At 64.8% G+C, this 56871-nt stretch carries 50 protein-coding genes and 6 other RNA genes (1 of these 56 only partly in view); 28 read left to right on the forward strand and 28 right to left on the reverse strand.

Annotated features, from left to right (window positions below; all coding sequences use genetic code 11):
- From ABQU90_RS07655 to ABQU90_RS07665, 3 genes are all read right to left on the reverse strand, one after another.
- On the reverse strand, nucleotides 1-267 hold the 5' portion of the coding sequence (locus ABQU90_RS07655) for a hypothetical protein (RefSeq protein ID WP_055849585.1). 57 nt of this gene lie to the left of the window's left edge; only the first 267 of its 324 coding nucleotides appear in the window; it begins with the start codon at nucleotides 265-267; its stop codon lies beyond the left edge, outside the window.
- Complete coding sequence (gene murA, locus ABQU90_RS07660; RefSeq protein ID WP_055849581.1) at nucleotides 264-1538, reverse strand: UDP-N-acetylglucosamine 1-carboxyvinyltransferase; 1275 nt, start codon at nucleotides 1536-1538, stop codon at nucleotides 264-266. Before murA ends, ABQU90_RS07655 begins: the two co-directional genes overlap by 4 nt.
- Before the next feature lie 144 nt (nucleotides 1539-1682).
- A complete protein-coding gene (locus ABQU90_RS07665) occupies nucleotides 1683-1910 on the reverse strand; it encodes a BolA family protein (RefSeq protein ID WP_017157709.1) in 228 nt (75 codons plus the stop codon).
- A gap of 53 nt (nucleotides 1911-1963) precedes the next feature.
- On the opposite strand from ABQU90_RS07665, the gene ABQU90_RS07670 reads away from it, so the two are divergent.
- The 16 genes from ABQU90_RS07670 to ABQU90_RS07745 all read left to right on the forward strand — a co-directional run bounded on the left by ABQU90_RS07670 (nucleotide 1964) and on the right by ABQU90_RS07745 (nucleotide 15221).
- Nucleotides 1964-2965, forward strand: coding sequence for a KpsF/GutQ family sugar-phosphate isomerase (locus tag ABQU90_RS07670; protein WP_115528567.1), 1002 nt, complete (start codon nucleotides 1964-1966; stop codon nucleotides 2963-2965).
- Between the two features lie 48 nt (nucleotides 2966-3013).
- On the forward strand, nucleotides 3014-3562 hold the full coding sequence (locus tag ABQU90_RS07675) for a KdsC family phosphatase (RefSeq protein WP_055849574.1): 549 nt from the start codon (nucleotides 3014-3016) through the stop codon (nucleotides 3560-3562).
- Nucleotides 3559-4134, forward strand: a complete 576-nt coding sequence (gene lptC / locus ABQU90_RS07680) for an LPS export ABC transporter periplasmic protein LptC (protein ID WP_055849571.1) — start codon at nucleotides 3559-3561, stop codon at nucleotides 4132-4134. Before ABQU90_RS07675 ends, lptC begins: the two co-directional genes overlap by 4 nt.
- A complete protein-coding gene (lptA, locus tag ABQU90_RS07685) occupies nucleotides 4112-4666 on the forward strand; it encodes a lipopolysaccharide transport periplasmic protein LptA (RefSeq protein ID WP_115513511.1) in 555 nt (184 codons plus the stop codon). The genes lptC and lptA overlap by 23 nt, the downstream gene beginning before the upstream one ends.
- Nucleotides 4666-5385, forward strand: coding sequence for an LPS export ABC transporter ATP-binding protein (lptB, locus tag ABQU90_RS07690; RefSeq protein ID WP_055849562.1), 720 nt, complete (start codon nucleotides 4666-4668; stop codon nucleotides 5383-5385). The genes lptA and lptB overlap by 1 nt, the downstream gene beginning before the upstream one ends.
- Nucleotides 5386-5425: 40 nt before the next feature.
- A complete protein-coding gene (locus ABQU90_RS07695; protein WP_055849558.1) occupies nucleotides 5426-6865 on the forward strand; it encodes an RNA polymerase factor sigma-54 in 1440 nt (479 codons plus the stop codon).
- An 87-nt stretch (nucleotides 6866-6952) separates the two neighbouring features.
- Entirely contained in the window at nucleotides 6953-7270 is a 318-nt protein-coding gene (gene hpf / locus ABQU90_RS07700) for a ribosome hibernation-promoting factor, HPF/YfiA family (RefSeq protein WP_011037930.1), read from the forward strand.
- Between the two features lie 21 nt (nucleotides 7271-7291).
- Nucleotides 7292-7750, forward strand: a complete 459-nt coding sequence (locus ABQU90_RS07705; protein ID WP_115513513.1) for a PTS sugar transporter subunit IIA — start codon at nucleotides 7292-7294, stop codon at nucleotides 7748-7750.
- Entirely contained in the window at nucleotides 7747-8697 is a 951-nt protein-coding gene (hprK, locus tag ABQU90_RS07710) for an HPr(Ser) kinase/phosphatase (protein ID WP_016904610.1), read from the forward strand. Before ABQU90_RS07705 ends, hprK begins: the two co-directional genes overlap by 4 nt.
- Nucleotides 8694-9566: an RNase adapter RapZ gene (gene rapZ / locus ABQU90_RS07715; RefSeq protein ID WP_055849548.1), complete on the forward strand. Its 873-nt coding sequence runs from the start codon at nucleotides 8694-8696 to the stop codon at nucleotides 9564-9566. The genes hprK and rapZ overlap by 4 nt, the downstream gene beginning before the upstream one ends.
- 490 nt (nucleotides 9567-10056) lie before the next feature.
- The gene (locus ABQU90_RS07720; protein WP_323521327.1) at nucleotides 10057-10449 is read left to right on the forward strand and encodes a PTS sugar transporter subunit IIA; all 393 of its coding nucleotides are present in this window, start codon (nucleotides 10057-10059) and stop codon (nucleotides 10447-10449) included.
- On the forward strand, nucleotides 10442-10711 hold the full coding sequence (locus tag ABQU90_RS07725; RefSeq protein ID WP_005913389.1) for an HPr family phosphocarrier protein: 270 nt from the start codon (nucleotides 10442-10444) through the stop codon (nucleotides 10709-10711). Before ABQU90_RS07720 ends, ABQU90_RS07725 begins: the two co-directional genes overlap by 8 nt.
- Before the next feature lie 58 nt (nucleotides 10712-10769).
- Complete coding sequence (gene ptsP / locus ABQU90_RS07730; RefSeq protein WP_323521328.1) at nucleotides 10770-12500, forward strand: phosphoenolpyruvate--protein phosphotransferase; 1731 nt, start codon at nucleotides 10770-10772, stop codon at nucleotides 12498-12500.
- Between the two features lie 77 nt (nucleotides 12501-12577).
- Nucleotides 12578-12652: non-coding RNA, sX9 sRNA (locus ABQU90_RS07735), on the forward strand.
- Between the two features lie 270 nt (nucleotides 12653-12922).
- Nucleotides 12923-14284 carry a magnesium transporter gene (mgtE, locus tag ABQU90_RS07740; RefSeq protein WP_055849537.1) on the forward strand — a complete coding sequence of 454 codons (1362 nt, stop codon included), beginning with the start codon at nucleotides 12923-12925 and terminating at the stop codon, nucleotides 14282-14284.
- Nucleotides 14285-14381: 97 nt separating this feature from the next.
- Nucleotides 14382-15221 (forward strand): carboxylesterase family protein, encoded by an 840-nt coding sequence (locus tag ABQU90_RS07745; RefSeq protein ID WP_323521329.1) that lies wholly within the window; start codon nucleotides 14382-14384, stop codon nucleotides 15219-15221.
- Between the two features lie 166 nt (nucleotides 15222-15387).
- Here the strand turns inward: ABQU90_RS07745 and cydB are convergent, their stop codons facing one another.
- The 8 genes from cydB to ABQU90_RS07785 all read right to left on the reverse strand — a co-directional run bounded on the left by cydB (nucleotide 15388) and on the right by ABQU90_RS07785 (nucleotide 25950).
- The gene (gene cydB / locus ABQU90_RS07750) at nucleotides 15388-16404 is read right to left on the reverse strand and encodes a cytochrome d ubiquinol oxidase subunit II (protein WP_115513515.1); all 1017 of its coding nucleotides are present in this window, start codon (nucleotides 16402-16404) and stop codon (nucleotides 15388-15390) included.
- Nucleotides 16404-17801 carry a cytochrome ubiquinol oxidase subunit I gene (locus ABQU90_RS07755; RefSeq protein WP_115528575.1) on the reverse strand — a complete coding sequence of 466 codons (1398 nt, stop codon included), beginning with the start codon at nucleotides 17799-17801 and terminating at the stop codon, nucleotides 16404-16406. Before ABQU90_RS07755 ends, cydB begins: the two co-directional genes overlap by 1 nt.
- A 275-nt stretch (nucleotides 17802-18076) precedes the next feature.
- Nucleotides 18077-18148, reverse strand: a non-coding RNA gene (locus ABQU90_RS07760) — sX9 sRNA.
- 151 nt (nucleotides 18149-18299) lie between these two features.
- Nucleotides 18300-19529 (reverse strand): membrane dipeptidase, encoded by a 1230-nt coding sequence (locus ABQU90_RS07765; RefSeq protein WP_115528576.1) that lies wholly within the window; start codon nucleotides 19527-19529, stop codon nucleotides 18300-18302.
- A gap of 412 nt (nucleotides 19530-19941) precedes the next feature.
- Nucleotides 19942-21321 (reverse strand): amino acid permease, encoded by a 1380-nt coding sequence (locus ABQU90_RS07770; RefSeq protein WP_323521330.1) that lies wholly within the window; start codon nucleotides 21319-21321, stop codon nucleotides 19942-19944.
- A gap of 537 nt (nucleotides 21322-21858) precedes the next feature.
- Nucleotides 21859-22920, reverse strand: a complete 1062-nt coding sequence (locus ABQU90_RS07775) for a pectate lyase family protein (RefSeq protein ID WP_115513519.1) — start codon at nucleotides 22918-22920, stop codon at nucleotides 21859-21861.
- 916 nt (nucleotides 22921-23836) lie between these two features.
- Nucleotides 23837-24778, reverse strand: a complete 942-nt coding sequence (locus tag ABQU90_RS07780) for a proline iminopeptidase-family hydrolase (protein WP_323521331.1) — start codon at nucleotides 24776-24778, stop codon at nucleotides 23837-23839.
- A 407-nt stretch (nucleotides 24779-25185) separates the two neighbouring features.
- A complete protein-coding gene (locus ABQU90_RS07785; protein WP_115528581.1) occupies nucleotides 25186-25950 on the reverse strand; it encodes a helix-turn-helix transcriptional regulator in 765 nt (254 codons plus the stop codon).
- Between the two features lie 189 nt (nucleotides 25951-26139).
- On the opposite strand from ABQU90_RS07785, the gene ABQU90_RS07790 reads away from it, so the two are divergent.
- The 3 genes from ABQU90_RS07790 to ABQU90_RS07800 all read left to right on the forward strand — a co-directional run bounded on the left by ABQU90_RS07790 (nucleotide 26140) and on the right by ABQU90_RS07800 (nucleotide 29594).
- Nucleotides 26140-27522, forward strand: coding sequence for an APC family permease (locus tag ABQU90_RS07790; RefSeq protein ID WP_323519747.1), 1383 nt, complete (start codon nucleotides 26140-26142; stop codon nucleotides 27520-27522).
- Nucleotides 27523-27969: 447 nt separating this feature from the next.
- A complete protein-coding gene (locus ABQU90_RS07795; protein WP_323521332.1) occupies nucleotides 27970-29367 on the forward strand; it encodes a trypsin-like serine peptidase in 1398 nt (465 codons plus the stop codon).
- A gap of 152 nt (nucleotides 29368-29519) precedes the next feature.
- Nucleotides 29520-29594, forward strand: a non-coding RNA gene (locus ABQU90_RS07800) — sX9 sRNA.
- Nucleotides 29595-29667: 73 nt separating this feature from the next.
- Here the strand turns inward: ABQU90_RS07800 and ABQU90_RS07805 are convergent.
- A complete protein-coding gene (locus tag ABQU90_RS07805; protein ID WP_323521333.1) occupies nucleotides 29668-30462 on the reverse strand; it encodes a hypothetical protein in 795 nt (264 codons plus the stop codon).
- Nucleotides 30463-30798: 336 nt separating this feature from the next.
- Between ABQU90_RS07805 and ABQU90_RS07810 the strand changes: the two genes are divergently transcribed.
- The 3 genes from ABQU90_RS07810 (at nucleotide 30799) to ABQU90_RS07820 (ending at nucleotide 32769) form a co-directional block, all read left to right on the forward strand.
- A complete protein-coding gene (locus ABQU90_RS07810; protein ID WP_323515279.1) occupies nucleotides 30799-31206 on the forward strand; it encodes a hypothetical protein in 408 nt (135 codons plus the stop codon).
- 66 nt (nucleotides 31207-31272) lie between these two features.
- On the forward strand, nucleotides 31273-32265 hold the full coding sequence (locus ABQU90_RS07815; protein WP_323521334.1) for an MBL fold metallo-hydrolase: 993 nt from the start codon (nucleotides 31273-31275) through the stop codon (nucleotides 32263-32265).
- Nucleotides 32266-32409: 144 nt separating this feature from the next.
- Nucleotides 32410-32769, forward strand: coding sequence for a hypothetical protein (locus tag ABQU90_RS07820; RefSeq protein ID WP_323521335.1), 360 nt, complete (start codon nucleotides 32410-32412; stop codon nucleotides 32767-32769).
- Between the two features lie 91 nt (nucleotides 32770-32860).
- Here the strand turns inward: ABQU90_RS07820 and ABQU90_RS07825 are convergent, their stop codons facing one another.
- From ABQU90_RS07825 to ABQU90_RS07840, 4 genes are all read right to left on the reverse strand, one after another.
- A complete protein-coding gene (locus ABQU90_RS07825) occupies nucleotides 32861-34378 on the reverse strand; it encodes a tryptophan halogenase family protein (protein WP_323521336.1) in 1518 nt (505 codons plus the stop codon).
- A 41-nt stretch (nucleotides 34379-34419) separates the two neighbouring features.
- On the reverse strand, nucleotides 34420-35448 hold the full coding sequence (locus tag ABQU90_RS07830) for a cupin-like domain-containing protein (RefSeq protein ID WP_323521337.1): 1029 nt from the start codon (nucleotides 35446-35448) through the stop codon (nucleotides 34420-34422).
- Between the two features lie 4 nt (nucleotides 35449-35452).
- A complete protein-coding gene (locus tag ABQU90_RS07835) occupies nucleotides 35453-36214 on the reverse strand; it encodes a SapC family protein (protein WP_323521338.1) in 762 nt (253 codons plus the stop codon).
- 430 nt (nucleotides 36215-36644) lie between these two features.
- Nucleotides 36645-39800, reverse strand: a complete 3156-nt coding sequence (locus tag ABQU90_RS07840) for a TonB-dependent receptor (protein WP_055849484.1) — start codon at nucleotides 39798-39800, stop codon at nucleotides 36645-36647.
- A gap of 173 nt (nucleotides 39801-39973) precedes the next feature.
- Here ABQU90_RS07840 and ABQU90_RS07845 point away from each other — a divergent pair.
- Nucleotides 39974-40050: non-coding RNA, sX9 sRNA (locus tag ABQU90_RS07845), on the forward strand.
- Between the two features lie 617 nt (nucleotides 40051-40667).
- On the opposite strand, the gene ABQU90_RS07850 is transcribed toward ABQU90_RS07845, so the two are convergent.
- From ABQU90_RS07850 to soxR, 3 genes are all read right to left on the reverse strand, one after another.
- Nucleotides 40668-42674: a M1 family metallopeptidase gene (locus tag ABQU90_RS07850; RefSeq protein WP_323521339.1), complete on the reverse strand. Its 2007-nt coding sequence runs from the start codon at nucleotides 42672-42674 to the stop codon at nucleotides 40668-40670.
- Between the two features lie 210 nt (nucleotides 42675-42884).
- Nucleotides 42885-42960, reverse strand: a non-coding RNA gene (locus ABQU90_RS07855) — sX9 sRNA.
- A 447-nt stretch (nucleotides 42961-43407) separates the two neighbouring features.
- Nucleotides 43408-43854, reverse strand: a complete 447-nt coding sequence (soxR, locus tag ABQU90_RS07860) for a redox-sensitive transcriptional activator SoxR (RefSeq protein ID WP_055850382.1) — start codon at nucleotides 43852-43854, stop codon at nucleotides 43408-43410.
- A gap of 97 nt (nucleotides 43855-43951) precedes the next feature.
- Here soxR and ABQU90_RS07865 point away from each other — a divergent pair, with 97 nt between their 5' ends.
- On the forward strand, nucleotides 43952-45322 hold the full coding sequence (locus ABQU90_RS07865) for an MFS transporter (RefSeq protein ID WP_323521340.1): 1371 nt from the start codon (nucleotides 43952-43954) through the stop codon (nucleotides 45320-45322).
- Nucleotides 45323-45788: 466 nt separating this feature from the next.
- Here ABQU90_RS07865 and ABQU90_RS07870 read toward each other — a convergent pair whose 3' ends face one another.
- The 9 genes from ABQU90_RS07870 to pdxH form a co-directional block, all read right to left on the reverse strand.
- Nucleotides 45789-46955 (reverse strand): glutathionylspermidine synthase family protein, encoded by a 1167-nt coding sequence (locus ABQU90_RS07870; RefSeq protein ID WP_323521341.1) that lies wholly within the window; start codon nucleotides 46953-46955, stop codon nucleotides 45789-45791.
- A 1-nt stretch (nucleotide 46956) separates the two neighbouring features.
- A complete protein-coding gene (locus tag ABQU90_RS07875) occupies nucleotides 46957-47529 on the reverse strand; it encodes a DUF1190 domain-containing protein (RefSeq protein ID WP_115513532.1) in 573 nt (190 codons plus the stop codon).
- Nucleotides 47530-47542: 13 nt separating this feature from the next.
- Nucleotides 47543-47947, reverse strand: a complete 405-nt coding sequence (locus tag ABQU90_RS07880) for a DUF350 domain-containing protein (RefSeq protein WP_115513533.1) — start codon at nucleotides 47945-47947, stop codon at nucleotides 47543-47545.
- A gap of 34 nt (nucleotides 47948-47981) precedes the next feature.
- Complete coding sequence (locus tag ABQU90_RS07885; RefSeq protein ID WP_193589327.1) at nucleotides 47982-48659, reverse strand: YjfK family protein; 678 nt, start codon at nucleotides 48657-48659, stop codon at nucleotides 47982-47984.
- Complete coding sequence (locus tag ABQU90_RS07890) at nucleotides 48656-49738, reverse strand: potassium channel family protein (protein WP_055849459.1); 1083 nt, start codon at nucleotides 49736-49738, stop codon at nucleotides 48656-48658. The genes ABQU90_RS07885 and ABQU90_RS07890 overlap by 4 nt, the downstream gene beginning before the upstream one ends.
- Nucleotides 49739-49769: 31 nt before the next feature.
- Nucleotides 49770-49845: non-coding RNA, sX9 sRNA (locus tag ABQU90_RS07895), on the reverse strand.
- A 66-nt stretch (nucleotides 49846-49911) separates the two neighbouring features.
- Nucleotides 49912-50685 (reverse strand): PspA/IM30 family protein, encoded by a 774-nt coding sequence (locus ABQU90_RS07900; protein ID WP_115513536.1) that lies wholly within the window; start codon nucleotides 50683-50685, stop codon nucleotides 49912-49914.
- A 12-nt stretch (nucleotides 50686-50697) separates the two neighbouring features.
- The gene (locus tag ABQU90_RS07905; protein WP_055849451.1) at nucleotides 50698-51114 is read right to left on the reverse strand and encodes a YjfI family protein; all 417 of its coding nucleotides are present in this window, start codon (nucleotides 51112-51114) and stop codon (nucleotides 50698-50700) included.
- 335 nt (nucleotides 51115-51449) lie between these two features.
- The gene (gene pdxH / locus ABQU90_RS07910) at nucleotides 51450-52049 is read right to left on the reverse strand and encodes a pyridoxamine 5'-phosphate oxidase (RefSeq protein ID WP_055849447.1); all 600 of its coding nucleotides are present in this window, start codon (nucleotides 52047-52049) and stop codon (nucleotides 51450-51452) included.
- Nucleotides 52050-52278: 229 nt separating this feature from the next.
- On the opposite strand from pdxH, the gene ABQU90_RS07915 reads away from it, so the two are divergent.
- From ABQU90_RS07915 to hemE, 4 genes are all read left to right on the forward strand, one after another.
- Nucleotides 52279-52821 carry a shikimate kinase gene (locus tag ABQU90_RS07915; RefSeq protein WP_055850381.1) on the forward strand — a complete coding sequence of 181 codons (543 nt, stop codon included), beginning with the start codon at nucleotides 52279-52281 and terminating at the stop codon, nucleotides 52819-52821.
- Nucleotides 52818-53930 carry a 3-dehydroquinate synthase gene (aroB, locus tag ABQU90_RS07920; protein ID WP_323521342.1) on the forward strand — a complete coding sequence of 371 codons (1113 nt, stop codon included), beginning with the start codon at nucleotides 52818-52820 and terminating at the stop codon, nucleotides 53928-53930. The genes ABQU90_RS07915 and aroB overlap by 4 nt, the downstream gene beginning before the upstream one ends.
- 1112 nt (nucleotides 53931-55042) lie before the next feature.
- Nucleotides 55043-55294, forward strand: coding sequence for a WGR domain-containing protein (locus ABQU90_RS07925; protein ID WP_039414382.1), 252 nt, complete (start codon nucleotides 55043-55045; stop codon nucleotides 55292-55294).
- A gap of 13 nt (nucleotides 55295-55307) precedes the next feature.
- A complete protein-coding gene (hemE, locus tag ABQU90_RS07930; protein ID WP_055849442.1) occupies nucleotides 55308-56372 on the forward strand; it encodes a uroporphyrinogen decarboxylase in 1065 nt (354 codons plus the stop codon).
- The last annotated feature ends 499 nt before the right edge of the window (nucleotides 56373-56871 follow it).

Raw genomic sequence — 56871 nt, forward strand, 5'->3', positions numbered from 1 at the left:
GCGGATCTGCGCGTCGTTCTTGCGCCAATAGAACAGATCGCAATGGCGCTTGCCTTCGACGGTCTTTTTTACCGCCACCGCGTAGAACGATTGCGCGATCTCGTTGCGGCTGGCGTTGCCGTCGCCGTTCCAGTCCATGTCCTTGAACTCGACGCCCTGGGTGATGGCCATGCCCACGCTCCAGGCGTAGGCCAGCCACGCCAGGATCAGCACGATCACGCCGAGCAGGATCTTGCGTCGGGTGGTGAAGCGCCCGCGCAGGATCATGCGATGCGCTGGATGGTCGCACCCAGCGCCCCCAGCTTCTCTTCGATGTTTTCGTACCCACGGTCCAGGTGGTAGATGCGATCGATGGTGGTGTCGCCATCGGCCACCAGCCCGGCCAGGATCAACGAGGCCGACGCGCGCAGATCGGTCGCCATCACCGGCGCGCCGCTGAGGCGTTCGGCGCCGCGCACGATGGCGGTATGGCCTTCGACCTGGATATCCGCGCCCAGGCGCAGCAATTCGTTGACGTGCATGAAGCGGTTTTCGAAGATCGTTTCATTGATCACACCCACGCCGTCGGCCACGCAGTTGAGCGCCATGAATTGCGCCTGCATGTCGGTGGGAAACGCCGGGTACGGCGCGGTGGTCAGGTTGACCGCGCGCGGGCGCTTGCCATGCATATCCAGGGTGACGCTGTCGGCGGTGGTGGTGATGGTGGCGCCGGCTTCGGTGAGCTTGTCCAGCACCGCATCCAGGGTGTCCGGACGCGCGCGACGCACGGTGACGCTGCCACCGGTCATCGCCGCAGCGACCAGGAAGGTGCCGGTTTCGATGCGATCCGGCAGCACCGCGTGGTGCCCGCCCCCCAGACGCTCGACGCCGTGCACCACGATGCGCGGCGTACCGGCACCTTCGATCTGCGCACCGAGCGCGATCAGGCAGTCGGCCAGGTCGGTGACCTCCGGTTCCATCGCCGCGTTCTCCAGTACCGTGGTGCCTTCGGCCAGCACGGCGGCCATCAGCACGTTTTCGGTGCCGGTGACGCTGACCATGTCGAACACATAACGGCCGCCCTTCAGACGCCCATTGCTGGTGGCCTTGATGTAGCCGTTCTCTACGCTGATCTCCGCACCCAGCGCCTGCAGGCCCTTGATGTGCTGGTCCACCGGGCGCGAACCGATCGCGCAACCGCCGGGCAGCGACACTTCGGCGGTGCCGTAGCGCGCCAGCAGCGGGCCCAGCACCAGGATCGAGGCGCGCATGGTCTTGACCAGCTCGTACGGGGCAACCTGATGGGTCACCGAGCGCGGGTCGACCAGGATCGAGCGGCCCTTGGCCAGCGTGCCTTCGTCGATGGTGACCTCGGCGCCCAGCTCGCTGAGCAGCTTCACCGTAGTGATCACATCGTGCAGGTGCGGCACGTTACTGATTTCCACCGGCGCATCGGCCAGCAGGGTGGCGCACAGAATCGGCAGCACTGCGTTCTTGGCGCCGGAAATATTGACTTCGCCATGCAGCGCTTGGCCGCCGGTCACTACGATTTTTGCCATGGGAGCTTGGGAGATCCGAAAGAGATGTCGAAAGAGATGTCGGGGGAATGAGATATCGCGGGATTAAGAGCTGAGACAACGGCGTGCCGGACGACGCGCCCCGGGCGGCACTACGGCCGGGGCCGGTCTGCCCGACGGCGCCGCTCAGCCTTCGTCGGGGGTCAGCGTCTTGAGCTGCAGCGCGTGGATCGCGCCACCCATCAAATCGCCCAGGGTCGCGTAGACCATGCGGTGGCGCGCCAACGGGGCCTTGCCGGCGAATGCCGGGCTGACCACGGTCGCCTCGAAGTGCACACCGTCGTCGCCGTGCACGTCGACGCGGGCTTCGGGCAAGCCGGATTCGATGAGTTTACGGATGGTTTCGGCGTCCACAGGGCGTTTCCTCATAAAATGAGCGCACATTCTACTCTTCACCCGAGTCCCGCATGGCCGTCTCGCACCTGCCCACCGCCACCGTCAGCGACGCCAGCCTGGTCGCCAGCGGCCAGCGCGTGCTGGAGATCGAGCGTGAAGCCCTCGCCAGCGTGGGCGCGCGCATCGGCAACGCGTTTGCCGCGGCCTGCAGGCTGGTGCTGGCGTCGCGCGGGCGGGTGGTGGCCACCGGCATGGGCAAATCCGGCCATATCGCGCGCAAGATCGCCGCCACCCTGGCCTCTACCGGCACCCCGGCGTTCTTCGTGCATCCCGGCGAAGCCGGGCATGGCGACCTGGGCATGATCACCGAGGCCGATATCGTGCTGGCGCTGTCGTATTCGGGCGAATCGGACGAAGTGCGCATGCTGCTGCCGGTGCTCAAGCGCCAGGGCAACCCGATCATCGCCATGACCGGCCGCCCCGGCTCCAGTCTGGCCCTGGCCGCCGACGTGCACCTGGATGTCAGCGTCTCCGCCGAGGCCTGCCCGCTGCACCTGGCGCCGACCTCCAGCACCACTGCCTCGCTGGCAATGGGCGATGCGCTGGCGGTGGCGCTGCTGGATGCGCGCGGTTTCACCGCCGACGACTTTGCGCGCTCGCACCCGGCCGGCAGCCTGGGCCGGCGCCTGCTGCTGCACATCACCGACGTCATGCACGGCGGCGATGACCTGCCCAGCGTGCGCGAAGATGCCAGCCTGAGCCAGGCGCTGATGGAAATGAGCCGCAAGCGCCTGGGCATGACGGCGGTGGTCGACAACGACGGTCGCCTGATCGGGCTATTTACCGACGGCGACCTGCGCCGAGCGCTGGATAGCGACATCGACGTGCGCAGCGCCGGCATTGCCGAGGTGATGACGCGCAACCCACGCACCATCGGCGCCGACCAGCTGGCCGCCGAGGCCGCGCGGCTGATGGAGGACTACAAGATCAATGGCCTGATCGTGGTGGACGCGCAGCAGCGCGCCGTCGGCGCATTGAACATTCACGACCTGTTGCGCGCCAAGGTGGTTTAACAGGTTCAGTTTTCAATCGCGGAACCCCGTTCTCACTCATTCGTGCCGATGCCCTACTCTCCTTTGCAGCACCTCCCCGCCGAGCTGATCGAACGCGCCGCGCGTATCCGCCTGGCCTGTTTCGACGTCGACGGCACCCTGACCGACGGGCGCCTGTACTACGACCACGCCGGCAATGAGAGCAAGTCATTCAATGTGCTCGACGGCCAGGGCCTCAAACAGCTGGACCATGCCGGCATCCACGTGGCGCTGATCACCGCGCGCGCCAGCCTGTCAGCAGAAAAGCGCGGCCAGGATCTGGGCCTGCACGTGCAGATCGGGGTCAAGAACAAGCGCCTGGCGGTGCTGGCGCTGTGCCAGGAACACGGCCTGTCGCTGGACCAGGTGTTGTTCATGGGCGACGACCTGCCCGACCTGCCGGCGTTACTGGCGGTTGGCCTGCCGGTGGCACCGGCCAATGCGCACCCCTGGATCGCCGAGCGCGTGCAGTGGCACACCCAGGCCCGTGGCGGCGAAGGCGCCGCCCGCGAGGTCTGCGATGTGGTGCTTGCCGCGCAAGGCCAGGTCGAGGGCATCATCGAAAGGTTTTCCGCATGAACTTGAACTGGCGCACCACGCTAGGCGTCGTGTTGTTTGCTGCGGCCGCCATCTCCGGCTGGTCGGCTTGGCAGCAGCGCGCGCGCCCGGTCGCCGCAGCGGTGGACGAGTCGAAGGTCGACTACGTGCTGCGCGACTTCGAACTGATCGCCCTGGACAAGCAGAGCGGCAAGGAATCGATGACGCTGCGCGCGCCGGAAATGCACCGCAACCGCGCCGATCAGACCTCCGACATCACCACGCCGGTATTTTTGCTGCCCGACAACGCCAACCAGCCATGGACGCTGCGCGCCAAGACCGGCTGGGTCAGTCCCAAGGGCGACGAACTGCGCTTGCGCGGCGATGTCCAAGGCGACAGCCCGACCGCCGGCGCGACGCCGCCCACCACCTTCCGTACCGAGAGTCTGGACGTGTTTCCGCAGCAAAACCTCGCCAAGACCGCTGCTCCGGTGACCATGCGCCGGCCGGGTATCATGCAAAGCGGGGTCGGCTTCGAGGCCGATCTCAAATCACGCCAGTACAAGCTCCTTTCTCAGGTCAAGACCCGCTATGAACCGAATGCTGCCCGCTAAACTGGCGTTTGCCGCGCTGCTGTTGCCTGCCATGGCGATGGCAAAGACCAGCGATCGCAATCAGCCGATGGCGATCGACTCCAATGCCAACGATTGCAACATGCTCGACGACAGCGGCAAGTGCCGCTTCAGCGGCAATGTGGTGATCACCCAGGGCACGCTGGAAATCCACGCCGATACCGCCGACATCTTCCAGAAGAACGGCCAGACCGACCGTGTCGTGCTCAACGGCAAGCAGGCCACGCTCAAGCAGCAAATGGACGACGGCGCGATGATGAACGGCCAGGCCGACAACATCGAATACAAGGTCGCCGACGAGATCATCATTCTGACCGGCAACTACAAGGTCGACTCGCCCAAGGGCACCAACGCCGGCCAGCGCATGGTCTACAACACCAAGACCGGCAATATGCAGAGCGGCGGCGATGGCAGCCGCGTGCGCACCATCATTCAGCCCAAAAATGCAGCCCCCGCCGCGGCAACGCCGGCACCGGCCGCCAAGCCTGCCGCCAAGCCGCAGGGGAAGAAGTAATGCTGGTCGCCACCGGTCTGCGCAAGAAGTACAAGCAACGCGAAGTGGTCAAGGAATTCGGCCTCACGCTCGAGGCCGGCGAAGTGGTCGGCCTGCTCGGCCCCAACGGTGCCGGCAAGACCACCTGCTTCTACATGATCGTCGGCCTGGTCGAAGCCGACGCCGGGCGCATCGAACTGGATGGACGCGACCTTACCGCCGAGCCGATGTACGCACGCGCCAAGCTCGGCGTGGGGTACCTGCCGCAGGAACCGTCGATCTTCCGCAAGCTCACCGTGGCCGACAACATCCGGCTGGTGCTGGAGCTGCGCGAGGAACTGGACACCGCCGGCCGCGAGAAGGAACTGGTTTCGCTGCTGGAAGAATTGCAGATCACCCACGTGGCCGATCAGCTCGGCGCCAGCCTCTCCGGTGGCGAGCGCCGCCGCTGCGAGATCGCCCGCGCGCTGGCCGCAAAGCCGCGCATGATGTTGCTGGACGAACCGTTTGCCGGCGTGGACCCGATTTCGGTCGGCGAGATCCAGCGCATCATCATTCACCTCAAAGAACGCGGCATCGGCGTGTTGATCACCGATCACAACGTGCGCGAGACCTTGGGAATCTGCGACCGCGCGTATATCCTCGCCGAGGGGGGCGTGCTGGCGCAGGGGGCACCGGACGCGCTGCTAGCCAATCCCGACGTCCGTCGCGTGTATCTGGGGGAAACTTTCCGCCTTTGAGCGCGTCGCCGCGCCATCGATTCTTCCAGTCAGTGCCCGCATGAAAGCCCGGCTTCAGACATCGCTAGGACAGCAGCTGGTCATGACGCCGCAATTGCGTCAGGCGATCAAGCTATTGCAGATGTCCACCACCGAGCTGGAACTGGAAATCGCCGAAGCGGTGGAAACCAACCCGCTGCTGGAATGGGCCGACGAAGCCGCGCATGCGGCCGGCGATACACCGGTGGAGTCCTCGCCGTCCTCGTCCAGCGAGGAACCCCAGCGCGAAGAACCGGCGCCTGCCGAACGCGACGACGATTGGTCGCAGGACGAATTGCAGTGGACCGGCTCGGGCAGCGGTGGCAGTTTCGACGATGACGAGTCCGGCGATGCCGCCGAGCGCGTGGCCGAATCGGAAACCCTGGCCGACCATCTGCTGTGGCAGCTGCACCTGTCGCCATTGTCGCCACGCGACCGCCAGATTGGCGCGATGCTGATCGATGCGCTGGACGAAGACGGCTATCTGCGCGAGCCGCTGTCGGCCATTCTAGAAACACTGGCGCTGGGCGCTGCGGTGGACGAGGCAGAAGTACTGACCGTGCTGCATCAGATCCAGCGTTTCGACCCGGTCGGGGTGGGTGCGCGCACGCTGGGCGAGTGTCTGGCGCTGCAGCTGGCGGTGCTCGACCCGGCCATCCCGGGGCGCGACCTGGCGCTGCAGATCGTCGCCGGCCCGCTGGAACGGCTGCCGCGTGCCGGTGTGCCCGGCCTGGCGCACGAACTCAAGCGCTCCGCCGCCGATGTCGAACAGGCCGTGCAGTTGGTGCGCTCGCTGGACCCGCGCCCCGGCAAGCAGATCGGCGACCTGTCGCAGGACACCTACGTGGTGCCGGACTGCGTGATCTGGCGCCAGCGCGGCGTCTGGCGCGCGTCGCTGGCCGGCCGCTCGCAGCCCAAGGTCACCATCCATCGCGGCTACGAGAACCTGATCCGCAGCTGCGGCGAATCCGACGCCGGCTACCTGCGCGGGCAATTGCAGGAGGCGCGCTGGCTGCTCAAGAGCCTGGAAGCCCGTGGCGAAACCCTGCTGCGGGTGGTGCGTTGCCTGTTGCAGCACCAGGCCGGGTTTCTGGAATTCGGCGCGCAGGCGCTGCGCCCGCTGACCCTGCGCGAGATCGCCGGCGAGCTCGGTCTGCACGAATCCACCATTTCCCGCGCCATTGCCCGCAAATACGTGCGCACCCCGCGCGGCACCATCGCGCTACGCTCGTTCTTTGCCTCCGGCATCGACACCGACAGCGGCGGCGAAGCGTCCAGCACCGCCATCCAGGCCATGATCCGGCGCCTGATCGACGCGGAAAACCCGCGCAAACCCTTGTCGGACGCCAAGTTGGCAGATCTGTTGAAAACTTCCGGCGTACCAGTGGCGCGGCGCACCGTTGCGAAGTATCGTGAGGCCATGAACATTTCCGCCTCCCACGAACGCGTACGCATCGCCTGACGTTGCAACCACCGCAACGCCGGCCTGCGCCGGGTTAGTCGGATCACCGGAACGGTTCATTGGCCCACCGACCAATGGAGGTATCCGATGCGCATCGAGACGTATGGCCACCAGCTTGAAGTGACCCCCGCCCTGCGGGACTACGTGGCAAGCAAGCTGCAGCGACTGCAGCGCCATTTCGACCAGCACTGCGAAGTCCGAACGCAGCTGGCGGTTCGCAAGCCAGACCACCACGTGGTCGCCACCGTCAACCTTCCCGGTCGCACCCTGCACGCAGATGCCAGCGGTTCCACCATGTATGCGGCCATCGACCTGCTGGTCGACAAGCTCGACCGCCTGGTGCTCAAGCACAAAGAAAAGAAATGTAACCACCACGCACGCGAGGTGCGCGACAATCCCGCATGACGCTTCCCGCTTGATGCCCTCATGCCTTTAACCGATCTGATGGCGGCCGTGCGCACCGTGGTGTCGCCGGCCGCCGATCGCGACACCGTCCTGCACACCGCCGCCGAGTTGCTGTCCTGCCGACAGGCCGGCGCCGACGAGCTCTACGCCAACCTGTGCGAGCGCGAGGCCCTGGGCAGTACCGCCATCGGCCATGGCATCGCCATTCCGCATGGACGCTGCCCCAATCTGACCGAACCCCGCGGCGCCCTACTGCGGCTGGACGCCCCGGTCGCGTTCGGCGGCGACGAACCGGTGGATCTGGTGTTCGCCATGGCGGTGCCTGCGCACTACACCCACCAACACCTGATGCTGTTGTCTGAACTGGCCGAGCGCTTCTCCGACCCGCAGTTCCGTCAGCAGCTGCGCGCCGCGCCCGATGCCGACGCGCTGATGGCCCTGCTCACCGATGCGCCTCCACCACAGGCCAGCGCGGCATGAATACCAGCATCACCGCACGCGAATTGTTCGATCAGCAGCGCGACAAGCTGGCGCTGCGCTGGGTCGCCGGGCAGAAGGGCGAGCACCGCGAGATCGAGGCCGGCAGCAACAATGCCCGCCGCCCGTCGCTGGCCGGCTATCTCAATGTGATCTATCCCAACAAGGTGCAGATCCTGGGCACCGAAGAGCTGGCCTGGCTGGATTCGCTGGACGCGCGGCAGCGCTGGGAAACCATCGAAAAGATCATCCAGGTGCAGCCGCTGGCACTGGCGATCAGCAAGAACCAGTCGTGCCCGGAAGATCTGCGCGCGGCAGCCGACGAATCCAACACCCCGCTGTGGATCTCGCCCAAGCGCGGCCATGAGCTGCTCAATCACCTCTCCTACCACCTGGCGCGCACGCTGGCGCCGCGGGTCACGCTGCATGGCGTGTTCATGGAGATCTATTCGATCGGCGTGCTGATCACCGGCGAAGCCGGCTCGGGCAAGAGCGAGCTGGCGCTGGAACTGCTCAGCCGCGGCCACCGCCTGGTAGCCGATGACGCGCCGGAATTCACCCAGATCGCTCCCGACGTGCTCGATGGCACCTGCCCCGAACTGCTGCAGGACCTGCTGGAAGTGCGCGGCCTGGGCGTGTTGAACGTGCGCGACATGTTCGGCGACACCGCGGTGAAGAAGAACAAGTACCTGCGCCTGATCGTGCACCTGACCCGGCCGATGACCGAGCCCACGCCGTCCGGCTATGAGCGCCTGACCGGCGATTCCGGCAGCCGCCACGTGCTGGATCTGGATGTGCCGCTGATCACCCTGCCGGTGATGCCGGGCCGCAACCTGGCCGTGCTCACAGAGGCCGCCACCCGGCTGCATATCCTGCGCACCAAGGGCATCGACCCGGCGGCGATGTTCATCGCCCGCCACAGCAACCTGCTGGAGCGACGCACGCCATGAGCATCACGCCCTCCACGCTGATGATCGTGAGCGGGCTATCCGGCTCGGGCAAATCGGTCGCGCTGAAAACCTTCGAAGACCTGGATTATTACTGCTCGGACAATCTGCCGGTCGAGCTGCTGCCAGACTTCGTCAAGAGCCGCCTGCGCGGCAACCCGATCGGCGACCAGCGCCTGGCGGTCGGTATCGACGTGCGTAGTCGCAGCGACCTCACCCAGTTGGCGCAATGGCGCCAGGCCGCGCAGGAATACGGCATCGAAGCACGCCTGCTGTTTTTCGAAGCAAGCGATGAAGCGCTGATCAAACGCTATGCCGACACCCGTCGCCGTCATCCGCTGAGCCATCTCGGTCTGGCGTTGCCGGAGGCGATCACGCGCGAGCGGCAGTTGACCGAGCCGCTACGCGCGCAGGCCGACGCCATCATCGATACCAGCACGCTCAACGTGCATCAATTGCGTCGCCGTGTGGTCACCGAGTTTGCGCTCGGCTCCAACGACCGTCTGTCGCTGCTGTTCGAATCGTTCGCCTACAAGCGCGGCGTGCCGGCCGAAGCCGACTTCGTGTTCGATGCGCGCGTGCTGCCCAATCCGCACTGGGACCCCGAGCTGCGCCCGCTCACTGGCCGCGATGCCGGCGTGCGCAACTATCTGGATAACGAGGCGGACGTGCAGCGCTACAGCGCGCAGATCGTGGACCTGCTCGATACCTGGCTGCCGCGGCTGCGCAACGACACCCGCAGCTACGTGACCATCGCCTTCGGCTGCACTGGCGGCAAGCATCGCTCGGTGTACATGGCCGAACGTATGGCGCGGCATGCGCGCGAGCAGGGCTGGCCGGAAGTGGCGACGTTTCATCGCGAGCAGGACTGATTGGGGCCGGGATTTGGAATTCGGGATTGGGGATTGATCAAAGCGATCAAGCGCTGTCCTGCGTGCTGTGACGAATTTGACTGAGCTGGCCTGGAAGGTTTCTTCTGCGGGTTGACGCGTTACCTACGCGTCGTTGGCGTGGATCGCGGGACTGGATGTAGCTGGCGCATTGTCGCGGCTTCCTAAGCCTTTATGCGGCATCGTGGATTGCAGGTGCTTCGACACTCGCGTGCGCTTCAAAAAGCCGGCAAACCTGCACCGCATCTGGACGTGCACTGCTCCACAAAGTGCGAACTGCAGCGCTCGCTTGCTGTGCGTTCGGCAGCGGCCTGATGCGCGTCATGGATCATTCGTCACAGCCGCTGCAACGCGCTTGTTGCGCGCCGCGCACGCGCTCTGTTGCTGCGGTCCTAAACGGCTATTCAGTTCGCAACGCATCGGTGCAGGTAAACGCTATCGCGCGGTCACGCTGACCTGTTAACGTTTCAGCATGGCCTGTGGCATTCTCCTCATTACTCATCCCGGCATCGGCACAGCGTTGTTGAACGTGGCGACGGGGCTGTTGCGGCAGTTGCCGCTGAAGACCGAAGCATTCGATGTGCCGTTCGATGCAGACCTGGACGCATTGTTGCCCCAGGCCTCGACGGCGATGCGTCGGGTCGACAGCGGCGACGGCGTGCTGGTCATGACCGACCTGTACGGCGCAAGCCCCAGCAATCTCGCCAGCCGGTTGGCCAAGCTGGGTACGCCGGTTCGCCGGGTGTCCGCGCTGAGCCTGCCGATGCTGCTGCGGGTGATGAATTACCCAGAACAAAGTTTGCAGGAGCTGCCCGCCACTGCGGCGGCCGGTACCCGCAACGGAGCGATCATCGACGATGCTTGAACGCGAACTCATTGTGTCCAACCGACTCGGACTGCACGCGCGGGCAACCGCCAAGCTGGTGCAGACGCTGTCGTCCTATCGCAGCAACGCCACGCTGGCGGCCAAGGGCCGCGAGGTGAACGCCAAGAGCATCATGGGCGTGATGTTGCTGGCCGCCGGCCAAGGCACCAGCGTGGTGGTGCGCCTGGATGGCGAAGACGAAGCCGAGGCCTTGCAGGCCCTGGTGGACTTGTTCGAGCGTCGTTTCGACGAGGACAGCTGAGCATGCACGGCGTCGGCGCCGTTGCGACCGACACGGCGCCGCTGCGCCAGGCACACGCATGAGTCTGCGCCTGCGCGGACATGGCGCCTCGCGCGGCAATGCGCTCGGGCGCGCGCGCGTACGCCAGAGCCACACGCTGGAAGTGGCCGAACAACGCGTGCCCGCCAACCAGGTGGAAACGCAGTTGCAGCGCCTGCACACCGCCATCGAGGCAGCACGCGTCGAAATGCAGGAGCTGCGCGATCGCCTGCATGGCGCGCTGGCACGCGAAGTCGGCGAATTTCTCGAACTGCATGCGCTGCTGCTGGACGACCCGGAATTGCTGCAGGGGCTGGATGAGCTGATCCGCACCCACCGCTACAGTGCCGACTACGCGCTGCGCGTGCAGCGCGACCGGCTGGCGGCAGTGTTCGATGGCATGGAAGACGCGTATCTCAAGAGCCGCATGGACGATCTGGATCACGTGATCGGCCGCATCCATGCGTTCTTGCACAAGCGTGCGCCCGATCTCAAGGGCGTGGCCGGCGAGATCCTGGTCTGCGACAACGTGGCGCCGTCCGAACTGGCGCAGCTGCAGGCGCAAGGCGTGGTCGGCATCGTCACCACCGCCGGCAGCGCGCTGTCACATAGCGCGATCCTGGCGCGCAGCCTGCATCTGCCGCTGGTGGTGGGCGTGGCCGATGCGGTGCAGCGGATCGACGATGGCGATGTCCTGATCGTCGATGCCGGCTCCGGCCAGGTGATCGTCGACCCCACGCCCGACCATCTGCGCGACTACCGCGAGCGTTTACGCACGCTGGCCAAGGAGCAGCGCGAACTGGGCCGGCTGCGCTCCAAGCCCACGCGCACCCGCGACAACGTCGATATCACCCTGCTGGCCAACGCCGAGTCGCTGGAAGACGTCGCGCGCGCGCATGCGCTGGGCGCCAGCGGTCTGGGCCTGTACCGCACCGAATTCCTGTTCCTGCAGCGCAACGAGCTGCCCGACGAAGACGAACAGTTCCAGACCTATCGCGACACCGTACTGGGCATGAGCGGCCGCCCGGTAACCATTCGCACGCTGGATCTGGGCGCCGACAAGGCCGACCGCACCGGCCTGACCTTGAGCGACGAAGACAACCCGGCCCTGGGCCTGCGTGGCGTGCGCCTGTCGCTGGCCCGCCCTGCGGTGGCGCAGGCGCAGTTGCGCGCGATCCTGCGCGCCTCTGGCTACGGCCCGGTGCGCATTCTGGTGCCGATGGTCAGCGGCCGCGAAGAAATCCAGTTGGTGCGCAAACAGTTGAAAAAGCTCACCGCTCAGCTGCGCGATGAAGGCCACGAGATTTCCGAGCACATTCCGCTCGGCGCGATGATCGAGGTGCCTGCCGCGGCGCTGGCGTTGGATTGCTTTATCGACGACATCGATTTCCTGTCGATCGGCACCAACGATCTGGTGCAGTACCTGCTGGCGGTGGATCGCAACAACGAGGCGCTGGGCGAGTTGTATTCGCCACTGCATCCGGCGGTGTTGCGGCTGATTGCGCAGGTGATCGCCACCGGGCGGGCGTACGGCAAGCCGGTGGCGGTGTGCGGCGAGATTGCCGGCGACCCGCGTTTCGTGCCGATGTTGCTGGCGTTGGGGCTCACCGAATTCAGCCTGCACCCGGCCACCTTGCTGGAAGTGCGCCGCGCGGTACGCGACATCCACCTGGGCGAGCTGCGCGTGCATGGCGACAAACTATTGCGCGCACGCGACCGCAAGGGCATCGAGAAGTGGCTGGCCTGCAATGCGCAGGCTGTGTTGCGGTAGCGCCACGGGCGACTGAGAGCAGCCAACAAAACGACTGTGTTCACCGCCATGCGTGCGCAGCCGGTGCTCGGTGCGGCATGTACCACACGGACATCCGGTTCCTCCGCGCAGCCCGCACCCAGCTGACGACTGCTCGCTACGTGTTGTTAGCCGATCTGATCGCCTCTGCCCTGCGCGCACCGCGACACGCAGAGTCGGCCATTTCATCGCCACTTGCGCACGCCGCACGTCGTTGGCCCGATGCGGCAAGCGCCGGCGCAATGCGCTCACCCTTTCAGGGCGCTTGCCGCACCGCTTCGGCAATCTGCATGCGGATCGCCACGCCGCTGTATGTTTCGTCACCATGCGCAAGCGATAATGCCGTGCTGATCCAGCACCGCGTCTCCTACTGACGGCGCGTCCACTCTTCCGGGGAGCCGCGCATGGCCGAAGCCGTCCGCCACGACAAGACTGCGCGCCAGCTACGATTGCTGTCCGACGCGCTGGATAGCGGACGCCTGGGACCGGTACGCCGGCTGGTCAACACGCTGGCGCCGGCGGAGATCGGCAACCTGCTCGAATCGCTGCCGCCCGGCAAGCGCGAAGTGGTGTGGGGTCTGGTCGACCCGGAAGACGATGGCGAAGTGCTGCTGCATGTCGGCGACGAAGTGCGCGAAAGCCTGCTGGCCGACATGGATACCGATGAAATCGTCGCCGCGGTCGAAGACCTGGACATCGACGATCTGGCCAATCTGGTCGAAGACCTGCCCGACACCGTCATCGACGAAGTGCTCAAGTCGATGGACCGCGAGAACCGCGAGCGACTGGAGCAGGTGCTGTCTTATCCGGAAGACACCGCCGGCCGCCTGATGAACCCGGACGTGGTGACGGTGCGCGCCGACGTCAATGTCGATGTGGTGCTGCGCTACCTGCGCCTGCGCGGCGAGCTGCCCGATCACACCGATCACCTGTATGTGGTGAGCCGACGCCATCAGTACCTGGGCCGCGTGTCGCTGGCCGCGCTGGTCACGCATGAGGACAGCACGCCGGTCAACCGCTTGATCGACGACGAACAACCGGCGATCGATGTGGGCGATGGCTCCGACGAGGTGGCGCGGCGCTTCTCCGATCACGACTGGATCTCCGCCCCGGTGGTGGACGACAACAACATCCTGCTCGGCCGCATCACCATCGATGACGTGGTGGACATCATCCGCGAGCAGGCCGAGCACCAGGCCATGAGCGCGGCCGGCCTGGACGAAGACGAGGACATGTTCAGCCCTGCGCGGCGTGCATTCCGTCGCCGGCTGATCTGGCTGGGCATCAATCTGTGCACCGCTTTTCTGGCCTCCAGCGTGGTCAGCCGTTTTGAAGGCACCATCGAAAAACTGGTGGCGCTTGCGGCATTGATGCCGATCGTGGCCGGCATGGGCGGCAACGCCGGCACCCAGGTGCTGGCGTTGATGGTGCGCGGCCTGGCGCTGGGGCAGATCGGCTCGTCCAACGTGATGACCCTGCTCAAGAAGGAACTCACGGTCGCGCTGATCAACGGCCTGTTCCTGGGCGTGGGGCTTGGCCTGATCGTGCTGGCCTGGTTCCGTCAGCCGATGCTGTCGCTGGTGATCGGCACCGCACTGACCTTGAACATGCTCACCGCTGCCTTCGGTGGCGTGCTGGTGCCGGTGACGCTCAAACGGTTGGGCTTCGATCCGGCGCTGGCCGGCGGCGTGATCCTGACCACACTGACCGACGTGATGGGCTTTTTGAGCTTCCTGGGCCTGGCCACGTTGATCCTGATGCCGTGAGCGCGTGCGCCTGATCGCGTGCACGCGCAGCCAAGAGTGAAGGATCGCATGACGCGCCCATGCCGATCGCCGCAGCGCGACGTGCCAGCGCAGCTGCATGCGGCGATACTGCAGCTCTGTGATCGATGGGGAGTGCTGCGTGATCGTTCGTTGCGTCTTACTTGCAATTCTTGCGCTGGTGCTCGCCGGTTGCTCCAGCATGGCTGAGCGCCAGCACGACGGGCGGCGCGGCCACTTCGTCGCCCGCACCCTGCAGCTGGAGGGCCGGCTATACCGCTATCAGGTGTTCGTGCCGGCCGCCAAGGCGCCGCAGCCACGGCCGATCGTGTTGTTTCTGCATGGCTCGGGCGAGCGCGGCGACAACGGTCGCGATCAGGCCGAAGTCGGCGTCGGGCCTTACCTGAGCGAACACACCGCTGAATTCCCGGCGCTGGTGGTATTGCCGCAGGTGCCCGACGACGAGGAATGGCTGGGCATCAATGCGCGCATGGCGATCGCTGCGCTGGATGCGGCCAGCGCCGAGTTCGCTGCCGACCCGCAACGCACCTACCTCACCGGCATCTCGATGGGCGGTTATGGGGCGTGGGAAATCGGGCTGATGCAGCCGCAGCGATTCGCCGCGATCGTGCCGGTCTGCGGCGCGCTCAAGGCGCCACGCGACGAGCGCCGCACGCTGTACGTCAGCCTGGTGGCCAAGGAAGCCGACCCGTACACGGCCGCGGTCACACAGCTCAAGCACGTCCCGATCTGGACGTTCCATGGCGCCAAGGACACATCCGTGCCACCGCACGACGACCGCGCGCTGTACCGCGCGGCAAAAGGCGTGGGCGCCAACCTGCGCTACAGCGAATATCCCGAAGGCAACCACAACGTCTGGGACGTGACCTACGCGGACCCGGCGATGTGGGAGTGGATGTTCAAGCAGCGCCTGCGCTGAGCGTGTTGCAGTTGGACGCAGTGGACGCGCGCTCAGGCGCGCGGCGACTGCTGCAGTGAAGGCGAAGGCCGGCGGTGATTCTGCCGGCGCGTTCTCGGGTCTGCAGCTCGCTGCACTTGCCGGTGGATTCAATCTGGCACAGCACCCGAAAACCTGACCGCCGCCATCAATGGTGGTAGCCGGTTTCCGCAGTGATCTTGCCGCGGAACACCCGGTACGACCACACCGTGTAGCCCAGGATCAGCGGCAGCAACATCACCAGACCCACTATCGCGAACAGTTGCGAAGACGGCGGCGCGGCGGCCTGCCAGATGGTGTAGACCGGCGGCACCAGATACGGCCACATGCCCAGCACCAAGCCCAGAAACCCGAGCACGAACAAGCCCATCGCCAGCAGGAACGGCGGTGTATCCGGCCGCCCCGGTTCGGTCGCGCGCCACAGCGCATAGCCCACCACGGCAACCAGCACCGGCACCGGCATCAGCCACAGGTAATGCGCATCGTTGAACCAGCGATCCATCACATGCGATTGCAACGACGGCAGCCACGCGCTGACCAAGCCGATGAAGACCAGCACGCTGAGGGTCAATGGCCGGCTCAGCTGACGCGCCAGCGCTTGCACGTGGCCTTCGGTCTTGAGGATCAACCAGGTGCTGCCGAGCAGCGCATAACCGAATACCAATGCCGCGCCGGTCAGCATCGCAAACGGGCTGAACCAGCCCCAGATCCCGCCGACATAGCGGTCGTTCTCGATCGGCAGGCCTTGCACCAGGGCGCCCAGGATCACGCCCTGCGCGAAGGTGGCAAGAATCGAGCCGGCGGCAAACGCATTGCTCCATAGCCGCCGCGAACGCTGCGCCTTGAACCGGAACTCGAACGCCACACCGCGGAACACCAACGCCATCACCATCAGCAACACCGGCAGATACAACGACGACAGAATCACCGCGTAGGCCTTCGGAAACGCCGCCAGCAGCCCTGCCCCGCCCAGCACCAGCCAGGTTTCGTTGCCGTCCCAGATCGGCGCGGCGGTGTTCATCATCAGGTCCAGCTGTGCTTCGTCCTTGCGAAACGGCGCCAGGATGCCGATGCCGAGTACGAAGCCGTCCAGCACCACGTACATCAGCACCCCGAAGCCGATCACCGCGAACCATGCCACCGGCAACACTGTTGTCATGTCCATCATGCGGCTCCGTCGATCGATGCATCGGCCGCCGACAGCGGCCGTGCGGGGGTGTGTTCGCCATGGTCCAGATGCGGTGCATCGTGCGGGGTCGGCCCGGTCTTGCCGATCTTGACCAGATACCAGATGCCCCAGCCGAACACGAAGGCATAGCCGGCCACGTACACCGCCAACGAGATGGCGGTCATCAGCGCCGACTGCGGTCCCACCGCATCGGCAGTGCGCAGCAGCCCGTAGACCACATACGGCTGCCGGCCCATTTCAGTCACAAACCAGCCGGAGATCAGCGCGATAAAGCCGCTTGGCAGCATCCAGCGCCAGGTCGCCAGCAACCAGCGCCACTGCACCAGCTTGCCGCGCCACAACGCGAATGCCGAGACCCAGGCCACCAGCAACATCAACGAGCCGATCCCCACCATGATGCGGAAGGCGAAGAACACCGGCGTCACCGGCGGGCGGTCGTGCGCCGGCACCGAGGTCAGCGGCGCGATGTTGCCGTCCAGGCTGTGGGTCAGGATCAGGCTGCCCAGGCGCGGAATCGCCAGCTCGTAGTCGTTACGCTCGGCCTGCGCATTCGGCAGGGCGAACACCACCAGCGGGAATCCCTTGCCTGGTTCTTCGGCATGCCAGTGCGCTTCCATCGCCGCGATCTTCATCGGCTGATGCTTGAGCGTATTCAAGCCATGCATGTCGCCGACGAAGATCTGCAGCGGCACGGTGATGGACGCGAACACCACCGCCAGCTTGAGCATGCGCAGGCCGGCCTCGCGGTGCACGCCGCGATGCAGATACCACGCACCCACCGCGCCCACCACAAAACAGGTGGTGATGAACGAGCCCAGCGCCATGTGCGCAAGCCGATACGGAAACGAGGGATTGAAGATGATCTTCAACCAGTCCACCGGATGCACGATGCCCTCGATCACCTCGTAGCCGGCCGGCGTCTGCAACCAGCTGTTGGACGAGAGAATCCAGAATGTGGACAACAGCGTGCCCAGCGCCACCATGCAGGTGGCAAAGAAGTGCAGGCGCTCGGAAATACGTCCCCACCCGAACATCATCACGCCCAGAAAACTGGCTTCGAGGAAGAACGCGGTGAGCACTTCGTAGCTCAGCAACGGCCCGATCACCCCGCCCGCAATGCGGCTCAGTTCCGGCCAGTTGGCACCGAACTGGAAGGCCATCACGATGCCGCTGACCACACCCATGCCGAACGACACGGCAAAGATTTTTTGCCAGAAGAAATACAGCTCGCGCCAGACCGGCAGACGCGTTCGCAACCAGCGCCATTCCAGAAACGCCAGCAGACTGGAAAGCCCGATGGTGAAGGCGGGAAACAAGACGTGGAAGGCGATGACGAATCCGAACTGGATACGCGATAGCAGCAGAGCGTCCACGGAGAGTGCTCCAGGAAAAGGTGGGAAGCGTCGGCGCACACGCTGCAAATCGATCGCCGAGACACACTGCGGTGGTCGATCGCGATGTCTACGCGACACCAACATGGTATGGACGGATGCGCCCGTTCCCGATGCGACATGGCGTCGCATCTGCGGCAGTGTGTCGCAGCTGCCAGGCAAAAACGGCGCACCGGTGCGCATGCGGCAAGGCCCTGATCAGTGCGGCCCGCTCAGACGATGTGCGCACGTCGCATCGCTCGCCGTGCCCTTACAGCGGCGAACAAAACGTAGCGAGCAGTCGTCAGGTGTGGACGGCGCGGAGGAACCGCAGTGTACGAGGGATACATGCCGCACCGAGCACCGGCCGCGCCCGCCTGGCGATGAGCACAGGAGGTTTGTTAGCTTCTCTTAGTCTTCCGCCTCCCTGCCGGCACCGGCACCGCCGAGCCGCTTGACAGCGCATTGGCCTCCCATGCCGCCGCCGCATCACCCAGGCCGCTATGGCCGCACCTGCTCCCAGATGCGCACGAAATTGCCGCTATAGACATCGACGATGCGCTGGATGGGCCAGCCTGCGTCGAGCATCGCCTGGGTGAGCCGGGGCAGATCCGCGCCGCTGCGCATGCCGATCGGCAGGCTGGAGATGCCGCCATCGAAATCGCTACCGAAACTCAGATGCTTCCACGGATCTTCGACGATTCCCATGCCGGCGATCAGCCGGGCAAAGGCTTCGTAGTAGCCAATGACGAAGGCCAGATCGGCATCCATATTCGGCGTGTCGTCGGCCAGATACGCATGCTGCAGAAAGTACGGCGCCAGAATGACGCTGATGCAGCCACCGGTTTGCACGATGGCGCGGATCGCCGCATCGTCGAAGCCGCGCTCGAGATGATGCGATGGCCGCGTTTCGGTGCCCCTGGTAATGCTGCGCGATGCGGCGTGCGAGGCCATGGCCGGCACGTTGCGCTGCACACAGATCTCGCACGCGTCGATCACCCCCTGGCTTGAGGTATGCGAAAGATCCACCAGCAGTCCGACCGCGATGCAGCGCTCCACGACCTGCCGACCGAATTCCGAGAGACCTGCCCCCTCGATCATGCGCCACGGATTGAGCGCGGCATAGCCGGCCTGCGAGATGTCGGTATGGCTGAAATGGTTGAGTGTCAGGTAGGCGGCCCCTTCCTTGGCAGCGGTGCCCAGACGCTCCAGCCGCAACGCCTGGCTGCGACTGCCGCGTGGACCGAGCATATGCGCCCCCTCCAACGACAGGATCGCGCAACACAGACCTTCGGCCCGAATCGCACGCAGCTCGGCGGCGCTGCGTGCCAACCGTAAGCGTCCCCGGCTCGCTTCCACCATCGCCTCGACATAGCGCCGATGATCCACCCAGTTTTTCCAGGGGTCGAAGAACGGCACGGCAACGAGGTTTTCCCAGAGCGCGTGGGCGCTGAAACAGGCACCGCCGTAACCGCCTGCAAGAAAATCGGGGCCACTCACATGGTGCATCAGCGGTTGATTGCGACCTCTCGGCGAGGTCTTGTTCATCAGCCAGAGGATCAACGAGCGTCGATGCGCCTTCCAGTCGCCTTTCCAGAAATCGTAACCGCCCACCCGCGACAGATACAGCGAATCCAGATGCGTGTCGACCGGATAGGCCAGCGCATGCACGGCCTCCAACGTCTGCGCAACAGTCAGGCCTGCAGACTCCTGGGATGACACGGCACTCATGGACGCTCCGGCAATGCCCCTGAAAAACGCACGACTCACAGCGCCCTATGAGCGTTGGATTATAAAAGATGGCATCCGGAAAACTCGCTGAAAGCGCTGGATTCGACTGCCTAAAAGCTAATGGAACCGTTCCGGCAAGTCCACGGGCGCAGCGCTTTTTTGAGAGCGCATCCACAAGGCGACGTGCGTGCTCATTGGCGGTGATGGGTAGCCGACCCTCTGACTGGCGTCATTTGACCGCAGGATGCGCGCGTGTCATGGCATTGCCGTCGGCAACCGCAAGTGCGTGCAGCGACGGGATCGAGCCGGCGGCATGACATTGCCGCCGATACGCGTCTGCAGGTCGCTGAACTGCAGGCGCCGACAGTTTGCCGATGCAAACCGATGCGTCGGCTCTACGCACCCGGCACGATTACGCCGCGGCGCGTACCCGGCGTGCCAGTTCGCTGATCAAGGCGATGCCGGCAGTGAGCCCCACCATCGACAGGAATTGCGCGCGGGTGTCCGCCGAGGACGCCAGTAGCACGAAGATCACCGCCAGGATCGCCAAGGCCAGCAGCGTCAACACCGGATACCCGCGCATACGGAACGGCAAGGCGATACCGGCACGGTCGGCACGCGCACGCAGGATCAACTGCGACAGCAGCGAGATGGTCCACACCAGCAGGCAGGTGGCACCCACGATATTGAGCAGCATCGGCAGCACCTTGCCCGGATACAGCAATTCCAGCACGGCGGCGGCAAAACCGAACAGCACACTGGCGATCACCGCCACCAACGGCACTTGCTGGCGGCTGGTGTTACCCAGCCAACGCGGCGCCTCACCGCGCTGGGCCAGCGAGAAGATCATGCGCGAGGCGCCGTAGAGATTGGCGTTGAGCGCCGACAACAGCGCCACCACCGCCACCAATGTGATGCCGGTGGCCGCGCCGGGAATCCGCGCCACTTCCAGCACGGCGGCGAACGGCGAACTCAGCGCGGCGCTGGTCCACGGCACCACTGCCACGATGACGCTGATCGAACCGATGTAGAACACCAGGATGCGCCAGGCCACGGTGCGGATGGTGCGCGCCAGGCTGCGCCCGGGGTCGGCAGTTTCGGCTGCCGCCACGGCCACGATCTCGGTGCCGCCGAAGGCAAACACCACCACCAGCAACGCGGTACCCACGCCGGCCAGGCCCTTGGGCGCGAAGCCGCCGTGCTGGGTGAAATTGGACAGCCCCGGCGACGCCACACCTGGCAGCAGGCCGGCCAGCAATGCGCAGCCGAGTAACAGGAAGATCACGATGGCGACCACCTTGAGGATGGCGAACCAAAATTCGAACTCGCCGAAATTGCGCACGCCCAGCAAGTTGATCACGGTGAAGGTGGCCATGAAGATCGATGCCAGCAGCGGAACCGGCAATGCCGGCCACACGGTGGCCAACAGGCTCGCCGCGCCCACCGCCTCGGCGGCGATCACCACCACGATCTGCAACCACCATAGCCAGCCCACGGTTGCGCCGGCAGTCGCCCCCATCGCATCGGCCGCGTACACCGAGAAGGCGCCGCTGGCCGGCTTGGCCGCGGCCATCTCGCCGAGTGCGTTCATCACGATGATCACCAGCGCGCCGGCAATCAGATAGGACACCAGCACGGCCGGACCGGCCGCATGGATGCCCACGCCTGAGCCCAGGAACAACCCGGCGCCGATCGCCGTGCCCAGGCCCATCATCATCAATTGCCGCGGTTTCAAGGCATGGCGCAACGCAGGCGCAGCGGTCTCAGCAACAGGATCGGTCGGAAGCGACATGGACGGAATCGCGAAGGTGGTAACGCGACACGATACCGCGTCGTGGCGCCGGCCGCGCCTCTTGACGAAGACGTCCGGGCCAGGCTGAAGCTGCGGCCGCGCCGTCGACAGCGTGCGCTCGCTCCGAAGCGATTGCCCAAGGCCATGCCGGTGCGCGACGCGTTCGCGCGTCATGCTGCAGTGCACACTGGCCGCAGGAGCAACGCCGACGGCGGCATTGGCATTGCCAAGGCGAGGTGACGCGCCGATCGGTCTGAAGACAGGGCTGCAACGTGGTGAAGTTGCCGAGCGTGCGCGCTGATCGAAGGCGGCCTGGCCACACCGTGATCTCGTACCGCGATAACTCGTCTGCGGCGCCATCCACACCAACCGTGTGGCGATGCGCCGTCGTCATCGCCCTTCCCTCCTACCAACGGCATGTCGCTGCGGCGCGCGGCCACCTCAGACACATGCAACAGGCGTGGCCGGCAACCTCGCGACACATAAAAAAATCCCCGGCATTGCCGGGGATCTATGGATGCAACGCTGCGCCGACGCTTACTCGGCCAGATTCTTGCCTGCACCTGCGGTGGCGATCACCTTGGCCTTGACCTGCGCGGCCGGCGTGACGGTGTAGATATAGCCCAGCGATTCCGGGAACACCTTGGAGCTGACCCAGTTGGTGGCATTGGCGTAGGGCTTGCTGCCATCGGGCGTGCCCCAGGTGATGCCGCTGCCGACGTAGTTGTTGATCAGGTCCCAATAGCCGATCTCGCTGCTGTCGCGCGAGGTCACCGGATTCTTGATGTTCTCGAAGTAGTTGGACTCGATCTTGGCCACGCCGCCCATGCGCACGTTGATGCCCGAGGTGGTGACGTTGTTGAAGTAGTTGTTGTAGATATGGCTCAACCCGCGACGCTGCAACGGTACGCGCGACTCGACGTTTTCGAAGCGGTTGTGGTGATAGGTGGTGCGGGCGGCCGAATTCTTGGTATCGCTGTCGCTGTAGCCGTTGAGCGCGACCTTTTGATAGTTGTAGACGTAGTTGTAGGACACGGTGACGTGGTGAACGCCCTTCTTCATGTCGATGCCGCCATCGAACGAGGCATCGCCGGCGCCGGAGCACTTGGTCAACGAGGCAAACACGGTGTTGTGGTCGACCCAGATCTTGGACGGTTCGCCAGTGGAATTGCCTTCCAGCGAAATCGAATCGGCATCTTCGCCGCCTTGCAGCAGGCCGATGGTCATGTTCTGGATGATCACGTTATGCGCGTTGCCGACCACGCGCACACCGAAGTTGGCCGCCGAGCCGTTCGCACCCTTGATGGTGACATCGCTCTTGTTCTTGATCTGCACGGTCTTGGCCGGCAGCTTCCACTGCGCGCACACATCCTTGATGGTGCCGAAGTCGAACTTGCCGGTGTAGTTGAGCACCAGACCACCACTGCCGGAATAACCGTCGATGGCCGCCTGCATCGCTTCGAAGGTGGCCACGTTGACCGGTGTCTTGTTGCCGCCGCCAGTGGTGGCAGCGCCGTAGCCAACCGGGCCGGCAATGGCGCTTGCGGCACACGTGGACAGTGCAAGCGCGAGTGCGCCCTGGAGCATCTTGCTAATCATGCAGCCTCTCCCAAAGAAGTCGATAGGCGATGCGCGACGTCTGCGCGATGGCAACGACGTCGGCAAAGCAGTGCGTGGGGGCCGCATTCTTCGCGCGATTTAGAACATAAAACAATTATCCATCTTTGGAACTTTGACGCACCACGGTGTTCTCTTTGCAGGACATGCAAAAGAGACAGCAAGAGACACGCAGGACAGGACACTGCTGTGCATGCAACGCCACGCGCGATTGGCGGCTAGATGCAGGTATTTGCGATGCGTACGATGCGCGCAGAGCCAGCTACATCGGCGCTGATTGCTGCACGGTTGCGCTGAGACAGCGCGTCGCTTCGATCGGTTGTTGCAATGCAGCGCCACGCAACGCAACGCAGCACAACCTTTACATCGACGATGTGCGTGCGTCATAGACAATCAAGCGTATGCAACACCGCTGCCTCGCCTCCGCGTTGCAGCGATGACATGGCGCACCAGTCCCCCAGGCACGGCACGCTGCGGCGAGTGCTGATGACATGCCGGCGCAAGCCGCGCAGTGTCAGATCAGCCGATGCTCCTGGCGATGACAGGCTGATGCAGCCACAGTGTTAAATGCAGTACGCACGACCGACAGCGCGTGGATTGCGAGCGCTATGACGCCGCAGTGGACGCATAAACCCGCTTGCCGCGCAAGTGCGCGGCAAGCAACGCAGTGAACGACAAGGGTGACCGCATATCACAGACGCACGCAGTCGATGTCTCGTCGAGCGCTGGCGCGATGTTCTCACGCACAGTCCGCATGCCTGATGCAGCGCACCACTGCGACACGCTCGCGCGACAATGCTCGGCTTTGCACGATAGTCGGCGCGCGACAGCGTGACAGCGCCAGTGCTACGCCGCGACGCAGCAGGCAGACAAGCTGCCCACCAGGAGCACCGCGCCTTTACACAACGCGAGCGATCGATCCCGACACATGCGCAAGCTCGCCGCCCGGCCACGGCGTGTGGTCATCGAGAAAGTCGCCGACCAGACGCATGCAGGCAGCGCGTTCTTCCACGTGCGGCATGTGGCTGGAGTTGGCGAACACATGCCAGCGTGCATCCGGAATCAGACGCGCGTACGGCTCGACGGTTTCCGGCGTGGCCTCGTCGTACTTGCCGGACAGCACCAGCGTGGGCGCCATGATGCGGTGCAGGCGCTCGATGATGCTCCAGTTGCGCAGACTGCCCACCACGTGGAATTCGGTTGGGCCATTCATGGCGTGATACACGGTCGGGTCGGCATCGATGGCGGCGAAAGTGCGCGCCACCTCGTCTGGCCACGGCACCAGGCGGCACACATGCTGCGCGTAGAACACCTGACTGGCCGCCCGGTATTCCGGGTGATCCAGCGTGCCGGCGACTTCGTGTTGGTCCAACGCGGCCTGTACCTGCTCGGGCAGGCCAGCGCGCAGACGCAGCGCTGCCGCGCGCCACAAGCCCATCGACGCCGGCGAATTGGCGATCACCAACGCACGCAACCCGCTGGGCCGGCGCACCGCGTGCTCGGCGGCCAACATCCCGCCCCACGACTGCCCCAGCAGGGCGTATTGCGAGAGGCCCAAGTGGTCGATCAGCGTCTGCAACTCGTCCAGAAACAGCCCGACCGTCCAGAACGCGGAATCCGCGTTGGGCAGATGGGTGGAGCGGCCATTACCGAGCTGGTCGTAATGAATCACCGCACGGCCATTGCCGGCCAGGTCCTTGAAGCTGTCGACATAGTCGTGCGTGCAACCGGGCCCACCATGCACCACCACCAGCGGGCAGGCATCGCTGCGCAGGTCGCCGCTGATGCGGTACCAGGTGCGATAGCCGCGGAATTGGACATACCCCTCGGTGGACTGCATGACCTGCGCCTGCTCGGCTAATGATGAGCGCCGAGCCTAGCGGGCAGCTACGTCTGGGTTAACTGGCAAATCTCACAGGTTTGCAGCGGTTTCGAGGCCATCGCGTTGGTGGACTGCGCGTTAGAAAGGCTGCGGACAAACGCCTACGAAGTACCGACGATTGCGCAGACCAATCGCAAATTCGATGTTCAAGGTCGACGACTATCGACCATATCGCTGCAACTGCTGCGATGCGCAGCGTGGCCAGGTCTTCAGCATCACGCACGGCAACGCAGGCGCGTGCCTTGCTATCACGCTCAGGCGTCGTACCCAGCCTGCGCAACGCGGCGCCGGTCATTGAGAACGTCGATCGCCGCGCATCGATGCGTCGCGTGCAGTCAATGCCACAAGCAGCCACCGCAACGTACTTAAGGCTCCAGCAGCCGATAGTGCATGCCACGCACCACCGCCTCGACACGATTGCGTGCCCCCAGTTTGCGCGCGGCCGAATTCAGATGCAGGTTGACCGTGGCGGTGGAACGATTGAGAGCGGCGGCGATGCTCTTTGCGGTTAGCCCCTTGGCCGAATACTGCAGGCATTCGCGCTCGCGCCTGGTCAGCGCGATGTGGTGGCAACGACGCTCCTGCGGATCCAACAGCTCCTGCGCACGCGCCTGAAACGCATGCGCAAGCAGCAAGAACGGAGCAAGCTGCGCTTCGGCCAGGCGCGGCGCTTCGGCAGCACTCGCGTCGACCGCGCCACTGAACGTGGCAAACGCGCCGCCGGGCAGATGCAGCGGCACGGTGACACCGGTAGCCATGCCGCTGTCGCACAGATAGCGCGTCACCTGGCGGTGCTGGGCGCCGACGTATTCCACTCCGGGCCGGTCGCCATCGGTGCGGTACGACCACACGAAGGGCGTGGTGCGTCGCGTGGCACGCTGCTGAACGGGGTCATGTTGGTAGTAACCGTGCTCGCACCAGACATGCTGCATATCGCCTGGGGCATTGCGCTGCATGAACACGGTCGGGGTGATCAGCGCGCCTTCCATGCTCAGCGGCACTGGCGCGTAGTCGTATACCAGCGACTGGAAGCCCAACGCGCACACGTCGCCGAACACCCGATCCAGACAGGCATTGAGCGTACGCAGTGCCTGCAGATCGCGGCCCAGGCTGGCCAGAGTGTCGAACATGGGGGTCCTTCGGAGCCGTTGACGCCATTGCTGGATGACATCCAGCACGGAAAACCTAGCACTTTTACCAATGGATGGGCTTGCCGGCCACATTATCGTCACAATGCCGGTCACACAGCTGCAGTGCAGCATCGGCGTCCTGGACCGCGCGCCTGCGCTGAACCTGCCTTCCTTACAGCGGATATCTGCATGACCGATACACCACGCCGCGACGATGCGGCAGAGCTGGAACGTTTTGGCTACACGCAGGAGCTCAAGCGCCAGCTCACGCTGAAGGATCTGCTGATCTACGGCCTGGTGTTTATGGTGCCGACCGCGCCGTTCTCGATCTTCGGCGGGGTGTTCGACATCAGTGCGGGGATGGTGCCGCTGGTGTATCTGGTCGGCTTCGTGGCGATGCTGTTCACCGCCTTGAGCTATCAACAGATGTCGCAGGCATTTCCGGTGGCCGGCTCGGTGTACGCGTACGTTGGCCGTGGACTAAGCAGCGGCATGGGCTTCCTCGCCGGTTGGGCGATCCTGCTCGACTATCTGCTGGTGCCCACCCTGCTCTACGTCGTTGGTGCCAATGCCATGCATAACGTGTTGCCGGGGGTACCGCAGCCGGCATGGATCGCGTTCTTCGTGGTGCTCAATACCGTGGTCAATCTGCGCGGGATCGAAACGACGGCGCGCGCGAATCGATTTTTTCTGTTCGCGCAGTTGGTGGTGCTGGCGGTGTTCGTGGTGCTGGCGACGCTGGCGATCCAGCGCGGCGTCAACGGCGCGCAGTGGACGCTGCGCCCGTTCTACAACCCGCAGGCGTTTTCGCCGCAACTGATCTTCAGTGCGCTGTCGGTGGCGGTGGTGTCGTTTCTGGGTTTCGATGCGATCTCCACATTGTCGGAAGAAACCCGTGGCGGCAACCGCGTGGTGGGCCGCGCCACCTTGCTGGCCTTGGTGCTGGTGGCGGGCCTGTTTGTGCTGCAGACCTGGCTGGCCGCGTTGCTGCAACCGACGCTGCAGCGTTACCCAAGCGCGCAAGCCTCCAACGATGCGTTCTTCGACATCGGCCGGCTGATTGCCGGGCCGTGGTTGCAGATCGTCATTGCGTTGACGGTGGCAATCAGTGCGGCAATTGCCAATTCGCTGGTGGCGCAAGCGGCAACCTCACGGCTGTTGTTCGCCATGGCGCGCGACCGCCAGTTGCCGGCGTTTCTGCGCTACATCCATCCACGCACCGGCGTGCCGCAGCGCGCCATCCTGCTGGTGGCAGCGTTGAGCATGGTACTGGGCGAAGTGTTCGTCGGCCAGATCGCGCTGCTGTCGTCGCTGTGCAACGTCGGTGCGCTGACCGCATTCGTACTGTTGCATCTCGCCGTGCTCTGGCACTTTCGCAACCAGGGCCGGATCGTGTTGCATGGCGTGGTGCCGCTGATCGGCATCGTGATCCTGGCCTATGTGTTGATCAACGCCGACCGGCATGCGCAGCTCGGCGGCAGCGCATGGATGGTGGTGGGGTTGTGCGTGTTGGCGTTCTTGAAAGTCAGTGGTCGCTCGACCGAGTTCCGCGCCAGCGACGCAGTGCAATAGCACTTCGCGCGCGGCGTTGAGCGCATGCATCTCTGCCTGCCACTGTGCACTGCGTGCACGCTGCAGTGCGCGCGTCTGCTGCTGCCCCATCAATACGCGCTCGAACGCTGCACACCGCGATGCATTAGCCGTACGCGCATCTTTCGTCGACCTCCTGAGTCGCGCAGCCAGTCTCGCTAACGTGCTGTTCCAACAGTGCTGTGCACGCATGCTTGCACGTGCGCATAAGTACACGCGCGCGCGACGCTCCCATGTCCATCGCACATACGACGCAACGCATCGATGTGTGCAAAAGCGATTGTATTTTTCTTGATCGCCCGTCTCTGAACGAGATTTTCAGCACATATTCAGCTGTAAACATTCGCTAGTCTCGTTCGGCGCCAACGATGGCGCCGAAGGGTGTGGCCCCCGCCGCAGCCTGCCGATCCCTGACGAGAAGGACTACCCATGAATCGCAAGAATGCGTTGTACCTCGCGCTGCTCTCTGCTGTGTCCGGCGTTGCGCTGGCTGCGCCGCCCACCGAGATGGATGCCGCACCGGTGAGTAGCGCGCCGCAGGCGACCAAGCTCGGCGCGGCGACGTTGCAGTCGGCCAGCCTGCGCGGCGGCATCATGCCCACGCGCGTGGCGCAACTGGCTGCACCGAGCAGCAAGGAACTCGGCGCCGTGCGTGAGCGCCGCATTGCGCAGGTCAAGCATGGGCAGCCGCTGCAGATCGGCTTTACGCGCGCGGTGGCGCAGCCGTTGGTCAACCTGACCAAGCTCGATTGGCAGATGGCCGGCGACGGTTCGCGCGTTGCGACCTTGAAGCTGGGCTCCGCGCAGGCGGCATCGTTGCGTGCGGCGTTGCTGCTGCGTGGCGCCGGCGCAAAACCGGGCGACCCGTCCAGGGTGACGCTGCGTTTTGCCGGCGACGACGGCCGCGTGTTCGAACAATCCGGTGCCAGCTTCGTCGGCACCGGCGATGCCATCGGCTGGTCGCCGACCGTGAGCGGCGAAAACCTGCTGGTCGAGCTGTCGCTGCCGGCAGGCCTGTACCCGGAGAACTTCAGCCTCAGCATTCCGCAGCTGTCGCATCTGGATATCAGCCCCACCGCCAGCCCGCGCGACATGATGACCATTGCCATCGGCGAAAGCGATTCCTGCCAGAACGACATCGTATGCCGCGCCAATCCCACCGCCGGCTTTACCAGCGCCGCGAAGGCGGTGGCGCGCATGCTGTACACCACCAGCCAGGGCTCGTTCTTGTGCACTGGCACCCTGCTCAACAACACCAACACGCCCAAGCGCAATCTGTTCTGGACTGCGGCGCACTGCATCAGCACGCAGACGGTGGCCAACAGCCTGCAGACGTACTGGTTCTACGATGCGGCCAGCTGCAATGGCAACACCGCCAGTTCGCAGGCGACCACGCTCACCGGCGGCGCGTTCCTGCGCCATGCCAATACCACGCGCGACACCGCGCTGCTGGAACTGAAGACCGCACCGCCGAGCGGCGCGTTCTATGCCGCATGGAACAGCGCGGCGATCGGTGCCACCAGTACTTCGATCGTGGGCATCCATCACCCCGCGGGTGACGTCAAAAAGTACTCGCTGGGCACGGTCAATGGGCTCAACACCTCCATCGACGGCAAGACGCCGCTGTACCGCGTGGTCTGGAACGACGGCGTGACCGAAGGCGGCTCGTCCGGCTCGGGGCTGTTCACCATTGCCAGTGGCGGTGCGTATCAGCTGCGCGGCGGCCTGTATGGCGGGTATTCGTACTGCACCGCGCAGACCGATCCGGATTACTACTCGCGCTTCTCCGACGTGTATTCGTCGATCTCCACGTTCTTCGGGCAGTAAGCGTCAAAGCGTTTTAGAGCAACGCGTGGCAGGCGGTAGATCGCCTGCCACGCGTTTGCGTGCCACGTGGTGGGGCGTGTCGATCTAGAGCTACTTACAAAACTACTGGGCAACCGTCAGGCGGGCGTGACCGGTGCCCAACATTCTCATGGACCACTACTCGTAGACTCCGTTCCCTGTGCGTCGTCCACACGCGCCGGACGACTGATCGCCACGTGTTGTGAGCCACTCTTAGAAGCACAGCGGTGCTCCGCACAGCCATCTGCAGGATCGATGTGTCCAGCATCTTGCCTGGCGCAGTTACGGCAACGCGGTGATGCGCTCCCGCGATGGGTCGTTCCACAACTGTCTCTTGCTGGCATCGTTCAACAGCGTGGTCGCAGTGCTGTTGCCAGTGCGATGCGTGTACAGAATCCAGTTCGGCAGACCCGGTAACGCGCGGTTCGCTTCGATCGCGCGAGCGCTCTGAAAACGCATCAACCGGTACACCCAGAACGTATGCCAGCGATGGTCGCGGGTCGCAGCCGGGTTGGCGGTGATCACCGACAGCTGCAGCACCGCGCAACCGCGACGGCGTGGCACGAGCCGGTAATCGTCGACGGTGGGTTCATGCGTGGGCACACGCAGCGCGCGGTAGCGATCGCCCTGCGACAACACCACGGTGCGCCACGCATTGCCGCCGGCCAGACCAACGCCGCCACTGCCAAGGGTCACCACATAATCCGGACGATGGTCGCCATTGAGATCCACGCGCTCCACGTCATGAAAACCAAGCAGCCCACCGCCCAATTCGACCGGTGGCAGCAGCACGCGTCCGGCAGCGTCGCGTACCTGCAACATCGGCGCTGCGCCGCGGTTATCCATGGCGAGCACGGTGTTTGCATCGCGAAAATGGGTCACGCCCTCCCACTGCACGCTGCCTTCTACCGCCGATAGCGAGTCCACTTTGCACTCGGAGCCAACGGGCGGCCGCGACCAGGGCGGATACTGCGGATGCCAGGCCTGCGCCTGCGACGACAACAGCAAGGTCAGCACTGCGAGCTGGCATGCGTAGCGACGGCGCTCGCGCCGTCTCGTGGTGTTGCGCACATCCATGGCTGCGACGCTCTTGTTCCGATGGTGCGCACTATGCGGACTCGCCTGCATGGCGGCAAGCGTGTGCGACGCAGCCAAGGCAGTGCGGGTGCCAGGCAGGATGACGCCGCGTCGCAGGACGTTGGGCCGACCTGCTTCGGAGACCGACTGGCCTCGCGGAGACGCCACCAAGCGCAATCTCCGGCAATCCATGTGGTCGCATGCTGTAGTGCCTGCGCAGCCATCGCTGCGGCGATGCGACCCACGCTCTTGTCACGCCAAGCGCGTCGCACGTTCAAGCGAGCAAAGCGCATGGCAATCCTGCAGACTGCCAGCACTTCCATCGCCAGGATCGGCATGCCGTTTTCCCATCGCTGTCGCCACGCCGTCACCGCCGCGCTGCTTGCCGCAGTGTCCGCCGTCTCCACTGCCGCGATGGCCGCGACGCCGGCCGCCGCGGAAGACGTCAAGGCCTATGCGTTGCAGCTGTGCCTGCAGCAGAACTACGAACGTAGCGGCAGGCTGGAACCCGACCAACTGCGCGACCGCTCGTATCTGCTCACCACTTACGCGCTGGACAATGCCAGGCCTGGCGCCACCGGGCGATTGCAGACCTTTGTTGCGCAACAGACGGCGGAGTATCACCGTGGCGAGGTGCCGATGAAGGACGAAGCACGCCGTGGTCCGTTCACCACCATCTTTGCGCAGTGCATGGCGTTCTATCGCTCACCCGCGCTGCGCGACTTTGTGGCGAAACAACGCTGAGTCGTGCCGGCGCGGCGTGTTTCGATCGCTGCCGAAATCCTGCCCCCCGATGATCCCGGAACCGCGATGACCAGTTTCACCAATCTCCGCAGCCGCCGCGACGTTCTCAAGACCGCACTCAGTGCCGGCGCATTGCTGGCGGCAAGCCAACTCGCCGCCGCTCCCCGCAAGAAGGCTGCAACAAACGGCAGCGCGCCTGCGCCGTTCCCGGCCAAGGGCAGCGTACTGGTGCTGCTCGGCACCAAGGGCGGGCCAACGCCCTCGTCGCTGCGCGCGGCGGCAGCCAATGCGCTGGTGATCGACGGGCAGCCGTACCTGATCGATTGCGGCAACGGTGTTGCCCAACAGCTGGCCAAGGCCGGCATCCGGCTCCCCGCGTTGCGCGATATCTTCCTGACCCATCATCATTCCGATCACAACGCCGATCTGCTCACTGTGGTGTGGCTGGCCTGGGCCAGTGGCTTGCAGACGCCAGTGCATCTGTATGGGCCACCGGGCATCGGCAAGATGGTGGATGCGTTCGTCGAAATGCATGCCATCGACATTGAAGCGCGCATCCGCGAGGAAGGCCGCCCGCCGTTCAAACCGCTCATCCATGTGCACGAGTTCGACCAGGCCGGTACCGTGTTGCAGAACGATCAGGTCACGGTGACCGCCACGCTGGTGGACCACTACACGCTCAAACCGGCGTTCGCCTACCGCTTCCAGGCCCGCGACCGCACGGTGGTGTTCTCCGGCGATACGCGCTACCTGCCGGCGCTGGCTGCATTTGCCAAGGACACCGACATCCTGGTGCATGAGGTGATGTATCTGCCCGCGCTGGAAAAGATGCTCAAGACCAACGACAACGCCCCCACCTTGCTGGACCACCTGCTCAAGAGCCATTCCACCAGCGAAGAGGTCGGACGGATCGCCGCCGCGGCTAATGCAAAGATGCTGGTACTCAATCACTTCGTGCCAGGCGGCGACCCCAGCATCACTGAGGCGATGTGGAGCGAGGGCGCGCGCAAGCACTACGCCGGGCCGATCGTGGTCGGCGCCGATTTGATGCGGCTGTAGCTGGCGGAACTACACCATGGATCAAATTAATGTTGCGCAGGCATTAAAATATATCCAAAATTTGAAAGATCGAACAAGTCAAATTTCATCATTTTAGCTACCCGTTGCAGGGCATTTCGCAGGCCGAAAATAATGCCGCAAGACATGGAACCAGCCGTTGATCCAATGCAGGAAAATCGCCGTCTGCGCGCGTCGATGGAGCGCATGCGCTCTAACCAGCGGCTTGCTCGCAGCGGTGTACTGATCGCGATGTTCGCCGGCATGGCGTTTTTCCAAGTCCGAGATCTATTCAAGGACAACGCGTTACTGATGGTTGGCGTACTACTGTCGGCGGTGAGCGCCATCATTATCGTATTGACGGCGCTACCATTTCTGCGCAGCCCCTGCCCAAAATGCAAGCGTTCCTATCATGGTCCGGCAGCATTACTACGCTCGGCGGAGCAACCAGCACCTTGCAGGCATTGTGGCTTCCAGATCAATCAACACGTTTCCCGTTACTCCTGAAACGCAGTGCACCTAATCGCCTTCATATCGTGATCTTTAGTTGGAGCACGCAGGCATCTTAAGGTGCGGGGAAACAAGCAACTAAACATACCTACATAGCCACCCGCCTGCGCCCACCCCACACCTGCTCGTCAGCCTTGCAATAGCGCTCGATGAAGTCCTGCTGCGACGGCATCTGCTCCACCACGCGCTGGATCGGCTGCGCAATGCCATCCAGCAGGCGGCGCAGATCGGTGTCGGACAACGCCGCCGCCAGCGGATGATGCTGCTGCGGCACGATGCCCTGCCCCAGCATTACGTGCGTCCAGGAGTCCACGCGAAACAGTTCGTCGGTGCCTTGCCAGGCGTGCGCGCGCTCGCGCCAGGCACGCAGACGCAGGCGCAGCGAGTCGGGCAGTTCCATGTCGCGACACTGCTGCCACAGCGGCTCGTCGCGCTGCGTGGCGTGGTAGTGCAAGGTGACGAAATCGCGCACATGTTCCATCTCGGTGCGGCTGATGTCGTTGAACACATCGACCTGCGATGGCGCGATGCCATCGGCCGGAAACAACGTGATCAACCGTACCACCGCGGCAATGGTGAGATGGATGCTGGTGGATTCCAACGGCTCGATAAAACCGCTGGCCAGACCGAGCGAGACCACATTCTTGTTCCAGACCTTTAACCGTCGCCCGGTGCGGAACGGCACCAGCCACGGCTCCTTGACCGGGGTTGCGGCCGTGTCGCGCAGCAGCTTGGCGTGCGCCTCGTCATCGGACATGTGCTGGCTGGAAAACACCAGCCCGTTGCCAACGCGATGCTGCAACGGAATATGCCAGCGCCACCCCGCCTCATGCGCAATGGCGCGCGTATACGGCACCGGCGGGCCCACAGCTTCGGTCTGCACCGCCACTGCGCGATCGCACGGCAGCCAGTGGCTCCAGTCTTCGTAGCCGGTGTGCATTGTCTGTTCGATCAACAGACCACGGAAGCCGGTGCAATCGATGAACAGGTCGCCTTCGATCACCTGCCCGTCCTCCAGCACCAGCGCGGCCACATCGCCGCTATCCGGCTGCAACGTCACCTGCTGGATCTTGCCCTCGACACGCGTGACCCCGTGCGCTTCGCTGCGCGTGCGCAGAAACCGCGCGTACAACGCCGCGTCCAGGTGGTAGGCATAGTTGACGGCCGGCTCACGTGGCAATGCGAAGCGGTCCACCCGCGAGGCCACGGTTTCCAGGCAGTAATCGCCGAACGCGCCGGGCATGCCGCGGCGCTGACTTTCCAGCCATAGATGATGGAACGCGCACACCAGCGTGCTCTGGCCGGTAATGCCGAAGGGGTGGATATAGCGCTCGCCCTGCCGGCGCCAGTGCTCGAACGAGATCGACAGCTTGAACGTGCCGGCGACCGCGCGCAGAAATTCCTGTTCGTCGATCTGCAAAAACCGATGGAAGGTGCGGATGGGCGGCACCGTGGACTCGCCCACCCCCACGGTGGCGATCTGATCGGACTCGACCAGGGTGATGTCCAACAAGTCGCGAAATTGATGCGACAACGCGCAGGCGGCGATCCAGCCGGCGGTGCCGCCCCCGGCGATGACAACCTTGCGAATCCTGGCCTGGTTCACGGCGTTTTCCTGTCAGTGGGAGCACAACACGATGGAGGCGATCAGCGATTGAGCTTGCCGATCAGCATGGCGCGCAGCTGGCGCGCCAGTGTGGGGTCGATCGGGCCCAGCACCTGGCGCGCGTGCTCGGGCAGATGTTCGCCGGCACGCTCGGCAGGGCCGAACACGTAGTAGTCGAACAACGCACGCCAGGCGGCCTTTTCCGACGCCGGTCGGTCGCGGATGGCCCACAGCGCGTGATACAGCGCCTGCATCGGTGCAGGCAGCTGCGCCGGAGCGGTGCTCCACCAATAATTGACCAGCACATTGAACGGCTGCAGCGATTGCACGTGGTGCCACCACATGCTGGGGATGAAAATCGCATCGCCCGGTTCCAGCACCGCCGTACGCGCCTGCGACAACGCATCGGCCATGCGCGGATAGCGCGCAAGATCCGGATTGATCACATCCACCATGCTCACCACCTGCCCGCCCGGCGTGGGCTCCAGCGGGCCCGGATACAGATTGGCCACCTGCTCGGGCGCAAACAGCGTGAAGCACCGCTGGCCTACTGCGCACACCGCCAGATTATTGGGCGCATCGAAATGGCAGGAGGCGATGACCCGGTTGCCGATCCAGATGCTGGGCGGCACGGCGTTGCCGTCTGCGCTGACATCCAGCGCATTGCCTGCCGCAAAATCCGGCAGATGCGCATCGATCGGCAACGAGGCCAGGTAATACGTGGGCGGCTGCGGATCGTCCAGATGCGCGTCGATCGCGTCCAGCAGCGCGCTCAAGCTACCGCGCTGCACCTCGAAGTTGAGATCGCTGCAATCGTCGCGATAAAACGGCCGGCCGCCGATGTCCGGAGCGCCATACGAATACTGCAGTGCGCGGCCGGTATCCATGCTGCGCAACTGCGCCATGGCCTGCGATGTACCACGCCGCGCGGCCTGTACTAGCGCCCAGTCGCGCGCCACCCCGCGCAGCACCAGCGGTTGCGCGGCCGCGCACAACTGCGCCAGCAATGCCGCATCCGGCCGGCAGTCGCCGCGCTCGGGCAACGGGGCGATCGATGACAATGCGCTCATGCGATCAAGCGTGTGCGGCGGCTGCAACAGCGGCCTGCAAGTGCTGTAGCCGGCGCTGCTTCTCGCCCATCAGCCGGCGCAGGTTGTGGTGCGAGGCCAGCATCAAAAAGGCGCCTTCCAGATACCCAGCGTGATGCAGCTGCTGCAAGCCTGCGCCATCCAGCGCGGCCAATCGCTCACGGTCGATGCTGTACAGCCCTTCCAGGTGCACGCCGTGGCTGTCGTCGAGCACTACATCCAGCTTCACCGGTTGAATCAGGCCCAGCGCATCGAAGGCGGCGCACATCGCCTGCCCCGCATCCATGCCGTCACGGATGCCGCGCAATACGCTGATGATGTGTTCCAGATATGCGCTATGCCCGCCCTGCGGCAGAAACACCGGTTCGCCGTCGGCGCGACTGATACGCGGGTGCTCCAGGTCGACATGAATCACCGGCTCCTGCACCAGCGCGCCATCGATCCGCTGCTCCTGAAACCCGATCAGAAACGGCCCCTTGGCGACGATGCCCGGCAGGTAACCGGCATTCCAGCGGCCGTCTTGCAGAAACAGGTTTTCGTCGGGCGCAAAGCCCAGCAGGGCCACCGACTGATAGGCGCCGGTGGCCGCATCCTTGCGAAAGAACAGCGGGTATTCGCGTTGCAGCTCGGCGTACTCGGTGACGAACGCCGGCACAAAGCCCACCGCATCGCCGAATTCGGCACCAAAGCGCAGAATCACGCGCAGATCGTGGTGCGCCACATTGTTGAGCACTGCATATCGCGTCATCTAAAGCTCCAGCAGTGGCCTGCGATGGGCACTGCACCGGTCGGGGATCGATCACGCGACGACATGCCGCGCCTGCTGCCCGCGAGCATTGCCAAAAAGTGCGAAGCCGGCAAGCGGCAGAGCAGCATGTGCCGGTGGACTGCAGATGATGGGCTGTCGATTGGCGGACACGTCATCCGTCCGCCGGTTTCACTTCGATGACGCAGCGCACCTGTGCCGCCTGTTGCGCTCGTCTGAAATATCGCTGCCGGATGACGCATGCAGCCTGCGTGGCTGGCGCGGCAGCGTCTCCCACACAGATCTCGACTGACACCATCGCATGCGCGTATCGCGCAGAGACAGCCTGCGCGGCAACCGGCGTGCACCAAGGCACACACCGGCTGCGCAGACAGGCCGCACTGGCGTCAAAGCATCCCCCCCTGCGATGCACTCAGAACGCGTAGCGCACACCCAACGTATAGCGCGGCTGCTGGTCGATCAGGCGGACGATCTGCTTCTCCGACCGCCCGTGCCAACGCACGTCTTCGCCGGTGAGGTTGATCGCCTCAAAACCCACCGACAGCTGCTTGTTGACCGCGTAGCTGAGGCTGAGATCGATCTGCTGATAAGCCTCCACGTAGTACGGGTTGCGATTGGAGGCGTCCTGATTGGCCGCGATCAGGTACTCGTCGCGCCAGTTCCAGGCCAGACGCGCGCTCCAGCCGTACTTCTCGAACATCAGCATCACGTTGGCGGTATCGCTCAAGCCAAGCAACGCGAATTGATCGCGATCGATGACGTTGTTGTCGAACGCGACATCGCCTTCGACGATGGTGTAGTTGGCGTAGATACCAAAGCCGGTGCTGCCGAAGAAGTACTGACCGCCCAGCTCCCAACCGTGGATGTTGGCCTTGTTCTGGTTGACCGGTCGCGACACATCGAACTGATACAGCGGGTCGGATGCATTGCCTACGATGTCGTACGCATTTTCCAACGCCAGGCTTTGCGCCGAGCCGCCGTTATACGCACCCAGGCCACCGGTGGCAGCGGCGTTACGCAGCAAGGCCATTGCCGCAAACAGCGAGGTATCGTTGGCCGAGCAGGCCGCCGCCACGTCGTTGCCGGCGGCGCCCACCTGCGCGGTGCAAGCGCCGCTTTGCAGGAACGCCAATGCCGCCTGCGCGTCCGGCCCCGAGGTCGGGTCGGTCAAGCCGTACAGGGTTTCGCGCGAGACTGTGGTGCCGATGAAGTTGCTGACGCGCTTGTTCCAGAACGTTGCCGACACATAGCTGGCATCGGCGAAATACCATTCCAGCGCCAGGTCGAGGTTGTCCGATTCCAGCGGGTCCAGGGTCGGCGTCTGCGAATCGCCACTGGCGCGGTTGGACGGGTTGATCAGGACCGAGCCGGACGGCGTGTTCGGCGTGGGTCCGGCGATGAGGTTGTTGTACGGCGCCCGCGCGATGGTCTGGCCGAACGAGGCACGGCCTTTCAGCTGATCGGTGATATCGATGCTGAAATCCAGATTCGGCAGGATGTAGTTGTAGCTGGTCTTTTCGCTGAAGGGCTGCTGTTCGGCGGAGCGCAGCAACTGGAAGTCGTTGTTGGCCTGCCATTGCAGCGCGACGGGCGTGGCCACCTGCGAGGTGGATTCCACATCGGTGCGCTCGTAACGCAGGCCCAGGCGCGTGTTGGTGGTCATGCCGGCGATGTCGCCAGTCAATTCCAGTTGCACGTACGCCGCGCGGGTCTTTTCTTCGACCTGATTGTCCGCGCTGTACAGCGGGTTGTAGCGCGTCGCAGCGCCGTACTGGCTTCCACCCCATAGCGCCAGCTGGCTGGCATCGCCGCGCCATGCATTACGCGCGGCGCCATTGGCGTTGAAGTCATCGAACATGCCGACGATGCTCACAGGCCGCAACAGGTCGGTCATGCCTGGCTCCCTGCCGGCGTTGGCCACGCCCCAGTCGCCCAGCGTGGAGTAATTGTCGCTGGTCAGGCGGTGCATGGTGGTGTTGGACGAGCTGACGCCGAACTGGAAACGCCCGTCGTCGAAATCGAACTTGCCATCCAGGCGGCCTTCCTTGGTCTCGGTCACCTGCTTTTGATAGTAGATGCGCTGCACCTGCGAACCCAGATTGTTCTTGGTGAAGTCAGGGTTGACCACGCCATTGGTTCCGGCCAGCGAATCGGCGACGGTGGGATACCACGTGCGTGCGCCGATCGGCAGCGAGTTGTTGAACCACAACTCCTGCCCCCACTGGCCGCCGCAGGACGGACCACCGGTGCAGTTGTTGGTGCCGGCAAAGCTGAAATAAGTCGCGCTGCCGCCGGTGACCGGATCGTTGGGCAGGCTCTGGGTCTTGGAGTTGTGCGCATCGAAGGTCAGCTGGAAGCGGTCGCTCACCTGCCAGTCCGCATTGAAGCCGAGCGAGCCGAGCGTGTACTTCTGCTCGTTGCGCTGCTGCTCCATGCCGAAGTCCTTGGCGCCGTTGGGCACATCGCGCAGATACACCGGCGTGGCCACGGTCTGACCGGTATCGAAGGTCAGATCGGTGAAGCTGTTGGCGCGTTGCAGCCAGATGCCCTGCTCGCCGCGTTCTTCGCGGATTTCATTGGACGAATAGGTGTAATCCAGGGTCAGCGTGAGGCTGTCGGTCGGTGCGAACTGCATCACCGCCTGGCCGTTCATGCGCTCGCGCTGGAAATCGGCAAACGCGTAACGGATATCGTTGGGCAATCCATACAGCTGACCGATGGCCGGGGCGTTGGTCACCACGGTGTCCGGACGCAGTGCCGGGTCGGTGCCGGTCCAGCGCTGGATGTTCCAGCGATTTTCGGTGGCCTGCACCGAGCCGCCATGACGCTTCTGGTAGCTGGCGCTCAGGCCGATACCGAAGGTCTTGTCCGGGTTGGTGTAGCTGAAGATGCCCGACACTTCCGGGGTGAGCGAATCGCCGAACGGCTGCGAGCGGTCGGACACCATCTTGGCGCCGGCATTGGCCACCACGCCCTCGTGATTGAACGGCTTGTCGGTCTGGATGTTGATCGTGGCGCCGATACCGCCGCTGGGTGCAGTGGCGCGGCTGGTCTTGAACACTTCGATGCCGGTAATGGCTTCGGAGGCGAGCTGCGCGAAATTGAATGCGCGCGTGCCCACATCCACGCCACCGATCGGCGTCTGCCCGGGCGCACCGAAGGCGTCGGCACCGGGAATCAGGCGGCCATTGAGGGTGACCGTATTGAATTGCGGGCCGAAGCCGCGGGCGGTGACCTGCGCGCCTTCGCCATCGCGGCGTTCGATCGAGATGCCGGTGATGCGTTGCAGCGATTCGGCCAGGTTGGTGTCCGGAAACTTGCCGATATCTTCGGCGCTGATCGCATCCACCACACCGGCGGCATCGCGCTTGATGCCCATCGACTGGTCCAGGCTGCTGCGGATACCGGTGACGTTGACGGTATCGAGCGTGGTGGCAGAGTCGCTGCTGGACTGCGGCGCGGGTGTCGGCGGCGCGACGTCCTGCGCAAACGCGGGATTGATGACCAACAGGCCGCCAACGAAGGTGAACATGGCCTTCGACTTGAAGCTGTTCAACGTACGACGCATCGATGTGTCCTCGGGAGTGGAGTCCAACCGCCTACGGCCGATGTCGCGGCATGCGACACGGCGAAGTCATAACCACCGCCCGGTGGGCGATGGAACAGCACTGCTGTGAATACGAGCAGCCAACAAACCTGCTGTGCAGCCGCCAGGCGGACGGGGCCTGTGCTCGGAACGGCATGTACCGCTCGTACATTCCGGTTCTGAGCGCGCCGTCCGCACTCGCCTGACCACTGCTCGCTACGTTTTGTTGGTTGCTCTAACGGTCCCCTAGCGCGCATGCCGCCGATCGCCCCTACGATCGTCGACTGCGTTGTGCATTGCCTGCCTGCAGCAGACATCGCCAACAGAGGTGATGTCGGCGACAGCTGCGCAACGCGTGCCCTGCACGGTGTGTCTGCCAGTGATAGCGCTAACACGCTGCGCAGCCTAGTCAGGCGATAAAGCGCTTGTCACCGTGCGTTGCAGCATAGTGATGGGCACGCACTGTTACAGCCGATACGGCACTCGCTTGAGCCCGCATGCGGTACTCAATGGCAGCGCGGCTGTAAGCGTTATCATCCGATTGCGCGAAAACCGGCGACGGCCACGGTGAAATTCGCACAATGAAACCGGCGCAGCAGGGTCGCGCAAGGCGATTGCGCAAACGTCGCATCGACAACAACGCGGCTGACTCAGACGCGCGACGCACACGCTGGCCATGCACTGATGCCGGCTGGCGTCGTGGCGTTGGAAACCAGTGCAGCGCTGACGGGTGCACAAAGAAAAACGGCGCAATCTTCGCAATCGATTGCGCCGTAGAACGCGGTTGCAGCGCGCGGCGATTGCGCGCATTGGCCAGCGGGGTCGTCAGCCCGCTCGCGCTGGCGACGGTCAGCCGATCACGTCCACGCGATCGTCGCTGCGGTCGGCATCCGGCAGCGCATGATCCGGGTCCAGGGTCACATGCAGCACTTTTTGCGTGGTGGGCAGGGTCAAGGTCGGGGCGGTGTTCTGCAGCCAGGTCTCCACCGGCACGCGACGGTCCAGATGGCTGCCGTCGGCCAGATCCACCCGCACGGTGACCGGCATCACCAGTTTCTGTCGGCTACGCAAGGTGAGCTGCAGCCCCTTGGCCGGGTCGTGATCGACGTACTGCGCGCGGGCGATGCCCATGTCCAACTGCCAGTTATTGAGATACCAGCCGCGCCACCACCAGCTCAGGTCTTCACCGCTTTCACTTTCCATCAACCGGAAAAAATCCGAAGGCGTGGGATGTTTGTAAGCCCAGGTGGCGATGTACTTGCGAAACGCCGGATCGAAGCGCTCCGGTCCCAAAATCTGCTCGCGCAGCAACACCAACCCTAATGCGCCTTTAAAATAGGTCAGCGGATGACGGTAGGTTTCGCTGGTGGCATCGGCGATATCCATCAAGGTGGGCGCCGTGCGATCTGCCAGCAACGGCAGGATTTCATCGACCGGGTTTCCGCCCTTGGGCGCATATTCCGAGTCGCGCTTGGGCGCGTATTCGCCCTTGTTGAAAGCATCCGATGCGTACACATCGATGAAGGTGTTGAAGCCTTCGTCCATGAAGGCATGGCGGCGTTCGTTGGAGCCGACGATCATCGGGAACCAGGTGTGGCCGATCTCGTGTGCGGTGATCCAGAACAGGTCCTTGCCGCCGTCTTCGAAGCCATCGAACACGATGCCGGGGTATTCCATGCCCGCGCCGTAGCCGCCCAGGTTGATCGCAGCGGGCCACGGGTACGCATACCACTGCGAAAAATGTTCGATCGCACCTTTGACGTATTCGGTGGAGCGGTTCCATTTATCCGCGCCCACCCCCTCCACCGGGTACACCGACATCGCCAGCGACTGCTTGCCGCCCGGCAGGTTGACGCGTGCGGCATCCCAGACGAACGCAGGCGATGCGGCAAACGCGACATCGCGCGTGTGCTCCATATGGAAACGCCAGGTGCGCGTGCCGTTGCCTGCCGGTGCCGCTGCGCGTGCGGCGACTTCTGCGGGCGTGCGGATCAGCACCGTGCGGTCGCTGTCGCGCGCCTGTTGCAGGCGTTGCTGCTCGGCGCGGCTGAGCACCTCGGCCGGGTTGGTCAACGCACCGGAACCGGCCACCAGAAATCCATCCGGCACGGTCACCGCGTAATCGAAGTCGCCGTACTCCAGATAAAACTCCGAGCCCAGATACGGTTGCGTGTCCCAGCCACGCAGATCGTCGTAGACGGCCATGCGCGGGTACCACTGCGCAATCTCGTAGATCTCGCCCTGCTTGCTTGCGCTGTAAGCGGTGCGCCCGCCCCAGGTGCCGGGAATGCGGTAGCGGTAACGGATCTGCAGCGTCAGCTCCTTGCCCTGCCCGGCCAGCGGCTGCGGCAGGTCCACGCGCATGCGAGTGTCGTCCACCACGAAATGCGCGGGCTGGCGGCGGCCATCGCGCTCGATCTCCACGCTGGCGATCTGCATGCCCTCGGTGAACTCGGTGCGCCGCGATGGACGGCTGGCCGCCGCGCGCGCGTCGGCGCGGTACATGTTCTGGTCCAGCTGCAGCCACAGCACGTCCAACGCGTCCGGGCTGTGGTTGGTGTAATGGATGGCGGCGGTGCCGGTGAGCGTGTGGCTGGCCGGATCGATGCGCGCGTCCAGCTGGTAATCGGCACGGTTCTGCCAGAACAACGGCCCGGGCACGCCACTGCCGCTGCGGTAGGCATTGGGCGCATCGGGTAACTGCAACGGGGCGAACATGGCCAGTGGATCGAAAGGGCTGGCCGGTGCGGGTGCTGCGGTTGCGGAACTGGCTGGTGCGGGCGCGGCAAGTGCGGGCACGGCAACGCATGCCAGTGACAATGCAACGGTAAGCGATCGGCGCACGGTGGGGGTCATGCGAAATCCTGCGGCGTGGGGGACTTCCATCCTACGGCGCGCCTCGCCGCGCGCGGGAATGCCATTGGTCCCGGATGGCGCTGCACGATTCCGCGGCAGCAGCGCTCCGCTCGACGATCTGCGCGACGGCCATGCCGGTGATGCTGAGAGCGACTACCAAAACTAACCCACGCCTGCCTGCCGCAGGGCGGCTGATCTGCGGCTTAAAGTGGACAACAAAACGTAGCGAGTAGTCGTCAGGTGGGTGCGGACGGCGCGGAGGAACCGGAGTGTACGAGTGGTACATGAGGATTTCGAGCACCGGCCGCGCGCCCTGGCGGCTGCACAGTAGTTTTATTAGCTGCTCTTGGTTGCAGGGCCCTTGCCCACCTACCATCGCGGGACACGCTGCAAGTACGTCCTTGTCAGCGCTTACTCGGCATCCATGCCGCGTAAGGTCCCGCGACGGTAGGCAGGCAAGGACCAGTCGGGATGGTCGGTATGCATGGCTTTGAGTAAAGAAGCCAGCAAGCTCTCTGGTGCGGTGTCCTCGCCGATTACGGGACCGTGTGGCCGCATGAATGCCGCCACCGAGCCCGCATGGAGTTCACGGCGTATCCCGCGAGCGGCGAAGGCACCGCGCACTCGATCCACTCAGCGTTTGACCTGGACTTCTGACCGCATCCACCAAGACACGGCCGACAAAACCAGACTCACCGCCACGCGCCCTCTCGCTACGTTTTGTTAGCCACTCTTATTCCGGAATCAAGCTGCCCAGTCGCAACGCACCATCGCCGTCCGCGCCGAGTGCGTCATCCGGGTTGCTCAAGCGGCAGCGGCGCAACGACAGGCAGCCGCAGCCGATGCAATCGGTGAGCTGGTCGCGCAAGGCCTGCAGTTCGCTGATGCGCGCATCCAGCTGCCCGCGCCAGCGCGCGGACATGCGCGCCCATTCCGCGCGCGTGGGCGTGCGCTGATCCGGCAATACCGAGAACGCATCCAGCACCTGCTGCAAGGGCACTCCAAGCCGTTGCGCGACACGAATCACCGCGATGCGCCGCAACACATCGCGCGCATAACGCCGCTGATTTCCTGCAGTGCGCAGGCTGCGGATCAAGCCTTTGCGCTCATAGAAATGCAATGCCGATACCGCCACGCCACTGCGCTTGGCCACTTCGCCCACCGACAACTCACGCTGCATTGCCTTGACCTCAACCTTGGTTGAGGCAGGATGCTGCGCGGCCATGACCGACGCAAGCGCCACGGTCACGCCCCTGCTCACTCGCTCTGGATGTTCGATGCCCACCGATACCGCCCTGCCCGTCACACCGCCCCACGCCACGCACGCCACCTCGATCCTGGCAGCGCCATATCGCGCCGCCACGCTCGGCATGGTCGCGCTGGTATCGCTCAATGCCTTCGAATCGCTGGCGGTGGCCGCCGCCATGCCCACCGTGGCGCGCGAGTTGAACGGCTTGCCGCTGTATGCACTGGCCTTCGGCGGCACCTTGGCCACCAGCGTGGTGGGCATGACCGCCGCCGGGCGCTGGAGCGACCGTCGCGACCCCGGCGGCGCGCTGGGCATCGGGCTGCTGTGTTTTGTGATCGGGCTATTGATCGCCGGGCTGGCGCCCAGCATGCCGTCGCTGATCGCCGGGCGCCTGTTGCAGGGGCTGGGCGCCGGCGCGTATTCGGTGGCGTTGTACGTGATTGTCGGGCGGCTGTATCCGGAAGCGTTGCGGCCACGCGTGTTTGCCGCCTTCTCCGCCGGCTGGGTGGTGCCGTCGTTGATCGGCCCGAGCATCAGCGGGTTGATCGTGCAGCACGTGGGCTGGCGTTGGGTGTTTCTGTCGGTGCCGCTGCTGGCGATTCCGGCCGGGTTGATGCTGTGGCCGGCACTGCGCGGGCGGAGCTGGACCAATGCGGATCCCGCCGCGCCGACTGCGTCGCTGGGCTGGGCCATCGGCGCGGCATTGGGCGTACTGGGCGTGTATCTGGGCGGTCAGTTACACGGCATGACTGCGCTGGGCGCGATGCTGCCGCCGCTGTTGCTCACGGTGTATTGCGCGTGGCAACTATTGCCGGCCGGCACGCTGCGGCTTGTACGCGGATTGCCCAGCGTGATCGCGCTGCGTGGAATCGCTGCGGCGGCGTTCTTCGGGTTCGAGGCGTTCTTGCCGTTGCTGCTGTCGCGCGAACGCGGGCTCACACCGCTGCTGGCGGGCGTGGCACTGAGCGTGGGCGCGCTCGGCTGGTTCAGCGGCTCGTGGTACCAGGGCCACAGCCGCGCCGGCTGGTCGCGTCCGCGCCTGCTCAAGACCGGCGCGCTGCTGATGACGCTGGGCATCGTGATCGGCGCAGGCGCGGTGTGGCCGGCGATTCCGGTGCCGCTGGCAGTCGCCGGCTGGGCGCTGACCGGCCTGGGCATGGGCCTGGTGTATCCCAGCCTGTCGGTGCTGACGCTGGCCTTGTCGCCACCGGCGCAGCAAGGCGCCAACAGCTCTGCGATGCAACTGAGCGAAGCGATTGCCGTTGCCGGCATGCTGGCGCTGGCCGGCGCGCTCTTCGCCGCGCTGTTGGCGTCGGCACCATGGGCGGCCTACCTGAGCGTCTTCGCGCTGGCCTGGTTGTTGGCGATGGCGGGCTTTTTTGTGGCACGGCGGGTGTGACGAGGGCTGCGTGGTTGGCGCGGTGAGTCGTGATGCCGAGATAGGCCGATGCTGCATGCACATCGGATCGATGCGGATACGTCGTGCAGGCCTTGCGCAAACGATCATGCCTGGTTGGCCGACTGCATCCGCAGTGACATCGCGACGCAGAGCGCTTCCAGAAGTTTGCCGATTCTGTCCAGATCGCTACAAAAGCTGCACCTGCTTGCTCACCGCGAGCGATTGGTCATTTTTTCGCCACCTATCTTGACAGCGTTGCGGGCCGGGGCCTGCACGCAGTTGTCCACAGCCTTGTGCAAGTTCCATCCACAGGGGGTGTGGAAAACCTGCGCTGCGTCGCACAGCCCGCAGGGCTTGCGCGCAACTGCGGCGTATGCAAAGCAAACGCCGCAGTTGCCTGGACAAGCGTGATGCGCATCGTCGCTACGACCACATCGCCTATCTGCAACGCGCTGACGCGTTGAGATCAGTCCACGATCACATGCGGTACGAAGCGCGAGGTGTCGCGGGTGATCGGGCCATCGTCGTCGCGCATGCCCAAACCGGCGGGGCGATCGGCCACCACCCAACTGCCCACCAGCGCATGGCGGCCATCGAAGACCGGCAGCGGGTGGTGCGCCTGCAGGATCGCCGGGCCGTCCACATACGGGCCATCGGTGTGTGCGGCCTCGCCTTGCGCGGTGACCAGCGCGATGTTGGCGCCTTCGCGCGAGAGCAGCGGCTTGCGTACCCAACCAGCAGCGGGTGCTTCGCCGGCCTGCGCAAAGCGCGCTGCCAGCAGATTGGGATGCCCTTCATGGCGTTCCCACAGCAGCGGCAGGATGCCCTTGTTGCTCAATACCGATTTCCATGCCGGTTCGATCAGGCGCACGCGGTTGGCGATCAACGCCGGGCCGAAGCGCTCTTCCATCATGAATTCCAGCGGATACAGCTTGAACAAGGTCTGGATCACGCGGTCCTGGTCATCGGTGAACCAGCCTTCGGCGCTCAGGCCGATGTCTTCGATGGCGACTTCTTCGGTCGCAATGCCGACCTGATGCGCGCAATCGCGCAGATAACGCACAGTGGCGCGGTCTTCCAGCGAGTCGCGCACCGCCGAAAAATGCATCTGCGCACCCAACGCGCCATCCACCGCCAGCGCGCCCAGCGTTTCGCACAACAGATCCTGGATCAGGTTGTACTGATCGGTGCCCGCTGGCAGCACGCCGGCAGCGATCTGCTGCTCCAGCCACAACCACTGGAAATACGCAGCCTCATACAGCGAGGTGGGCGTGTCGTAATTGAGCTCGTACAACTTGGCCGGGCCGTTGCCGGAGTACGCCAGGTCCATGCGGCCATACAGATGCGGGTCGCGGTTCTTCCAGGAGTTGGCGATCCAGTCCCAGTAAAACGGCGGGATGGCCAGCTTGGTCAGCAGCGCCTCGGAGCCGACCACTTCGTCCACCAGCTGCATCGCCATGTCGTGCAGGTCTTGGGTGGGCGCCTCGATGTCGTCTTCGATCTGCCGCAACGAAAAGGCGTAGTACGCGCGTTCGTCCCAATACGGCTCGCCGTCGATGGTGTGGAAATGGAAACCAAGCGACTCGGCCTGCGTGCGCCAATCCGGGCGTTCGGCAATTGCGATGCGTTGCATGTCAGCCGCCGAACCCGGAACTGCGCCCGCCGCTGCCGAACGAGCTGCGTGCCGCCGCACTGGAGCCAAAGCCCGAGCGCGACACGGTGATCGCGCGCGTCGGCATATCGATCGCGCCGCTACGTCCGCGCACGCTGCCGATACGATTGCTGGCCAGATCGCCATTGGGTTTGTAATAGCCGCCGCTGCGGTAATCGCGATACAGCGGAATCGAGCCACCGTAGCGATAGCCGCCACCGCCGGTCATGTTGCCCAACGCGTAGCCCAGCAAAAATCCGCCCATCGGCGGAATCCAGCTCTGCTGGCCCTGATTCTGCACCGCAGTGCAGCTACCGAACTGTTCGTCGCACTCGTAGCGCGTGTTGAAACGCGGCGCGGCCTGCTGGTGCTTGGCCACCGCCTCGTCGTATGCCTTGAGGCATTGCTGGATGTCGTTCTGTTCCTGCTTGACCTGGTAGCAATCGGAGGCCGACTGCAGCACCACGCCGGTTTCCGGCTCCGAGCCGCAGCCGGTGACTAGCGCGGCCGGCAATGCCGCCATCAGGGTGAGCTTGAGATTGCGTGATCGCTTCATGGCGCAGGCTCCGTTACGGCGTGATCGCCGCGGCGTTGATCAGGCCAACCGCAATCGACACGCCGGCAGAAAAAATACCGGCGGCGGCGACGTTGTCGGTGATCTGCCGCGAGATGCGTCCGGCCACCAGGTTGGCCAGCAGATACGCCACCACCTGGATACCGCAGGCGACCACGCCCCAGATCAAGGCGTCGATCAGACTCACCGAATGGGTGATGGCCGAATGCAGCGGCAGCGCCACCCCGATGAGGTTGCCGGCCAGCGCGGTGGCGGCGGCCACATTGCCTTGCCGCAGCAAGGTGAAATCCTTGTGCGGGGTGACCAGGGTCACCAGCACCACCGCGACGATCAACACGCCCAGGCCGGTACCGAAGTAGGAAAGAAACGCGAGAAAACTCTGCAGATTGATCGGATTCATGACAGGACCGGTTGAGTGAAGGGCGAGCGCGCGCTCAGGTGATATCCAGGTCAGCGACGGTGACGTCGATACCGACCGCGTAGGTCACGCAAAATTCGTTCGGGCCGGAATCCTCGCCGGTCACCAGCAAAAATTCTTCACGCTGCAGCTCGGGCACATCGCGGCTGTAGAGCATGGCGTAATGGGTCAGGTCGCCATCGCGGCGCGGCGGCTGATAGCGGTACAGCACCTCGTCGTAGGCGATCGGTGGAATACGCGCGGCATCATCGGTGGATTGGGTGGCGCGCTCCCAGCGTTTGCCGGCGTACTCGATCTGCGCCGCGCCCAGGTGCGGGTGCTGCATCACGAACTCCTGAAACGCCTGCTTGCTCGGTGGGTTCACCGTCTCGCAATACACGAACGCCTTCATCGCTTCCAGATCGCCGCCCACGGTGGTGACCTGCAAAAACGCATCGTCGTCCAGATAGAACCGGTGCAGCGAATAACCATCGCCCAGATTGACGTGGCCATAGCACGGAATGCCCTGATTGCCGCCCGGCAACTCGGCGGTCATGGCATCCGGCGCCATGCGGTACAGCGTGGTATCGATAGCCACCTGCCCCCCCACGCGCAGCCCCAGCGGCAATGCGTGGCCGATGGCGCCGGTGCCGGAGCTGGGCAACGGTGGCGGTTGCGGTTGGCCGAACAACTTGCTGAAAAAACTCATCGTCAGACACCTTGTGGCGATGCAGGAATGGGGTCGGCGGAAGCGCGCAGCGCCTGCCAGGCAATCGCCTGGGCAGGCACGCGCTGTTCGGCCAGGTAATACAGCATGGCACCGCCGGCCACAGCGGTGCGTGCTGGCGGGTTCAAGCGCAATGCGCCATCGGGCGCACGCAGCCCTAGCAGCAAAGCGCCGCGCTGGCTGAAATCGGCGGCCAGCCGGCTGTAATCCAGTGCATCCACCTCCGCAGGCACGGCAAGACTGAACTGGGTGGGGCCATCGTCCACCGACAACAACTCGGCGGTGATGGCGGCACTGCCCGGGTCCTGCGCGGCGCGGGCCAGGATTTCGGCGGTCATCGGGCGCGTGCACTCGATGGCCGGGTAATGGTGGTTGACCAGGCGCGCGGCGCTGGCCGAGTCGAAGTGCGCCACCACATGCGCGCGCGGCGCATGCGCCATCAACGCGAACACCGCCGCCAGGGTCTGGTCGTCGGACGGCGGGTTGACGATCACCCGCGCCGCGCCCGCGATGCCGGCGCGCAGGTACACCTCGGTATGCGTGTACGACTCGGCGGCGACAAAGCGCATGTGGTCGGGCATCGGATTTTCAGCGACCCCTTCGGCGATCAGCACCACGCCTTCGTCATCGGTGGCGGTGTCCGACAGCAGCAGCTCAAGCAAGCGTGCCGAGGCCGCGCCCTGCCAGCCGATCAAAATGGTGTGCCCGCTCAAATCGGCGTAGGCCATCTTGCCCATGGAATGACGCCTCCAAAACGTGATGAGGACGCCGCTGGTCTTGGCCAGCACCGTGGCGAACAACGCCACCGCGCCCGGCATCAACACGAACGCGGCGATATAGCGCCCGGCCACCGAGCCCGGCGACAGGTCGCCATAGCCGATGGTGGTGGCGGTGGTCATGTAGTAATACGGAAACGCATCCAGGCCGACCAGCTTGTGCTCGCCAGCCAGCCACAGCAACGCCCAGCTCAGGCCCATGTGAGCCAGCAACGCCAGCGCCACCATGCCCCAACTGACGCGGCGCACGTGGCGCCGCAAGACCCGGAACAGCTTTCCAACGATGATCATGGCGCGTCCTGTGCCGTGCCGCTGTAAGAGCGGCTAACAAAACGTAGCGAGCATTCGCCAGGTGGGTGTGGACGGCGCGGAGGAACCGAAGTGTACGCGTGGTACATGAGGATTCCGAGCACCGGCCGCGCCCGCCTGGCGGTGAGCACAGTCGTTTTATCAGCTGTTCTAAGTCAGCTGTCGCTGCGGGGAACCTGCTGCACGTCGCGCACCTGGCCGATCAACGGCGCGGTCCCGCTGGCGGTGTCGTGGCCGAGTTGGGCGGCCGGCTTCTTGAAGCGTGCCAGCACCGCAGCTGCATTGGATTCGCCTTCCATCAGGCCAGCCGCAGCCAGACGCCGATTCAGATCGCCATCGCCGGTGGACGATTCGAGCTCTTCGGCCGATTCGATGCGTGCGGAGGTTTCGGCCTGGCGCGCCTTGATGCGTTCAAGCGATTCCAGTGCCGAGCCCATCTTGCTGCTGGCACCGGAATGCCGCGCAGCGATGGCGGCCTGCGCCTTCTGCACTGCATCGGTGGCCTTGACGGTGTCGATCTGCTGGCGCATGCCGCGCAGCTGGTTTTCGGTCTTCTGGATGGTGGCCTTGAGCGTCACCACCGATTGGTCCAGCGACGTCTTGGACGCCTTGTCGCCGGCGTCTTCGCTTTCCAGCGCGGCCAGTTTGACCGCCACGTCATGCGCCAGCGCTTCGTCGTTCTTGGCCAGCGCGCCTTCGATGTAACGCGTGTACTCGGCCATCTTGCCGCCACGCGCGTCGATCTTCTGCTGCGCCAGCTTGCTCTGTGCCATCAGTTTGGTCAGCTCTTCGCGCGAGCGCGTGAGCTGGGCGCCGGCATCGCGCATTTCCTGGTCCAGGATGCGCAACGCATTGGCGTCGACCGCTTTCTGGCCGGTTTCATGTGCGGTGCCACGCAGCAGCGTGATCAGTTTGGAAAAAATACTCATGACAACACGCCTTTAGGAAAAGAACGGCTTGAGAGATTCGGCGGCATCCAGCGTATTGGCCGCCAGGGTCTGGATTTCCTCGTCGATCTGGTCGAGCGTGGACGACGCCGACAGCTCGCCGAAGACCACATAGGCATCCTTGCCATCGACCTGGACCAGGCCCAGGTTGGACAAGGGATTGAGCGGATTGAGCCGCAGGCAGGCGTCGTTGAAGGCTGCGCGGTCGCTGACTTGGTCGGCGTTGGCCAGCAGTGTGGAAACGAACACCTGCGAGCCGGAGGCGGCAACCTGGATCTGCATGTCGCCGTGGTCGGCCAGGATGAGGTTGATGGCCGGTTCCAGCCCGTCGATCAACTCGACCTCGATCGGCTGGTCGCGGTAGCGCTCGGCCAGCAGGCCGTGCAATTCGACAGTGGTGTACTGCGTCATACGATGTCCTGTCCTTTGGAAACGATGGTCAAGCGATGGGCGGACATACTACAGACTGTTCGCGACCGGCAGAACGTGCCGTTTGGCACCGGTTATGCCGCATCCAGTGCCGCGGCTTGGGCGGATGCGCAGCATGGCCGGGTCCCGGTCTGCCCAGGGCAGCGAGGCGTCCGGACAGGGTGGCAGAGGCCAGGCGCCGGGCGTCGCGCGCCTGCACGCCAAGGCCGCTGTGCGTAGCACCGACCGGATGCGCCCTCTCTTTGGCAGGCGTCGCAGCGCCAATGCCGCACCGAGCGCCAGCGGCTTGCCAGCGAGCACGCCGCAGATGGCCGGACTTACGGGTACAGCATCCGCTTGGTCCACCGGCTGGCCGCATCGGCCTCATAGCGCCAGCGCTCATGCAGGCGGAACTTGGCGCCGTACCAGAACTCGAACGCCTGCGGCACCACCCGGAAGCCGCCCCAGCCGTCCGGACGCGGCACCTCACGGCCTTCGAAGGTGGCTTCGACCTTGGCGATCGCCGCATCGAACTCCTCGCGCGAGCCCAGCGTTTGCGATTGCAACGAGGCCCACGCGCCGATCTGGCTCATGCGCGGGCGCGAGGCGAAATACGCGTCCGATTCGTCCGCGCTCACCAGCTGCACGCCGCCTTCGATACGCACCTGGATGCCGGCCTCGCGCAAGCTGCGCCACAAGAACAGCAGCGCCGCCTGCGGATGGGTCTGCAAATCGCGGCCTTTTGCGCTGTCCAGATGCGTGTAGAACACGAATCCGCGCGTGTCGAAGGCCTTGAGCAGCACAGTGCGCGCGCTCGGCCGCCCATCAACGTTGGCGGTGGCCACGGTCATTGCGCTGGCTTCCAGTTCGGCGCTGTTCTGCGCCTCGGCATACAGCGCGGTAAAGGTGGCAAGCGCTTCTGCGTACAGATCGGGCATGACGGTAGGTGGCAGCAGGAGAAGCGCCCATTGTGGGCGCATCGCACGCGCTTGTCGCATGGGCTGGCTGTCGCCGCCTGTGCAGTTGGCATTGCCATCGGCGCGCGGTTGCTGCGGCAAGCACCGGCCGTGCGCAGGACGCACTGGTATCGGCGTGTGCGGGACGCACTGGTATCGGCGCACATCGGGCGGCCCGGTCCGCGCGTGCAGAATGCTACGATCCGTGCGCATGAACCCCGCACCCAATCTCGTGATGATCGGCCCGATGGGCGCCGGAAAAAGCTGCATCGGCCGCCGCCTGGCCGAGCGCTTCGGGCTGGAGTTTGTGGATGTGGATCAGGCCATTGTCGAACACGTGGGCAGCAGCATCCCCGCTATCTTCGAACAGCATGGCGAAGCGCGCTTTCGGCAGCATGAAACCGAGACCTTGCAGGCGCTGTTGCAACAGGACAACAAACTCATTTCCACCGGTGGTGGCGCGGTGCTGGATCCGCTCAACCGCGCGCGGATTCGTGAGCGCGGGTTTGTGGTCTATCTGCACGTGAGCGTGCCGGCGCAACTCACCCGGCTGGCGCGCGACCGCAATCGCCCGCTGCTGCAGCGCGCCGACCGCGAGCAGGTGCTGCACGCGATGGCCGCGCATCGCACCCCGCTGTATCAGGAGGTCGCCGACCTCACCCTGGAAACCGATCACTTCTCCCCCGCCGAGGCCACCGCGCAGCTGGTGCTGCGCCTGGCTGCGCAATGGCGCATGTCGAGTACCCCCGCATGACACTTCCCCGTTCCCCGCGCAGCGTCGATGTCGACGGTGCGCAGCCGTACACCATCACCATTGCTCCCGGCCTGCTGGCCGATGGCGCACGCCTGGCCAGCCACGTGCGCGGCCGCCACGTGCTGTTGCTCAGCGACACGCAGGTGGCGCCGCACTACGCGGCCGGCGTGCGCAGCGCGCTGCTGCAGGCGCGCCCGGACCTGCAACTGGGCGAGCTGGTGATCGCCGCCGGCGAAGCCTCCAAAACGCTGGACAACTTCGGCGCCGCCATCACTGCGCTGGCCGAACTGGGCGCCACTCGCGATGCCTGCGTGTTCGCGCTCGGCGGCGGCGTGGTCGGCGACCTAGCCGGCTTCGCCGCCGCCTGCTGGATGCGTGGCGTGGACTGCGTGCAGCTGCCCACCAGCCTGCTGGCGATGGTGGATTCGTCGGTCGGCGGCAAGACCGCGGTGGATATCCCGCAGGGCAAGAACCTGGTCGGCGCCTTCCATCCGCCGCGTGCGGTGATCGCCGATACCGACACCCTGCACACCCTGCCCGCCCGCGAACTGCGCGCAGGCCTGGCCGAAGTGATCAAATACGGCGCCATCCGCGACCCGCTGTTCTTCCAGTGGCTGCACGCCGAACGCCGCGCCTTGCTCGACAGCGACGCGGCGGCGCTGGCACAGGCCATCGCCCGCAGCTGCGAACACAAGGCCGAGATCGTGGCGCGCGACCCGCTGGAAAAGGGCGAGCGGGCCCTGCTCAACCTGGGCCACACCTTTGGCCACGCCATCGAGACCGAGCAAGGCTACGGCGCGCCCGGCAACGACAACCTCAACCATGGCGAAGCGGTCGCGGTCGGCATGGTGCTGGCCGCGCGCCTGTCGGCCGCGCTGGGCATGAGCGACGCACAGGACACCGAGGCGCTGCGCACCCTGCTGCAGGAGTTCGACCTGCCCACCGAGATCCCACCCGGCCTGTCGCCCGAGGCCCTGCTGGGGCGCATGCGCCTGGACAAGAAGAATGTCGCCGGCCGCCTGCGCCTGGTGCTGTGGCGCGGCATCGGCAAGGCCGAAGTGGTGCCCGATGTGGACGAGGCGGCGGTGCTGCGGATTCTGGCGGGGTGAGGTTGTCGTTGGCTGGTTGAGGCTGCGTTGGCTGGTTGAGGGTGCGTTGGCTGGTTGAGGCTGCGTCGGCTGGTTGAGGTTGCGTTGGCTGGTTGAGGTTGCGTTGGCTGGTTGAGGGTGCGTCGGCTGGTTGAGGGTGCGTCGGCTGGTTGAGGTTGCGTCGGCTGGTTGAGGGTGCGTTGGCTGGTTGGGGTTGCGTTGGCTGGTTGAGGGTGCGTCGGCTGGTTGAGGTTGCGTCGGCTGGTTGAGGTTGCGTCGGCTGGTTGAGGGTGCGTCGGCTGGTTGAGGGTGCGTTGGCAGGTTGAGGTTGCGTCGGCTAATTGAAGCTGGGGTTGGCTGAGTTGAGGTCGAGGTTTGCCAGCAAAGACAAGCACGGATTGCTAGACGGCCACGCAACACCGCCGTCGAACGCCGGCCCCGACGCCCACTGATCTGACAGCGCGAAGACATTGCATTGGTAGGAGCGCCCCTAGGCGCGATGGGCCTCACCGATAAATCCCCGTCGCGCCCAGGTGCGCTCCTACGACCAGAGCCCCACGCACCTACAGCGCGACACCGCTGCCTTTGGCTACCGCTGCCTTCGTAGGAGCGTGCCTGCGCGCGATGGGCCTTCTCGATAAAACCCCAGCGGCTTCCCTGCGAAACGCTTGTGCACCGATCAACCGCGCACCGTCCGGCCCGACGCTTTTTCCAACCACGCAACTCATCGCCGGCCACGAGGCCGACGCATCTGACAGCGCGCCACTGCTGCGCTTGGATACCGTTGCCTTGTAGGAGCGCCCCTGGGCGCGATGGGCCTCACCGATAAATCCCCGTCGCGCCCAGGTGCGCTCCTACGACCAGAGCCCCACCCACCTACAGCACGACACCGCTGCCTTTGGATACCGCTGCCTTCGTAGGAGCGTGCCTGCGCGCGATGGGCGTTATCGATAAAACTCCAGCGCGCCCGGGGGCGCTCCTACGCACAGACAACCGCAGCACAACGCATCAGCCACCAGGCATCCACGGCGCCCATTTCCGCCCCACTGCCCGCGATGGACGTTCGCAAGCGGAGCAGCACGGCGCGCCCACGGCCCCCCAGCCTTCAGCACTGCCCGGCTACAATCGGCCGCATGCGCATCCTCCTGCAACACGATTCCGGCGGCAACGAGCCGCTCCGCTACGTCCAGCTGACCCTGCAACCAGACCTATTCGGTGGTTGGGAACTGTTGCGCGAGAGCGGCCAGATCGGTGGGCGCACGCAACTGCGACGCGACCAGTACCTGCTGCAGGACGAGGCCGACCGGGCGTTCGAAAAGGCCCGCGATACCCAACTCAAACGCGGCTTCCAACTCATCACCGGCGGCGCCGACGCGCCGCGCTGAGGACACATCTCCCATGCTCAAGAACGATCGCCTGCTGCGCGCCCTCAACCGTCAGCCCGTGGACCGCACCCCCGTGTGGTTGATGCGCCAGGCCGGCCGCTACTTACCGGAATACCGCGCCACCCGCGCGCGCGCCGGCAGCTTCCTGGGCATGGCCAAGAACCCGGACATCGCCTGCGAAGTGACCTTGCAGCCGCTGCAGCGGTTTCCGCTGGACGCGGCGATTCTGTTCTCCGACATCCTGACCATCCCCGATGCGATGGGCCTGGAGCTGTACTTCGTCGAAGGCGAAGGCCCCAAGTTCCGTCACCCGGTGCGCGATGCCGCAGCCATCCATCGCCTGGGTGTGCCGGACATGGAAACCGAGCTGCGCTACGTGATGGACGCGGTGCGCCTGATCCGCCGCGAACTGGATGGCGCGGTGCCGCTGATCGGCTTTTCCGGCAGCCCGTGGACGCTGGCCTGCTACATGATCGAAGGCGGCGGCAGCAAGGAATACGCGCGCATCAAGGCGATGGCCTTCAATGCCCCGGACGTGCTGCACCACCTGCTCAGCACGGTGACCGATGCGGTGATTGCGTACCTGTCTGCACAACGTGCGGCCGGTGCGCAAGCGCTGCAGGTGTTCGACACCTGGGGTGGCGTGCTGTCGCCGGCGATGTACCGCGAATTTTCGCTGCCCTACCTCACCCGCATCGCGCGCGAACTCGAACGCGGCGACGGCGCCGAGCGCACTCCGCTGGTGCTGTTCGGCAAGGGCAACGGCGCCTACGTGGCCGACCTGGCCGCCAGCGGTGCCGAAGCGGTGGGTGTGGACTGGACCATCTCGCTGGCCGACGCCGCCCAGCGCGCCGGCGGCCGTGTCGCCCTGCAAGGCAACCTGGACCCGGCCACGCTGTACGGCTCGCCCGAGGCGATCCGCAGCGAAGTCGGCAAGACCCTGGACAGCTACGCCCAAGGCAATGGCGGCTCGCGCGAGGGCCACGTGTTCAACCTCGGTCACGGCATGTCGCCGGACATGAATCCGGATCACGTCGGCGTGCTGGTGGAAGCGGTGCAGAGCCTGAGCAAGCGCTGATGCATTGCGTGATCGACAGCGCCGATGTTCGCTGTCGATCACCGCTGGGTTGTGCGCATGCATCTGGTCCGCGCAGCGACTGATGGCGCTTACCAGCACACGTACCTTGCTGCACAGAAAAGCCGAAAATCCCGTGATTTACCAAGCCACACACTGAGGCAGAGCGTGATCACCGCTCTTTGCGCCGACGGCGAGACACGCATGCTGCTCGCAGGAGCCGCCACCTACTGCAGTGCGCTCCCGTCCATCTCCTACAGCCAACTGATGGCAGCGCTCTGTGCCCGCGCACGCCGTCGGCGTTGACGTCATCAACGCGACGCAGCGTACCGCGTACCGCGAGACACGCTTGCTACGCGCAGCAATCGCCACCTACTGCAGTGCGCTCCCGTCCATCTCCTACAGCCAACTGATGGCAGCGCTCTGTGCTCGCGCACGCCGTCTACGTTGACGTCATCAACGCGACGCAGCGCAAAGCGCACCGCGAGACAAGCATGTCTAC

Origin of the sequence: Xanthomonas sp. WHRI 10207, from assembly GCF_040202975.1 — a bacterium.
Lineage (GTDB): Bacteria > Pseudomonadota > Gammaproteobacteria > Xanthomonadales > Xanthomonadaceae > Xanthomonas.

Bases quoted from the DNA above. Each gene is read 5' to 3' on its own strand.
- murA (WP_055849581.1), bottom strand. From the start codon at position 1,538: ATGGCAAAAATCGTAGTGACCGGCGGCCAAGCGCTGCATGGCGAAGTC.
- ABQU90_RS07670 (WP_115528567.1), top strand. From the start codon at position 1,964: ATGGCCGTCTCGCACCTGCCCACCGCCACCGTCAGCGACGCCAGCCTG.
- ABQU90_RS07675 (WP_055849574.1), top strand. From the start codon at position 3,014: ATGCCCTACTCTCCTTTGCAGCACCTCCCCGCCGAGCTGATCGAACGC.
- lptC (WP_055849571.1), top strand. From the start codon at position 3,559: ATGAACTTGAACTGGCGCACCACGCTAGGCGTCGTGTTGTTTGCTGCG.
- lptA (WP_115513511.1), top strand. From the start codon at position 4,112: ATGAACCGAATGCTGCCCGCTAAACTGGCGTTTGCCGCGCTGCTGTTG.
- lptB (WP_055849562.1), top strand. From the start codon at position 4,666: ATGCTGGTCGCCACCGGTCTGCGCAAGAAGTACAAGCAACGCGAAGTG.
- ABQU90_RS07695 (WP_055849558.1), top strand. From the start codon at position 5,426: ATGAAAGCCCGGCTTCAGACATCGCTAGGACAGCAGCTGGTCATGACG.
- hpf (WP_011037930.1), top strand. From the start codon at position 6,953: ATGCGCATCGAGACGTATGGCCACCAGCTTGAAGTGACCCCCGCCCTG.
- ABQU90_RS07705 (WP_115513513.1), top strand. From the start codon at position 7,292: ATGCCTTTAACCGATCTGATGGCGGCCGTGCGCACCGTGGTGTCGCCG.
- hprK (WP_016904610.1), top strand. From the start codon at position 7,747: ATGAATACCAGCATCACCGCACGCGAATTGTTCGATCAGCAGCGCGAC.
- rapZ (WP_055849548.1), top strand. From the start codon at position 8,694: ATGAGCATCACGCCCTCCACGCTGATGATCGTGAGCGGGCTATCCGGC.
- ABQU90_RS07720 (WP_323521327.1), top strand. From the start codon at position 10,057: ATGGCCTGTGGCATTCTCCTCATTACTCATCCCGGCATCGGCACAGCG.
- ABQU90_RS07725 (WP_005913389.1), top strand. From the start codon at position 10,442: ATGCTTGAACGCGAACTCATTGTGTCCAACCGACTCGGACTGCACGCG.
- ptsP (WP_323521328.1), top strand. From the start codon at position 10,770: ATGAGTCTGCGCCTGCGCGGACATGGCGCCTCGCGCGGCAATGCGCTC.
- mgtE (WP_055849537.1), top strand. From the start codon at position 12,923: ATGGCCGAAGCCGTCCGCCACGACAAGACTGCGCGCCAGCTACGATTG.
- ABQU90_RS07745 (WP_323521329.1), top strand. From the start codon at position 14,382: ATGCGGCGATACTGCAGCTCTGTGATCGATGGGGAGTGCTGCGTGATC.
- cydB (WP_115513515.1), bottom strand. From the start codon at position 16,404: ATGGACATGACAACAGTGTTGCCGGTGGCATGGTTCGCGGTGATCGGC.
- ABQU90_RS07765 (WP_115528576.1), bottom strand. From the start codon at position 19,529: ATGAGTGCCGTGTCATCCCAGGAGTCTGCAGGCCTGACTGTTGCGCAG.
- ABQU90_RS07770 (WP_323521330.1), bottom strand. From the start codon at position 21,321: ATGTCGCTTCCGACCGATCCTGTTGCTGAGACCGCTGCGCCTGCGTTG.
- ABQU90_RS07775 (WP_115513519.1), bottom strand. From the start codon at position 22,920: ATGATTAGCAAGATGCTCCAGGGCGCACTCGCGCTTGCACTGTCCACG.
- ABQU90_RS07780 (WP_323521331.1), bottom strand. From the start codon at position 24,778: ATGCAGTCCACCGAGGGGTATGTCCAATTCCGCGGCTATCGCACCTGG.
- ABQU90_RS07785 (WP_115528581.1), bottom strand. From the start codon at position 25,950: ATGTTCGACACTCTGGCCAGCCTGGGCCGCGATCTGCAGGCACTGCGT.
- ABQU90_RS07790 (WP_323519747.1), top strand. From the start codon at position 26,140: ATGACCGATACACCACGCCGCGACGATGCGGCAGAGCTGGAACGTTTT.
- ABQU90_RS07795 (WP_323521332.1), top strand. From the start codon at position 27,970: ATGAATCGCAAGAATGCGTTGTACCTCGCGCTGCTCTCTGCTGTGTCC.
- ABQU90_RS07805 (WP_323521333.1), bottom strand. From the start codon at position 30,462: ATGGATGTGCGCAACACCACGAGACGGCGCGAGCGCCGTCGCTACGCA.
- ABQU90_RS07810 (WP_323515279.1), top strand. From the start codon at position 30,799: ATGCCGTTTTCCCATCGCTGTCGCCACGCCGTCACCGCCGCGCTGCTT.
- ABQU90_RS07815 (WP_323521334.1), top strand. From the start codon at position 31,273: ATGACCAGTTTCACCAATCTCCGCAGCCGCCGCGACGTTCTCAAGACC.
- ABQU90_RS07820 (WP_323521335.1), top strand. From the start codon at position 32,410: ATGGAACCAGCCGTTGATCCAATGCAGGAAAATCGCCGTCTGCGCGCG.
- ABQU90_RS07830 (WP_323521337.1), bottom strand. From the start codon at position 35,448: ATGAGCGCATTGTCATCGATCGCCCCGTTGCCCGAGCGCGGCGACTGC.
- ABQU90_RS07835 (WP_323521338.1), bottom strand. From the start codon at position 36,214: ATGACGCGATATGCAGTGCTCAACAATGTGGCGCACCACGATCTGCGC.
- ABQU90_RS07840 (WP_055849484.1), bottom strand. From the start codon at position 39,800: ATGCGTCGTACGTTGAACAGCTTCAAGTCGAAGGCCATGTTCACCTTC.
- ABQU90_RS07850 (WP_323521339.1), bottom strand. From the start codon at position 42,674: ATGACCCCCACCGTGCGCCGATCGCTTACCGTTGCATTGTCACTGGCA.
- soxR (WP_055850382.1), bottom strand. From the start codon at position 43,854: ATGCAGCGTGAGTTGTCGGTGGGCGAAGTGGCCAAGCGCAGTGGCGTG.
- ABQU90_RS07865 (WP_323521340.1), top strand. From the start codon at position 43,952: ATGCCCACCGATACCGCCCTGCCCGTCACACCGCCCCACGCCACGCAC.
- ABQU90_RS07870 (WP_323521341.1), bottom strand. From the start codon at position 46,955: ATGCAACGCATCGCAATTGCCGAACGCCCGGATTGGCGCACGCAGGCC.
- ABQU90_RS07875 (WP_115513532.1), bottom strand. From the start codon at position 47,529: ATGAAGCGATCACGCAATCTCAAGCTCACCCTGATGGCGGCATTGCCG.
- ABQU90_RS07880 (WP_115513533.1), bottom strand. From the start codon at position 47,947: ATGAATCCGATCAATCTGCAGAGTTTTCTCGCGTTTCTTTCCTACTTC.
- ABQU90_RS07890 (WP_055849459.1), bottom strand. From the start codon at position 49,738: ATGATCATCGTTGGAAAGCTGTTCCGGGTCTTGCGGCGCCACGTGCGC.
- ABQU90_RS07900 (WP_115513536.1), bottom strand. From the start codon at position 50,685: ATGAGTATTTTTTCCAAACTGATCACGCTGCTGCGTGGCACCGCACAT.
- ABQU90_RS07905 (WP_055849451.1), bottom strand. From the start codon at position 51,114: ATGACGCAGTACACCACTGTCGAATTGCACGGCCTGCTGGCCGAGCGC.
- pdxH (WP_055849447.1), bottom strand. From the start codon at position 52,049: ATGCCCGATCTGTACGCAGAAGCGCTTGCCACCTTTACCGCGCTGTAT.
- ABQU90_RS07915 (WP_055850381.1), top strand. From the start codon at position 52,279: ATGAACCCCGCACCCAATCTCGTGATGATCGGCCCGATGGGCGCCGGA.
- aroB (WP_323521342.1), top strand. From the start codon at position 52,818: ATGACACTTCCCCGTTCCCCGCGCAGCGTCGATGTCGACGGTGCGCAG.
- ABQU90_RS07925 (WP_039414382.1), top strand. From the start codon at position 55,043: ATGCGCATCCTCCTGCAACACGATTCCGGCGGCAACGAGCCGCTCCGC.
- hemE (WP_055849442.1), top strand. From the start codon at position 55,308: ATGCTCAAGAACGATCGCCTGCTGCGCGCCCTCAACCGTCAGCCCGTG.